Origin of the sequence: Micromonospora lacuserhaii (assembly GCF_036902735.1) — a bacterium.
Classification (GTDB): domain Bacteria; phylum Actinomycetota; class Actinomycetes; order Mycobacteriales; family Micromonosporaceae; genus Micromonospora.
Window position 1 is genome coordinate 1 of record NZ_JBAKHO010000036.1, and the last position, 56,379, is coordinate 56,379.

At 70.2% G+C, this 56,379-nt stretch carries 53 protein-coding genes, 1 pseudogene and 1 riboswitch (1 of these 55 only partly in view); of the genes and pseudogenes, 16 read left to right on the top strand and 38 right to left on the bottom strand.

Translation table 11 applies throughout. The annotated features are described in order from the left end of the window. Nucleotides 1–108 precede the first annotated feature (108 nt). Both V6U81_RS20555 and V6U81_RS20560 read left to right on the top strand, forming a co-directional pair. Nucleotides 109–663: an MOSC domain-containing protein gene (locus V6U81_RS20555; RefSeq protein WP_334491485.1), complete on the top strand. Its 555-nt coding sequence runs from the start codon at nt 109–111 to the stop codon at nt 661–663. 287 nt (nt 664–950) lie between these two features. Then, complete coding sequence (locus V6U81_RS20560) at nt 951–1,313, top strand: hypothetical protein (protein WP_334491486.1); 363 nt, start codon at nt 951–953, stop codon at nt 1,311–1,313. A 118-nt stretch (nt 1,314–1,431) separates the two neighbouring features. Here V6U81_RS20560 and V6U81_RS20565 read toward each other — a convergent pair whose 3' ends face one another. The 4 genes from V6U81_RS20565 to V6U81_RS29205 all read right to left on the bottom strand — a co-directional run bounded on the left by V6U81_RS20565 (nt 1,432) and on the right by V6U81_RS29205 (nt 6,775). Beyond that, nucleotides 1,432–1,902, bottom strand: a complete 471-nt coding sequence (locus V6U81_RS20565) for a hypothetical protein (protein WP_334491487.1) — start codon at nt 1,900–1,902, stop codon at nt 1,432–1,434. A 788-nt stretch (nt 1,903–2,690) separates the two neighbouring features. Continuing rightward, on the bottom strand, nt 2,691–3,494 hold the full coding sequence (locus V6U81_RS20570; protein ID WP_334491488.1) for a C39 family peptidase: 804 nt from the start codon (nt 3,492–3,494) through the stop codon (nt 2,691–2,693). A 214-nt stretch (nt 3,495–3,708) separates the two neighbouring features. Further along, a riboswitch (cyclic di-AMP (ydaO/yuaA leader) is annotated at nt 3,709–3,850 on the bottom strand. 828 nt (nt 3,851–4,678) lie between these two features. After that, entirely contained in the window at nt 4,679–5,971 is a 1,293-nt protein-coding gene (locus V6U81_RS20575) for an LVIVD repeat-containing protein (protein ID WP_334491489.1), read from the bottom strand. A 318-nt stretch (nt 5,972–6,289) separates the two neighbouring features. Further along, complete coding sequence (locus V6U81_RS29205; RefSeq protein ID WP_420884049.1) at nt 6,290–6,775, bottom strand: class I SAM-dependent methyltransferase; 486 nt, start codon at nt 6,773–6,775, stop codon at nt 6,290–6,292. A gap of 285 nt (nt 6,776–7,060) precedes the next feature. Between V6U81_RS29205 and V6U81_RS20580 the strand changes: the two genes are divergently transcribed. Then, nucleotides 7,061–8,575, top strand: coding sequence for a copper resistance CopC/CopD family protein (locus V6U81_RS20580; protein ID WP_334491490.1), 1,515 nt, complete (start codon nt 7,061–7,063; stop codon nt 8,573–8,575). Between the two features lie 269 nt (nt 8,576–8,844). On the opposite strand, the gene V6U81_RS20585 is transcribed toward V6U81_RS20580, so the two are convergent. Further along, nucleotides 8,845–10,266 (bottom strand): DHA2 family efflux MFS transporter permease subunit, encoded by a 1,422-nt coding sequence (locus V6U81_RS20585; RefSeq protein WP_334491491.1) that lies wholly within the window; start codon nt 10,264–10,266, stop codon nt 8,845–8,847. Nucleotides 10,267–10,506: 240 nt separating this feature from the next. Between V6U81_RS20585 and V6U81_RS20590 the strand changes: the two genes are divergently transcribed. Together V6U81_RS20590 and V6U81_RS20595 are read left to right on the top strand one after the other, a co-directional pair. Then, nucleotides 10,507–10,791 carry a heavy-metal-associated domain-containing protein gene (locus V6U81_RS20590; protein WP_334491492.1) on the top strand — a complete coding sequence of 95 codons (285 nt, stop codon included), beginning with the start codon at nt 10,507–10,509 and terminating at the stop codon, nt 10,789–10,791. 87 nt (nt 10,792–10,878) lie between these two features. Next, nucleotides 10,879–11,172, top strand: coding sequence for a glutaredoxin domain-containing protein (locus V6U81_RS20595; protein ID WP_334491493.1), 294 nt, complete (start codon nt 10,879–10,881; stop codon nt 11,170–11,172). A 36-nt stretch (nt 11,173–11,208) separates the two neighbouring features. Here the strand turns inward: V6U81_RS20595 and V6U81_RS20600 are convergent, their stop codons facing one another. Further along, nucleotides 11,209–12,132 (bottom strand): M56 family metallopeptidase, encoded by a 924-nt coding sequence (locus V6U81_RS20600; RefSeq protein WP_334491494.1) that lies wholly within the window; start codon nt 12,130–12,132, stop codon nt 11,209–11,211. Beyond that, the gene (locus V6U81_RS20605) at nt 12,129–12,491 is read right to left on the bottom strand and encodes a BlaI/MecI/CopY family transcriptional regulator (RefSeq protein ID WP_334491495.1); all 363 of its coding nucleotides are present in this window, start codon (nt 12,489–12,491) and stop codon (nt 12,129–12,131) included. Before V6U81_RS20605 ends, V6U81_RS20600 begins: the two co-directional genes overlap by 4 nt. Nucleotides 12,492–12,755: 264 nt before the next feature. Between V6U81_RS20605 and V6U81_RS20610 the strand changes: the two genes are divergently transcribed. Then, nucleotides 12,756–13,511 (top strand): zinc metalloprotease, encoded by a 756-nt coding sequence (locus V6U81_RS20610; protein ID WP_334491496.1) that lies wholly within the window; start codon nt 12,756–12,758, stop codon nt 13,509–13,511. A gap of 96 nt (nt 13,512–13,607) precedes the next feature. Here the strand turns inward: V6U81_RS20610 and V6U81_RS20615 are convergent, their stop codons facing one another. The 4 genes from V6U81_RS20615 to V6U81_RS20630 all read right to left on the bottom strand — a co-directional run bounded on the left by V6U81_RS20615 (nt 13,608) and on the right by V6U81_RS20630 (nt 16,210). Then, nucleotides 13,608–14,288 carry a C39 family peptidase gene (locus V6U81_RS20615; RefSeq protein ID WP_334491497.1) on the bottom strand — a complete coding sequence of 227 codons (681 nt, stop codon included), beginning with the start codon at nt 14,286–14,288 and terminating at the stop codon, nt 13,608–13,610. A gap of 253 nt (nt 14,289–14,541) precedes the next feature. Then, a complete protein-coding gene (locus V6U81_RS20620) occupies nt 14,542–15,198 on the bottom strand; it encodes a DUF305 domain-containing protein (protein ID WP_334491498.1) in 657 nt (218 codons plus the stop codon). Between the two features lie 72 nt (nt 15,199–15,270). Beyond that, nucleotides 15,271–15,696, bottom strand: coding sequence for a hypothetical protein (locus V6U81_RS20625; RefSeq protein WP_334491499.1), 426 nt, complete (start codon nt 15,694–15,696; stop codon nt 15,271–15,273). 61 nt (nt 15,697–15,757) lie between these two features. Then, complete coding sequence (locus V6U81_RS20630; RefSeq protein WP_334491500.1) at nt 15,758–16,210, bottom strand: DUF2752 domain-containing protein; 453 nt, start codon at nt 16,208–16,210, stop codon at nt 15,758–15,760. Nucleotides 16,211–16,719: 509 nt separating this feature from the next. Here V6U81_RS20630 and V6U81_RS20635 point away from each other — a divergent pair. Both V6U81_RS20635 and V6U81_RS20640 read left to right on the top strand, forming a co-directional pair. Continuing rightward, entirely contained in the window at nt 16,720–17,265 is a 546-nt protein-coding gene (locus V6U81_RS20635; RefSeq protein WP_334491501.1) for an ATP-binding cassette domain-containing protein, read from the top strand. Continuing rightward, entirely contained in the window at nt 17,262–18,788 is a 1,527-nt protein-coding gene (locus V6U81_RS20640; protein ID WP_334491502.1) for an ABC transporter permease, read from the top strand. Before V6U81_RS20635 ends, V6U81_RS20640 begins: the two co-directional genes overlap by 4 nt. Before the next feature lie 156 nt (nt 18,789–18,944). Here V6U81_RS20640 and V6U81_RS20645 read toward each other — a convergent pair whose 3' ends face one another. Then, nucleotides 18,945–21,113, bottom strand: a complete 2,169-nt coding sequence (locus V6U81_RS20645; protein ID WP_334491503.1) for a heavy metal translocating P-type ATPase — start codon at nt 21,111–21,113, stop codon at nt 18,945–18,947. Between the two features lie 198 nt (nt 21,114–21,311). On the opposite strand from V6U81_RS20645, the gene V6U81_RS20650 reads away from it, so the two are divergent. Both V6U81_RS20650 and V6U81_RS20655 read left to right on the top strand, forming a co-directional pair. After that, nucleotides 21,312–21,530 carry a DUF2933 domain-containing protein gene (locus V6U81_RS20650; protein WP_334491504.1) on the top strand — a complete coding sequence of 73 codons (219 nt, stop codon included), beginning with the start codon at nt 21,312–21,314 and terminating at the stop codon, nt 21,528–21,530. Nucleotides 21,531–21,614: 84 nt separating this feature from the next. Then, nucleotides 21,615–21,833, top strand: coding sequence for an SHOCT domain-containing protein (locus tag V6U81_RS20655; protein ID WP_334491536.1), 219 nt, complete (start codon nt 21,615–21,617; stop codon nt 21,831–21,833). A 21-nt stretch (nt 21,834–21,854) separates the two neighbouring features. Here V6U81_RS20655 and V6U81_RS20660 read toward each other — a convergent pair whose 3' ends face one another. Further along, nucleotides 21,855–22,970 carry a sensor histidine kinase gene (locus V6U81_RS20660; RefSeq protein ID WP_334491505.1) on the bottom strand — a complete coding sequence of 372 codons (1,116 nt, stop codon included), beginning with the start codon at nt 22,968–22,970 and terminating at the stop codon, nt 21,855–21,857. Next, on the bottom strand, nt 22,967–23,659 hold the full coding sequence (locus V6U81_RS20665) for a response regulator (RefSeq protein WP_334491506.1): 693 nt from the start codon (nt 23,657–23,659) through the stop codon (nt 22,967–22,969). Before V6U81_RS20665 ends, V6U81_RS20660 begins: the two co-directional genes overlap by 4 nt. Nucleotides 23,660–23,812: 153 nt before the next feature. On the opposite strand from V6U81_RS20665, the gene V6U81_RS20670 reads away from it, so the two are divergent. Then, nucleotides 23,813–25,336 carry a multicopper oxidase family protein gene (locus V6U81_RS20670; RefSeq protein WP_334491507.1) on the top strand — a complete coding sequence of 508 codons (1,524 nt, stop codon included), beginning with the start codon at nt 23,813–23,815 and terminating at the stop codon, nt 25,334–25,336. 18 nt (nt 25,337–25,354) lie between these two features. On the opposite strand, the gene V6U81_RS20675 is transcribed toward V6U81_RS20670, so the two are convergent. The 10 genes from V6U81_RS20675 to V6U81_RS20720 form a co-directional block, all read right to left on the bottom strand. Next, nucleotides 25,355–26,356: a C40 family peptidase gene (locus V6U81_RS20675; protein WP_420884051.1), complete on the bottom strand. Its 1,002-nt coding sequence runs from the start codon at nt 26,354–26,356 to the stop codon at nt 25,355–25,357. 144 nt (nt 26,357–26,500) lie between these two features. Continuing rightward, nucleotides 26,501–27,910, bottom strand: a complete 1,410-nt coding sequence (locus V6U81_RS20680) for an NADH-quinone oxidoreductase subunit N (RefSeq protein ID WP_334491508.1) — start codon at nt 27,908–27,910, stop codon at nt 26,501–26,503. A 3-nt stretch (nt 27,911–27,913) separates the two neighbouring features. Next, nucleotides 27,914–29,404: a complex I subunit 4 family protein gene (locus V6U81_RS20685; RefSeq protein WP_334491509.1), complete on the bottom strand. Its 1,491-nt coding sequence runs from the start codon at nt 29,402–29,404 to the stop codon at nt 27,914–27,916. Nucleotides 29,405–29,409: 5 nt separating this feature from the next. Continuing rightward, on the bottom strand, nt 29,410–31,248 hold the full coding sequence (locus V6U81_RS20690; RefSeq protein ID WP_334491510.1) for a proton-conducting transporter transmembrane domain-containing protein: 1,839 nt from the start codon (nt 31,246–31,248) through the stop codon (nt 29,410–29,412). Next, a complete protein-coding gene (locus tag V6U81_RS20695) occupies nt 31,245–31,547 on the bottom strand; it encodes an NADH-quinone oxidoreductase subunit NuoK (protein WP_030504358.1) in 303 nt (100 codons plus the stop codon). The genes V6U81_RS20690 and V6U81_RS20695 overlap by 4 nt, the downstream gene beginning before the upstream one ends. Continuing rightward, complete coding sequence (locus tag V6U81_RS20700) at nt 31,544–32,107, bottom strand: NADH-quinone oxidoreductase subunit J (RefSeq protein ID WP_334491511.1); 564 nt, start codon at nt 32,105–32,107, stop codon at nt 31,544–31,546. The genes V6U81_RS20695 and V6U81_RS20700 overlap by 4 nt, the downstream gene beginning before the upstream one ends. Before the next feature lies 1 nt (nt 32,108). After that, complete coding sequence (locus tag V6U81_RS20705; RefSeq protein ID WP_334491512.1) at nt 32,109–33,041, bottom strand: complex I subunit 1 family protein; 933 nt, start codon at nt 33,039–33,041, stop codon at nt 32,109–32,111. Further along, nucleotides 33,034–34,266 (bottom strand): hypothetical protein, encoded by a 1,233-nt coding sequence (locus V6U81_RS20710; protein WP_334491513.1) that lies wholly within the window; start codon nt 34,264–34,266, stop codon nt 33,034–33,036. Before V6U81_RS20710 ends, V6U81_RS20705 begins: the two co-directional genes overlap by 8 nt. Next, nucleotides 34,257–34,601: an NADH-quinone oxidoreductase subunit A gene (locus tag V6U81_RS20715; RefSeq protein WP_334491514.1), complete on the bottom strand. Its 345-nt coding sequence runs from the start codon at nt 34,599–34,601 to the stop codon at nt 34,257–34,259. The genes V6U81_RS20710 and V6U81_RS20715 overlap by 10 nt, the downstream gene beginning before the upstream one ends. 293 nt (nt 34,602–34,894) lie before the next feature. Continuing rightward, the gene (locus tag V6U81_RS20720) at nt 34,895–36,067 is read right to left on the bottom strand and encodes a glycoside hydrolase family 3 protein (protein ID WP_334491515.1); all 1,173 of its coding nucleotides are present in this window, start codon (nt 36,065–36,067) and stop codon (nt 34,895–34,897) included. A 293-nt stretch (nt 36,068–36,360) separates the two neighbouring features. Here V6U81_RS20720 and V6U81_RS20725 point away from each other — a divergent pair, with 293 nt between their 5' ends. Beyond that, complete coding sequence (locus V6U81_RS20725) at nt 36,361–37,125, top strand: hypothetical protein (protein ID WP_334491516.1); 765 nt, start codon at nt 36,361–36,363, stop codon at nt 37,123–37,125. A gap of 148 nt (nt 37,126–37,273) precedes the next feature. On the opposite strand, the gene V6U81_RS20730 is transcribed toward V6U81_RS20725, so the two are convergent. Genes V6U81_RS20730 through V6U81_RS20740 form a run of 4 tightly spaced genes read right to left on the bottom strand, consistent with a single transcriptional unit; the run spans nt 37,274 to nt 41,459 of the window. Continuing rightward, complete coding sequence (locus tag V6U81_RS20730) at nt 37,274–37,699, bottom strand: hypothetical protein (RefSeq protein WP_334491517.1); 426 nt, start codon at nt 37,697–37,699, stop codon at nt 37,274–37,276. 11 nt (nt 37,700–37,710) lie between these two features. After that, nucleotides 37,711–38,016: a metal-sensitive transcriptional regulator gene (locus V6U81_RS29210; protein WP_420884050.1), complete on the bottom strand. Its 306-nt coding sequence runs from the start codon at nt 38,014–38,016 to the stop codon at nt 37,711–37,713. Continuing rightward, nucleotides 38,013–38,699 carry a methyltransferase family protein gene (locus V6U81_RS20735; protein ID WP_334491518.1) on the bottom strand — a complete coding sequence of 229 codons (687 nt, stop codon included), beginning with the start codon at nt 38,697–38,699 and terminating at the stop codon, nt 38,013–38,015. Before V6U81_RS20735 ends, V6U81_RS29210 begins: the two co-directional genes overlap by 4 nt. Before the next feature lie 21 nt (nt 38,700–38,720). Then, nucleotides 38,721–41,459: a heavy metal translocating P-type ATPase gene (locus tag V6U81_RS20740; RefSeq protein WP_334491519.1), complete on the bottom strand. Its 2,739-nt coding sequence runs from the start codon at nt 41,457–41,459 to the stop codon at nt 38,721–38,723. 148 nt (nt 41,460–41,607) lie between these two features. Here V6U81_RS20740 and V6U81_RS20745 point away from each other — a divergent pair, with 148 nt between their 5' ends. The 3 genes from V6U81_RS20745 (at nt 41,608) to V6U81_RS20760 (ending at nt 46,973) form a co-directional block, all read left to right on the top strand. Next, the gene (locus tag V6U81_RS20745) at nt 41,608–41,817 is read left to right on the top strand and encodes a DUF2933 domain-containing protein (RefSeq protein WP_334491520.1); all 210 of its coding nucleotides are present in this window, start codon (nt 41,608–41,610) and stop codon (nt 41,815–41,817) included. A 415-nt stretch (nt 41,818–42,232) separates the two neighbouring features. Further along, complete coding sequence (locus V6U81_RS20750; protein WP_334491521.1) at nt 42,233–43,333, top strand: multicopper oxidase domain-containing protein; 1,101 nt, start codon at nt 42,233–42,235, stop codon at nt 43,331–43,333. 778 nt (nt 43,334–44,111) lie between these two features. Further along, on the top strand, nt 44,112–46,973 hold the full coding sequence (locus V6U81_RS20760) for a glycosyl hydrolase family 65 domain-containing protein (protein WP_334491522.1): 2,862 nt from the start codon (nt 44,112–44,114) through the stop codon (nt 46,971–46,973). Nucleotides 46,974–47,045: 72 nt separating this feature from the next. Here the strand turns inward: V6U81_RS20760 and V6U81_RS20765 are convergent, their stop codons facing one another. The 6 genes from V6U81_RS20765 to V6U81_RS20790 form a co-directional block, all read right to left on the bottom strand. Next, complete coding sequence (locus V6U81_RS20765; RefSeq protein ID WP_334491523.1) at nt 47,046–47,669, bottom strand: class I SAM-dependent methyltransferase; 624 nt, start codon at nt 47,667–47,669, stop codon at nt 47,046–47,048. A gap of 114 nt (nt 47,670–47,783) precedes the next feature. Further along, complete coding sequence (locus V6U81_RS20770; RefSeq protein WP_334491524.1) at nt 47,784–48,722, bottom strand: F510_1955 family glycosylhydrolase; 939 nt, start codon at nt 48,720–48,722, stop codon at nt 47,784–47,786. 282 nt (nt 48,723–49,004) lie between these two features. After that, nucleotides 49,005–50,078, bottom strand: coding sequence for a sensor histidine kinase (locus V6U81_RS20775; RefSeq protein WP_334491525.1), 1,074 nt, complete (start codon nt 50,076–50,078; stop codon nt 49,005–49,007). 38 nt (nt 50,079–50,116) lie between these two features. Then, the gene (locus V6U81_RS20780; protein ID WP_334491526.1) at nt 50,117–50,842 is read right to left on the bottom strand and encodes a response regulator; all 726 of its coding nucleotides are present in this window, start codon (nt 50,840–50,842) and stop codon (nt 50,117–50,119) included. A gap of 5 nt (nt 50,843–50,847) precedes the next feature. After that, nucleotides 50,848–51,522: a hypothetical protein gene (locus tag V6U81_RS20785; protein WP_334491527.1), complete on the bottom strand. Its 675-nt coding sequence runs from the start codon at nt 51,520–51,522 to the stop codon at nt 50,848–50,850. 5 nt (nt 51,523–51,527) lie between these two features. After that, nucleotides 51,528–51,776 (bottom strand): SHOCT domain-containing protein, encoded by a 249-nt coding sequence (locus V6U81_RS20790; protein WP_334491528.1) that lies wholly within the window; start codon nt 51,774–51,776, stop codon nt 51,528–51,530. A gap of 436 nt (nt 51,777–52,212) precedes the next feature. On the opposite strand from V6U81_RS20790, the gene V6U81_RS20795 reads away from it, so the two are divergent. Beyond that, entirely contained in the window at nt 52,213–52,725 is a 513-nt protein-coding gene (locus V6U81_RS20795) for a hypothetical protein (RefSeq protein ID WP_334491529.1), read from the top strand. A 520-nt stretch (nt 52,726–53,245) separates the two neighbouring features. On the opposite strand, the gene V6U81_RS20800 is transcribed toward V6U81_RS20795, so the two are convergent. The 4 genes and pseudogenes from V6U81_RS20800 to V6U81_RS20815 all read right to left on the bottom strand — a co-directional run. Then, nucleotides 53,246–54,214 carry a hypothetical protein gene (locus V6U81_RS20800; protein ID WP_334491530.1) on the bottom strand — a complete coding sequence of 323 codons (969 nt, stop codon included), beginning with the start codon at nt 54,212–54,214 and terminating at the stop codon, nt 53,246–53,248. 610 nt (nt 54,215–54,824) lie between these two features. Next, nucleotides 54,825–55,514 (bottom strand): annotated as a pseudogene (locus V6U81_RS20805) (IS6 family transposase). A 194-nt stretch (nt 55,515–55,708) separates the two neighbouring features. Then, on the bottom strand, nt 55,709–56,134 hold the full coding sequence (locus V6U81_RS20810; protein WP_334491531.1) for a nucleoside deaminase: 426 nt from the start codon (nt 56,132–56,134) through the stop codon (nt 55,709–55,711). Further along, nucleotides 56,131–56,379, bottom strand: the 3' portion of a protein-coding gene (locus V6U81_RS20815) for an LLM class flavin-dependent oxidoreductase (protein ID WP_334491532.1). The gene runs 603 nt beyond the window's last position; only the last 249 of its 852 coding nucleotides appear in the window; its start codon lies beyond the right edge, outside the window; it ends in the stop codon at nt 56,131–56,133. Before V6U81_RS20815 ends, V6U81_RS20810 begins: the two co-directional genes overlap by 4 nt.

Sequence of the window (56,379 nt, forward strand, 5' to 3'; positions counted from 1 at the left end):
GGACCCGCCACCAACCAGCCTAAACCCGCACTCCGAGCAGTGTCTTGACATAAAGGGGTGCCATGAGCGAGTGTTCGTCGGCGCGAGGGTTACTGGAAGATTGCGGCTATGACCAAGAACGGCTCGCCCGTCGTGCTGGGCGTCAGCAAGGAGGACCACCACCGCTTCAGCAAGCAGCCCTGCGAGAGCATCACGCTTGTGGAGGGCCTGGGTGTCGACGGAGACGCCCACGCCGGCGCCACCGTGCAGCACCGCTCGCGCGTAGCCGCAGACCCCACGCAACCCAACCTGCGCCAGGTGCACCTGATCCACTCCGAGTTCTTCGACGAGGCCCGAGCGCACGGATACGAGCTCTCCCAAGGGAGCCTTGGCGAGAACGTCCTGACCGCGAGACTGGACATATTGGGGCTGCCGCGCCACACCCGTCTACACCTGGGTGAGCGGGCCGTCGTACGGGTCACGGGCCTGCGCAACCCATGCCAGCAGATCAACGATTTCCGCTCGGGCTTGCTCAAGGTCGCCGTCTCCCGCGCCGAGAACGGCGAGCTAGTGCGTAAGGCCGGGATCATGGGCGTCGTGGAGCAGGGAGGGACCGTCTACCCCGGCGACATCATTCGCGTCGAGCTCCCGCCCGAGCCCCACATCCCCCTCGACCGCGTCTAACCCTGACACGCTCAATTCGGCACGTCCGGACAGCACCCGGGCCAGCTCGGCGGGACGCTGCGTAGCGCGCGCCTCGCGGCAATAGCGGACGTTGTCGATCCGATCGCGGCGGGGTGATCCTCAGCTGGATTCGCCGGCTTGGCGAGTAGGAGTCGGCGGTCGCCACCGGCGCAGGAACGTGTGCCGCGGCATCTGGGGGCACCGTACGTGGCAACGTGCCGGCGACCGGCGCGCACGCAGGGCGGCAGATCCGGAAGTTCCAAGCACGAGGCTGGAATCATGGATGAATGCTGAAGCCGCCCGAGCCTGACCCCGATCTTGACCCGTTTCGAGGCGGGGTGGCCGTTTTGCGGCGGGACGGCGAAGTGGCCGGCCATGTGGCGACGCAGGTTGGTACGTTCTGGGCGCCCTTGAGCTTCTCCCGCCGTCGTCAGTGGTGGGTCTGGTTCATTGTCGTGTGGGCCAACGGGGATCGCGAGCCGCTCGGCGAGGACTACCCGCCGTGGACCGTGGTCGGTGAGATGTTGTCGGGGACCTTCTCCCGGGGACAGGATGACGCGCACGGTGGGAGCTACACCGTTGACTGGCTGCCGGAGGAAGCGCGCCACGAGACGCTCTCGGCGCTCGGAATCCGGCCGGAGGATTTCTGACCGGCTCGATCTGGGTGGCTTGCTCATCGGCCAGTCCGGACGCGCACAAAGGGGTCGCCGCCGTGACGGCCCGTAGCGCTCGATCAGCGGCAAGAGCGGGCGGCAGGCCAGGGCGCGTCTAAAGCGGATCCAGAAGCAGCACGCCATCCGGTGAGTAGAAATACTCGCGCACATGCCGAGCCCAGTCTTCGATCTTCGGGTCTTCCCACTGCGACAACCACTCAGAAAGATGCGCGTGCTCGTCGGTGTGTCCGTTCTCGAGGAGCCACCGAAGCGTTTCGCATCTGCCCGCTCCGAAGATGGCCTGGGCATCGAAGCCGGTGCCTAGGTCTATCTCACCCGTGCGGAACTTCGCTCCATACAGGCGGGGTGAGTCCGCGGGATCACCGATCAGGAACAGCAGGAAGGCCGTCACGTAGATCTGCTCGTACTCGTCGCTCTCGCCCGTGTCCGGACCTTCGCGCCACGTCCTTTCGAGGTCGAAGATCTCTCGGAGCATCGCGTGGTGGGGGCCAGGGTCATCTACGTCAACCATCCGGAGCGCCTTCCGACGCGAAGCCGGACTCGAGAGGTTCAAAGACTCGGCCATGGGTGCACGCTAGTTGGAGTGCGCACTCATCGGCAGTTGAGGACATCACAGACTGACCCAACGCGACCCATGAGCGCTGAAGCCTTCAGGGCCGCCGAAGAGCTGACGGTTCGGGTTCGCCGAAGAGGTCAGCGCCCAGGAAGCCCTGGTCAGAGGGTTGACGGTGGGATTCGAGTCTCAGCTTTCGGGATCCATGCCGGCGCCAGCACGGGAGAGCCCAGAGCCATACGTCGATGCGGCAAAACTCTCTTGACTGGCGCCAGCGGTCCCCAGGACGACAGCCAGCACCAGCCAGGCGAGTAGCAGTCAAGCCTGACCACTTCGGTCTTCTTTGGGAGGTCACGCCGCGATGGGGGCGAGCTGCCACGTGGTGCCGTTCCTGGTAGCGCTCGCCGACGACCCGGCCACCCACTGAGGCCCACCCGGTGATCGGGCCCGGATCAAACAGCTGGTGCTACGCGGCGCACGGCTCATCGTCATCGACCCCCGCCGCATCGACCTCGCCGACGGCGGACATGCACGTCCAGGCCAGACCGGGATCCAATGTCGCCGTCTTCAACGGCATCGCCCGGGTGCTGCTCGACGAGGACTTACTCCGCACCCTAGCCAGCGGGCTCGCCGACCTCACCGCGCTGTTGGCCGGCTATCCACTGCGGGTCGGTGGTCACCTCCAGCACGGCAGCGATTCGCCTCGGCGCGCGGGGCGGCTAGACATGGCCGGCGGGCGGGCCGGAAATGGCGTCGGGCACCGGCTCCAGGAACCGGTGCCCGATGGGGGAAAGGCGCGATCAGGCGGAGTAGCCGCGGGTGGCCATCCAGTTCGCCAGGTCGATGGTGGTCATCCAGTAGGAGGCGGTAGCCGGATTTGCCGAGTCGGCGATCCGGACGGTCCGGCCGTCGTCCTTGTAGCCGACCACGGCGATGTAGTGGCCACCGGGGAATGAGTGCCAGCCGCCGTCGGTGTCGGTGGCGGCGCCGACGGTGTTGGCGACCACGGCACGGCCGTCGGTGATGGCGTTGACCACGTCGGCTTGGAGCTGGTCCATCTGTGCCGGGGTGGCCTGGCCGGGGATCGTGTGGGTCCGGTACGGATTCCCCTTGACCATCTGGTTGAGCCCGCGGGTGGTGTCTTCGGCCGAGTTCGTTCCGTTCACGCCGGCGTTCAGCGGGGCAACCATCGCGTCCTGGGTGGTCTCGACGCCGCTCGCGCTGAGCGCGTTGCGCACCGCGGCCGGGCCGCAGTTCCAGTAGGCGGTCTGCGCCTCGTAGGTGTAGTCGAGGACCTTGGTCGATGGCGGCTTGGGCTTCGCATTCTTGGTCACGTCCGGGTCCGTCGTGGCGTTGGTGCTGGCCTTCGCGGACGGCGAAGGGGCGGCGATCCGGGCCTCACCACGGGTGGCGGCCTCGCCGAGCCGGGGGGCCAGCTCGGCAGCGGCGGCGGTATTCACCTTGTGTGCCGGGGTGTCGCCGGTGACGGCGAGCGCCGTGCCGACGCCGCCGGCCAGGACGAGCGCCGCAGCGGAGCCGGCGATGATCTGGTACGGGCGCTCGGTCACGACACGCCGCAGCTGACGCTTCATTCGGTGCTTCATGTGTTCCTCCACGAGGGCCTGAGCGACACACGCCGGCCCAGCGCGCGGATGGGTTCACGCGCGTTCGTGGGCGGGGTGGCCGCGGGGAGTGGGAGCGCCGGGTGCGCCGGGCTCTGCGGGACGGTTACCGGATCCGCATTCGCCGGTCAGGCGAGGGCCGGCACCGCGGCGCCGTGGAGGGGGATGGATCGGAGGTTGGTTCGCACGAGGTTGGAACTCCTTCCGTGGCCGCCTACCGGGTTAGCTGACGGATTCGGGCGGGAAGTACGCCCTACCACGGGCCGTGGCCCGCGGATTCACCCCGGTGTTGCACTGGGTCCCCGGTTCGTGAGATCACGATTGAGCGGGTCGGCACGGCGTCGCCATTTGCGATCGAAAACCGCACCGGACGCGCTGACACTACCGGCGGGTACGTCACCCATCAAGCGACCCCACCTCCTTAAACTTCGATCACCATTACTCTGACCGGAACAGCCCGTCACTGATGTCACCCAATGGGATGAGCAGCTATGACGGGACTACCGGGAGGCAACCGGACATCGGGGCGGCGTCGGCGCTGAATTTCTTGCCAATCACCGCGTCCCTTACCCGAATGACCGTTTTCCCGTCGGATGTGAACTCGTCCCGAACCAATTCACATCACAATTCGGCGAACTCGGGTGGGGCGGCGCTACGGCTGGCGGCGACGCTGACACAGTCGGGGCAGGGTTCGGCGCACAGACGTTCATGGAGTGGAGTTGCCGGCGGCGCTCGTGACACCCGGCAGTCAGCGCAGGGCGGTCGGTTGGCGCAGGTAAAGCCCTCGCCCGCGCCTGTTGAACCTCACCACGGCCGGGACCTCAACTTACGGATGTCGACGTGCCACACCAGGTGGGTTCTTGCTCAGGATGTCGGAGCGCCGCCGGCGGGTCGGTCGGGAGTCGGTTCCACGGCCAGGTTGGCCTCGACATCGGTAGCCATTGGGGACATGTAAGCCGGTCCACTCGAACAACGGCCTGGCTTGGCAACCAGTTGATAATCCGCAACATCGCCGCTGGTGGGGGCTCACCTCCCGCTGCCTTGGCGATCGGCTGTCTTCCCGGCGGAAGGACGGCGAGGAACCAGCGGACGTGCGGGTTCGCTGGTAGGTCACGAAAGCGGGCGGGCGCCGACGGCGCCCGCCCGCCCGCTTACTCGTAGCAGCGTCAGCCGAGCAGGAACGTTTGGGTCTGGGGGTTCAGCATCGGCAGCTTCTTGGCCCCGGCCGTCTGGGGGCCGCTGAACCGGATCACGTCGACCCCACGCGAGATGTCGTTGGCAACGATCAGGCCGTTGTACCAATAGGTCGACCACTGGTTGGACTGCATGTCGTAGTACCCGATCTCCTTGGGATTGTTCGGGTCGGTCAGGTCGACCACGGAGGTTCCCGAGCCGTAGGCGGAGGCGACCAGGATGTTGCGGCCGGCAACCGGCACGTAGTTGAAGTTGTGGTAGGTGCTCGGCTGGGCGCGCGGGATGCGCAGGTGGCTCAGCGGCGTGCTGGGGTCGTCGACCGCGTACGTCCAGATTGCACCGAACGGCTCCTGCGCGGGCCCGAAGTACTCGTCGCCGAAGGTGACGTACTTTCCGTCGTGAGTGAACGCCGCGCTGTGCCAGATGTCCACGTCGGGCGAGTCGATGTTGGCGATCACGCGGGGGGCTAGGGGGTTGCTGATGTCCCACAGTTGGCCCTGGGACAGGCAGGCCGCGGCGGCGAGCTTGCGCGGGGTCAGTACCTGGATGTCGTGGCAGGCGAAGAAGTCGCCGGACGCGCCGGAGAAGAGGTCGATCCCCTTGATGGTGGGCTCCGCGACGACCGTCGCGGCGAGGCCGGCGGCGGCGTCGCCACCCGGTACGTCGATCACCGAGATGCGCTCGAACGGGGCTCGGCAGTCCGGTCCGATGTTGCTGGCGCTCAGCGGGTACGACGCGACGTAGATGTAGGTGCCGCCGTCCTCGCGGGGCACGAGGGTGTGGGTGTGCGACCCGCAGTCTGTACGGATCGCTTGGAGGAACTGCGGCGCCGTCGGGTCGCTGACGTCGAAGACGCGGATCCCTTCCCAGGCGCCGGTGGTGGAGGCGGTGACGTTGCGGGATCCCACGCAGCCCGGCGTGCTCTGCGGGGTGTCCACGGACAGGAACAGCAGGTCACCCCAGACCGAGACATCGCCCTGGGGGCCGTTGCAGTGCACGTCGGCCAACTCGACTGGGGTACCCGGCTCAGAGATGTCGATGATGCGGAAGCCGCCGTAGTGGCCGGCAAAGACGAGGTTGCCGGAGAAGGCGAGGTCGGAGTTGACGCCACCGGTGTGCTCATCGGTCGAGAGCAGGTGCATGTTCGGGCTGTAGCCGTCAGCGGAGCTGCTGGGCGGAGGCGGCGGGACGGACCCGTCGTCCCACGGCTCGTGCGCCTCGGCCGGTGATGCCATCACGGCGAGCAGGATCGCCGCGCATGCCACGGCGAGTGATCGGATTCGGAAAGGTCTACGCACGGCGCCCCCTCACGTCGGGCGTGTCGCCAGATGACGCGATCACGCAGGTGATAGTCACACTGTCAAATATCTTCATATGTCGCTAGACCCTCGGCGAAAACAAACTCGAGCGCAGCTGACGGCCCCGGGTCAGATCGTCGCTTTGCTGACGTGTGGCGATGCACGGGGGGAGGCGAGTACAAATTTGCCCCGACAGCACGATCATGGTGACGCGACCATGCCGGTCACCTGCCGTCGTAGATCAGCCGGTGGGTCGGCGGGCGACCAGTTCGACAGCAGGACTGTTCAGACGCCTGGGACGCACCTCGAGGCTGACATCGACGAAGCCCGCCGCTCCCACGTCATCGGCCAGTTGCTCTGGTGAGTTGTGTTGAGCACGTGGCGATGCACCGCAATGGCCAACCGCCCACCGGGCTGCAGCACGCGGTACGCCTCAGTCAGGCCAGCCCGTCGGTCCCACAGCATTACGTTGTTGACCGAGATCATCGCGTCCATGCTCCGGTCGGCACAGCCGGTGTGCTCGGCGCTGCCATCGCGGATCTCGACCACACCAGCGGCGATCGCCTCGGCGCAGCGGGCAGCGGGCAGCGGGCAGCGGGCAGCTGGCGCATGGTTGCCGACGGGTCGACGCCAACTAGGCGTCCAGTTCGGCCGACACGGCCGGCGGCCAAGGCGAGGCCGAGGCCTGGTCCATGTCCCACCACCAGCAGGTGGGCACCGGCCTGTAGTGCTATACGTTCCAGGATTTTCGTCATGCCGTCCATCCTGCATCGGTGGCCAGAGTTGGCACTCCGAACGACTTCGCCTGCGTCCCTCCCACCTGTCGATCGTCGGGCCTGACCCACCCCTACTATCGACAGATAGTAGTTGCCCTAGGATGGCGACCGCATCAGGTGGGACCGATGTGTGGGCCGCAGGTCCACGGGTTCCTCGGGCGGAAGGATCAACAGTGCCTTTCCAGTGGCGTCGCCGGGCGGCCTGACCTTGCTTGCCGCATCATCGGGTCTTGCCTGTCATCAGCCGTCAGCACGCGGCGCTGCACGCTGGGTACTGCGGGTGTGGCTAGCGCTGCTTCCCGCCCTCATTGTGGCGCTCGGGTTCGCCTCCCCCGCTGCCGCTCATTTCAAGCTGCTGAAGGCCCTGCCGGCCGATGGCGCGCGGGTCGATGACGCGGTTTCGGAAATCCGGCTGACTTTCAGTGCCGCCGGCACGCCTACTGGAGCTGGCTTCAAGCTTTCCGACGGCAAGGGCAAGGCCGTACCGGCGACCAGCCACACCCCCGACGGGGGCCGTACGTGGCTGGTTCACTCTTCCACTCCCCTGACCACCGGCACGTTCAATCTGGCATGGAGTGTGGCAGCCCCAGACGCCCACCCCCTGACAGGAGACCTCACCTTCACGGTGGCCTCCCCTCCCCCGGCGCCTGGCGTGACCGCCAAACCTCAGATCACAGCCAGCTCGCACGGACATGCCGGCCATGGTGGGCCTGGTATGCCGTCGACGCCGCCGCCTGCCCATTCCGGCGGACACGCTGTTGGCCGTACCGCCGATGCGGATCAGGGGCCTGTGCAGTTCGTCGGCGCCGTCGGGCGGTGGCTGTCCTACGGGGCGACCCTGCTCGGTGTCGGTGGTCTTGTCTTCGCCTTGACCACACTGGTCGGTACTCGCAGTGACATCCGGTTGGTGCAGGTCTGGGTGCGGGCGGCCGGACTGACGGTAGCGACCGGAGCGGTACTTGAGTTGGCCGCTCTCACGGCGGTCTTCAGCGAGGAGGGCACCTTCGCCTCGGCGGCCAGTGTCCCGGCGTTAGCCGCCCTCATCCAGACGCCGGTGGCTGCCGGCCTGGTCCTGCGGCTCGGCGGCGCGGCAGGCATGCTCGTGTCCGGTTCGCTCGAAGCGGCGCTGATCCGGGGTCGGCACGCTGTCGGGCGTCACTCCGTTCCGACCGTCGCCGCCATACCTACCGACTCTCGGCACCTGGCGGCCCCTGCCGCTGGTGGACCGACGGGCGACGGCCTTCAGCGGGTGCGAGCGCGAGCTGTCCGGCCCGTGCTTCTGGGTGTCACCGTTGCGCTGCTGCTGGGTTCCTTCCTGCTCGACGGGCACACCGTCACCGCGGAACCTCGGGTCATCGTCGTGGCGGCCGATGTCGCCCACACCATCGCCGCCGCCGTGTGGGTCGGCGGGGTTCTTCTCCTGGCGGTCCTGCTGCTGGGTCGCGCTCGGCTCGGCGTACCGACGGGTGCCGCCGAGATGGCGGTGCGGTTCTCCATTCCCGCCACTGGCGCAGTAGCGCTGACGGGTGTCGCCGGCGTGGCGTTGACTCTGCTGATCCTGGATCGGCCGGGACACCTCATGGCCACCAGCTGGGGGCGAGTTCTTATCGTCAAGGTGGCGTTGGTGGCGGTTGTTGCCCTCGTCGGGCTCTACAACAGCAGGCGGGTGGTGCCCCGGCTTGACGACCGGGCGATGGACGGCACCCGTCAACTGCGCCGTACCGTCTTGGTCGAAGCGTTGCTGATGCTGGCTGTCCTGCTGGCCACCGCGATCCTCGTCAACGCCGAGACGTAGGCGGCTCGATCTCGTGTGACGACAGGGCGCATGCGCCTGCAAGAGTTATGGGCACGCCGTGGCAGCTCGGGGAGCTCGCGGCAGACGGAAGCCGATGTCACACGGTGGAGCTGCCGTCGTCGCACGCGCCTGCCCTGCTGGTTTCCGAGCTCGGTCCGCACGACCCGTTGACCCGCTCACCGTGTCGGCGCTCGTCACCGATCGGCGCCGGTGGATCAGCCAGGCTTGGACTGATCCACCGGTGGGCGGTCGATTGGGTTGCCCTCGGATCAGCCGACATTTACCGGCTCGGCTTCGGCGTCCGGCTGCCGCCGCGGAGCGCGCAGGGTGAGCCCGGCGGTGACGGTGCCCGCGACGGCGATGAGACCGGCACCGAGGAAGGCGGCGGAGTAGCCGTCGGTCAGGGCGGCCAGGTCGTCGAGCCGGTCGGCGCCGGCTGCGGAGGCGACTGCGGTCATCGCGGCCAGGCCGAGCGCCGAGCCGACCTGGTAGCTGGTGTTGACGATGCCGGAGGCGAGGCCGCCCTCCTCGGGCCGGGCGCTGGAGATCGCCGTGCCCAGTGACGGGATGAACGCCAGCGACATGCCCAGCGCCGCGACCAGCGAGGCAGGTAGGACGTCGACGGTGAAGGTGCCGTCGGGGCGGACCAGGGCGAGCCAGCCGAGCCCGATGGCGAGGATCGCGAGGCCGGTGACCACCATGGGCTTCGGGCCGAAGCGGGCGATGGCCCGCGGGGCGAGCGCGATCATGCCAATCATGATGAGGATCGTCATCGGCAGCAGCGCGGCGCCGCTCGGGAAGGCGCTGTAGCCGAGGACCTGCTGCAGGTAGAGGTTGAGGAAGAACCACATCGGGATCCAGGCCGCCCCGAGGAGCAGTTGGGCGATGTTGGCGGCGGCGAGGTTCGGGGTGCGGAAGATCGACAGCCGCATCAGCGGCTCGCGTCGGGCCGCCTGGATCGCGACGAACGTGGCCAGGGCGACGACGGCTCCGGCGAGGACCAGCCAGGTCTGTCCGGAGGCCCAGCCGACCTCGGGGGCGCGGACGATCCCGTACACGGCGGCGCCGAGGCCGACGGTCACCGTCACGGCGCCGAGCACGTCCAGCGAACCGCGGCGGGTGCCGCCGGCGGGCATCAGGGCCGGGGTGGCCAGCAGCGCGAGCGCGGCGATGGGGATGTTGACGTAGAAGACCCACGGCCAGCTGATGTACTCGGTGATGACGCCGCCGAGGAAGACGCCGGCGGTTCCGCCGGCGGGCGCCGCCGCGCCGTACAGGGCGAGGGCCCGGGTGAGTTCCCTGGGCTCGGCGCCGAAGAGCATCATCAGCAGGGTGAGCGCCGACGGGGCGATCAGCGCCGCACCGGCGCCCTGGACGGCGCGGGCGGCCAGTTCGACCGGAACGCTGTCGGCCAGGCCGGCGGCGGCGGAGCCGATGAGCAGGATGAGCCAGCCGGCGGCGAACATCCGGCGGGCGCCGAGCAGGTCGGACAGCCGGCCGCCGAGCAGCAGCAGGCCGCCGAACGCGACGACGTAGGCGTTGAAGACCCAGGACAGATTCTCGGGTGAGAAGCCGAGGTCCGCCTGGATGCGTGGTAGTGCGACGCCGATGATCGAGGTGTCCATGATGACCATGAACTGGGCGAGGGCGATGAGTCCGAGGGCCCACCAGCGCTTCGAATCGGATGACATCGTGACCACTCCTTCAATTACCCCTAGGGGGTATGGGTAGTAGCAGGTTTGTACCCCCCACCGGTATGCATCGTCAAGTGATCCGGATGACATCCCCAGCACGCACACGGATCGGCCGAGGTCTTGAGACGAATACCGGGTAGGGGTATCTTCAGGCCTGTGGGTCGGCGCACAACCGACCGTCGCCCGGACGGACCCTGCGCACCGTCCCGCCATCATCTGCGACACCGAGGAGATCCCATGTGCGGCAATGAATCGAGCTGCGGCTGTGGCACCGTCACGATCGACAGCGCCCCGGCGGCCCCGAACACCGGCAGCGGCGCCCGGAGCACCTACCAGGTGTCCGGCATGACCTGCGGCGGCTGCGCCAAGAAGGTGACCGGGCACGTCTCCGAGATCGCGGGCGTGACCGACGTCCAGGCCGACGTGGCCACGGGCACCATCACCGTTCTCAGCGAGAACCCGTTGGACACCGCCGAGGTCCGCGCGGTCGTGCAGCGAGCCGGCTACCAGCTCGTGGACTGACCCGCGGGCATCCCGCATCCCCAGGGCGCCGGTGGGCGCCCCCGGGGATGCCGCCTTGCCATCCGTCCCGGCGACGAGGAGAACGAGTTGACCGTCAACGATCGCGCCCGCCACGATGAGCTCGTCGTGTACGGGACCGGCTGGTGCCCCGACGTGCGACGCAGCCGAGCCCTGCTCGACGCCGCCCGCATCCCGTACGTGTACGTCGACGTCGATGAGGACCAGGCCGCGACGCACCTGATCCGTGGTCTGCAGCAGGGGCAACGCCGCATTCCCACCCTGGTCTGGCCGGACGGGAGCTTCCTGGTCGAGCCCACGGACGACCAACTGCGCGCGCACGTGGCCAGCAACGGCCATGAAACCGGTGGCCTCGCCGGCTGACGCCTCCACCGCGCCCGCCGGAGTCCGCCCGGCCGCCTATAGACAGGTGAGGACCGCGGCGAGCATGCCGATGCCCACGGGCGCCCCGAGGGCGGCCGCGGCGAACGCGGTCCGAGTCGCAAGATGGCGGCCGTGTGGGGTGCGCGACTGAAGCCGCTGCAACCGGATTCCCACCTCTCCCCCGGCCATCGACAGCGCGGACGGCGGGTGAGGCGCACCAGCGAAGCTTAAGAGCGCATCTCGCACGGCCGCCTGGCCGCACTCCCGTACGGCCGCGGCGTCCGCGCGCAGCTCGACGAGCAGGCGGACGGCCGCGGGTGCTTCCCGCGTCAGCGGCAGCCAGGGGACGGCCGACGCGAGCCCTTCCACGGCGGACACCAGCAGGTGGTGGCGCTCGCGCAGATGGGCCCGTTCGTGGCTCAGCACCGCGGCGAGCTGATCCGCCGGCAGGTCTCGGGTACAGCTGGCGAGCACGGTCAGCCCGCCGGAGCCGCCGAGGCTGTATGCCAACGGGGTCGGGTGCGGGATCCACAGCACCGCCCCGTCACCGGGCTCGGCCGCGCCGCCGGAGAGAGTCAGCAGATCCGCGTGAGCGCGCCGGGCGCGACATGCCGTCCGTGCGCGGCGGACGCACGACGCGGCGAACTTCATGAACGCCGCGACCATGGTCAGAGCGCCCGCCGCCCCGAGGACCTCACTGAGGGCCGGCGGGCGGCTGGGCTGCGCCCAGTGCCAACACAGCCGGGCTAGGTCATGCAGTGCCCACTCGTGGGCGGCGCCCGGGGCGAGCAACACGGCGACGGCGACGCCGAAGGTGGCCGTCACGGCGACGAGCAGCCCGAGCCAGCCGAGCAGCACGGCGACCGGGTCAGCAACGTGGCGGAAGCAGAATCGCAGCGCGACGGGCCCCCACCAGGCGGCGGCCACGACACCGGCAACCAGTGCCAGCGCGACGCTCACGCCCCGGGCTCCCGCTCGTGTAGCACCTGCTTGAGGATGTGCAGTTCCCGATCCGAGGCCGACCTGGCGAAATGCAGAAGCACCAGGTCGGGGTCCGTACTGGTCTCAAGCACCTGACGCAGCGTGCGAGCGGCGATCTCCTCACGGGTGCCGGCAGGGCGATAACGGTAGGCCTTGCCATCCTTCTCACGCGCTGCCCAACCCTTGCGGTGCAGGTTGTCGAGCACGGTGAGAACGGTCGTGTAGGCCAGAGCACGGTCGGAGGTCAGTGCGTCGAGGACCTCTCTGACCAGCAGGGGTTGGCCGGCCCGCCACAGGACGTCCATGACCGCCGCTTCGAGTCTGCCCAGCTCTGCCACGTGCGCTCCCTTCGCGCCCGCAAGGGTACGCGGGGCGGCTCGCCAGGCCAGCAGGGCGTGCCGGAACCGTGACGGCTGGCGAGCACAGAGGCCCGATACCTCAGGAGCGTCCCGCTGCCTCAGGACGACCTCGATGGTGGCCCATATTCACGAAGGGCGAAAAAGTTGCATTCCGCAATGCCCACAACCTCCCTGGCCAGGCGTATGAAGTGATCCGGGTCAATGCCGTACCCAACCCCCAACGGCACTCCCAGAGGAGCTGCGATGCACAAGAAACTGCTGGCCGCCGCCGGCGCCGCCAGCCTCGCCCTGCTCGTGTTCCCGGCACCCGCCCAGGCCAACCACAGCTGGGGCGGCTACCACTGGGCACGTACCGCCAACCCGTTCACGCTGAAGCTCGGTGACAACGTCAGCTCGCAGTGGGACTCCGCCCTGGCCGGCGCCTCGAGCGACTGGAGCAAGTCGACCGTTCTCGACACCACGGTCGTGACCGGGTCGACCAACCCGAAGAACTGCAAGGGCGTCAGCGGCCGGGTCGAGGTGTGCAACTCCACCTACGGCAACAATGGCTGGCTCGGTATCGCCTCGATCTCGGTCACCGGCGGCACGCACATTACCCAGGGCACGGTGAAGCTGAACGACACCTACTTCAACACCGCCCAGTACAACACTCCGGCGTGGCGCAACCTCGTCACCTGCCAGGAGGTCGGCCACACCTTCGGCCTCGACCACCAGGACGAGAACTTCAACAACGCCAACCTCGGCACCTGCATGGACTACACCAACGACCCGAGCACCAACCAGCACCCCAACCAGCACGACTACGACCAGCTGGTGACCATCTACTCGCACGTCGACTCGACCAGCACGGTCGGCTCCGCGCCGGCCACCGCGTCGGTCGGCAACTCCCCGAAGTCCTGGGGCACGCTGGTCAGCGGCTCCCGCGCCGACCGGCACTCCACCTACGTCCGGCACTTCGCCGACGGCGCCATGGTCGTCACCCACGTGATCTGGGCCTGATCGTCGGGTCGACCGCGGTCGCGGGTTCGCCGCCGGATCGCCGAGCCGCACAGCGGCCCCTCGCCGACTGGGCGAGGGGCCGCTGTGCTGGTGCGGTCAGGCCGAGTAGCCGCGCGAGGCGGACCAGTTCGCCAGATCGGTCACCGACATCCAGTAGGTGCCGTCGCCGACGGGCTGCCACGGGTCGGCGATCTTCAGACGGCTCCCGTCGCTGTCGTAGCCGACGACGGTCAGGTAGTGCCCGACCGGGAAGGACCGCGCGACACCGTCGGTGTCCACGGCGGAACCGATGACGTTGACCACGGGGATGCGTTTCTCGTCGATGGCCTTGGTGACGTCGGCCTTGAGCCGGGCCACCTCCACCGTGCTGGCCGAGTCGTCGGGGATCTCCACGGTCTTGTACATCTGCTCGCCCAGGCTGTCGTTGAGCACGCGGGTGATCTCGAAGGCCGAGGCGGTGCCGGCGAAGGTGGTGCCGAGTTCATTCGCCAGCTTGTCCTGGTCTTCGATCTTTCCTTGCGCGCTCAGCGCGATCCGCGTGGAGGCAGGACCGCAGTAGTAGATGTTGGGCTGCGCCTGGAACGTGTAGTCGTTCACCTGCTTGCCAGCAGCAGCTCTGGCTGTCGCTGCGGCAGCCGCCGGGGTGGCATAGGCAGCTGTCGCCGGACCTGCGGCGATGATGCCGGCAAGAGCCACTCCCGCCGCGGCCACGCATTTTCTCACTACGGCGGAGTTGTGTGTGTGGCTGACCGAAAGCCGTCGGGCAGGGTTGTTCATGTATCGCCTCTCCTCGGGGAGCCGCAGCGGTCACGGACCACTCACCGCTCTTCTCGGGTCGGCACGCGCCTGCGAGCCGGGATGTGCACATGCCGGAGCGTCCGGCTCCGGCATGCGGTAAGCACAACCTGGCGGCACGGTGCCCGCATTCCGCCCGTGAGTCCTCGGCCACAGGGACACAGCACTCGATCGGCCCAGCAATGGTCCAGCCGGGCTCGAACCAGAGTTCGGGCCCGGCCGGACGGGTACGTGCCTACAGGCGGTCGAGGATCTTCTGGAGGGTCTGCACCTCCGCCGCCTGGTCCGCGGCGATCTTGGCGGCGAGAGCCTTGGCGTCCGGGTTGCTGCCATTGGCCTGTTCGGTCTTGGCCATCTCGATGGCGCCGTTGTGGTGGGCGATCATCATTTCGGCGAACTTCTTGTCGAAGTCGGTGCCCTTGGCGGCGGTGAGGTCAGCCATCTCCTGGTCGGACATCATGCCCGGCATGTCGGAGTTCATCCCCGGCATGTCATGACCGGGCGAGGCCGACATCCCCGGCATGTTGTGGCCGCTGGGCGGAGACGCGGGCCTCCCCCACGCCGTCAGCCAGCCCTTCATGGTGGTGATCTCGGGATCCTGGGCGGCCTTGATCTTGGCGGCCAGATCCTTCAGCTCCGGGTCCTTCGCGCGGCTCGGAGCGAGGCCGGCCATCTCGACGGCCTGCTGGTGGTGCGGGATCATCATCTGGGCGAACATGACGTCCGCGTCGTTGAACGTGCCGGTCGCCGCGGACGAGGCGCCGGTTGACGGGCTGCTGTTGGCGTGGTCCATGCCGGCCATGTCGTCGCCCCCGCCGCAGGCGGCGGTGACGAGCAGAGCGGACAGGGCGGCACCGGCAAGGGCGGTCCGGTGCAGGATGGTTCGCTTCATCGAGTGAATGGTCCTTGTCGCTAGTGGTTGGCAGACGGTCCTGTGATGGGGGGCCTGGCGGCTCGCGAGGGTCTATGTCCGCAGAACCGACACCGCGGTCATCTGCAGTCCGAGGGGAGGTCGGGGTGGAGGGTCGTATCCCCGACCCCTCGTCCAGTGCCGGGCGCGTGCGGATACGGGCAGTTCTCGTCGGCATCGCCGGAGCATCGACAGGGAGGCGAGGACGACCGCCGCGCCGAGCACCGCCAGACATACGGCGAATGCGTCGACGCCGTGACCGTGGCCGCCCGAGCCGCTGGGGCTCTGCTCGTCTGCTGGCGCCACGGGTGTGTGGTGCAGGTCCGCCATCGTGCTTTCGACGCCGGAGCCCTTGAGGTTGGGATGGTGGCCGACGGTGTGCATACCGAGAACGCCGAAGGCAAGGGCGACGAGCAGCATCAGCCGCAGGGGCGAGTGCTGCACCGGCCCGCTCGACGCGCCCACCTTCGCGCTTTTCATGCTGTACCAGGATAGTCGGTGCAAATCCGCCTGCCGGAGATCAAGGTCCGTGGACGCCGCATCAAGGGGTCAGGTTCGGGACGTCGAACCAGCTGAACGGTGGCCACGGCAGGTTGCGCAGCACGGTGCTGTAGAGCAGGAAGGCGGCACCGTAGACCCAGTAGACGCGTGGCGAGAACTGCGGCGCGGGCAGCTCCCGCCCGAACCAGGCGACGCCGGCCCAGCGAATGCCCGCGTAGAGAAGGAAGGGGACGGCGATCAGGGCGGCCAGGTGGTGGCGGGCCGCTTCGAGGAGGTCACCGTGCAGCAGGTAGTAGAACATCCGGGTGCCGCCGCAACCCGGACCGTTGATGCCGGTCATCGCGTGCCATAGGCAGGGGCCAGTGGGGTCGGCGACCGGATCGGTCGGATCGAAGCGAAGGACGAACGCCGCCGCCGCGCCGATGGCGCCGGCCAGTGCGAGAGTCGCCGCGCGCTGCGTCGCGCGATGGGGGGAACCCGCCACCTGTCGCATCGCCACCTCCTCGTGTGCCAGGAGAGGACACGTGCCGAGATGGGCAGGAGCGAGCGATCCCGACACGCGTCTACTAATCGCGCATAGTAGTTGGCACACCATGGGCACCCTGCCGAGGGGACCCACACCAAGGAGATCAGCGGTGGCACCTGGTCGCCCACCGGCGGAACCGCCCGGGACACTCCCGTCGCCTTCACCGTGCGCGGGGATCGGCTGTTCGTCGCGACCCGAACGGGTGACGTACGGTTCGGCACCGACTCGGGAGCCAGTGGCAGCCGCTGCAGCCGGGCCTGGCGTAACGGCGGTACCCCTTCCCCACCGCCCCCTAAGCTGAGGCAGTACGAACGAACCCTCACACCACCACCCCGTGCGTACGGAGGTGACCTGTGACCGGCGGTGAGGACCCCGCAGCCGACCGGCCGCCGGGGACGGCCGTGCTGACGGCGCGGGGCCTGCGCAAGTCCTACCGTCGGGGACCGTTCCGGCGGCGTCAGCCTGTGCTGCGTGGGGTGGATCTCGACCTGGGGCCAGGTCAGGTGGTCGGGGTGATCGGTGAGAACGGCTCGGGCAAGAGCACCCTGATGAAGATCCTGGTCGGCGCGCTGCGCGCGGACGCGGGGATGGTGTCGCATCGCGGGCGGATCGGTTACTGTCCGCAGAGCCCGCAGCTGTACCCGCGGCTGACCTGCGACGAGCACTTCGACCTCTTCGGCCACGCCTACGGCATGGCCGACGAGGACACGGAGCAGTCCCGGCAGTCGCTGTACGACGAGCTGGGCTTCGCCCGGTACGCCCGCACCCGGGCCGAACGGCTCTCCGGCGGAACCCTCGCCAAGCTCAACCTCGCGCTGGCCCTGCTGCCGGATCCCGAGCTGATGCTGCTCGACGAGCCGTACGCGAGTTTCGACTGGGACACGTATCGGAAGTTCTGGGACCTGATCGGCGAGCGTCGGCGTGCCGGCCGCGCCGCGCTGGTCATCAGCCACTTCGTGGTCGACGAGGAGCGGTTCGACCGGATCGTGGCCATCACGGACGGCCGGGTGGCATCCCGGTGACCGTCCTGGCGTTCGTGCGGCGCTTCCTCGCCGACTACGCCCGCAACCGCGTCAACCTGCTCCTGCTCGTCGTCGTACCAGTGGTGTTCGTGGCGGTGGTGGCGGGGACGTTGGCCGACGCGGCGCGGATTCTCGGCGGCCGCGGTGGCGCGGCGGTCGAGGATGCCACGGCCGCGTGGTCGGCGGCGTTCCTTGCCGGGATCGGCATGTACTTTCAGAGTGCCGCGACCCGCGACACCGACCAACGGGTGGTGCTCGCCGGGCTGCGGCCGGCCCGCATGGTCGCGGCCCGGCTCCTCACCGGCCTGACGCTGGCCGTGCTGATCAGCGCGATCGCGCTGGTCACGCTCGCGTTCCGGACCGGTATCGACCGCCCGGGGCACGTGGTGGTCGGGACGCTCATGGCGGCGGTCATCTACCTCGGGATCGGCGCGGCCGTGGGAACGCTGGCGCCCAACCCGGTCAACGGCACGGTGGTAGTGCTGTTGATCTGGATCCTGGACGTCTTCCTCGGCCCAGCGATGGGCGCCCAGGAACGGGTGGGCACACGGATCCTGCCGATGCACTTCGTCACCTCGTGGATGGTGAACCTGCCGTCCGGGCATGCCGGGCGGCTCGGGGACGTCGGCTGGGCAACGGTGTGGACCATCGCGGCCGTCGCGGTCGCCTGGACCCTCGAGGTGTGGCGTACCCGCCGCACCGGGCCGCCCCGTCGCCGGCAGCGGCCGGGCGGCTGGGTGGCCCAGCTGGCGGGCGCCGGCCGGGCGGCGTGGCGGGACGCCCACCGCAATCCCGCGCTGTGGGCGCTGTACGTCGTGGTTCCGGTGATCTTCATCCTGCTGGCGGACGCGATCACTCCCGATCAGCCCATCACGGTGACGGTGCGCGAGCACGGCCGGCGGCTGGCCGGCACGTATCCGATGCCGGAGGTGCACGGCGCGACGATGGCGCCCATCGCGGTCGCCTCGCTTGCGGCGTTGGCCGGTCTGTTCACGCTGTTGGACAGCCGCGCCGGCGACCGCCGCGCGGCCCTGGCCGGGTTGCGTCCGGCGGCGTTGCTGGCTGGCCGGCTCGGAGTGCTCGCCGCCGCGGCGTTGCTGGCCACGGCGGTGTCGCTGGCCACCACGGCGTCGGTCTTCGACGCGGTCCGCTGGCCGCTGTACGCCGCCGGGAACCTCCTGGTCGCCGGCACGTACGCGCTCGTCGGTGCGCTGCTCGCGCCGGTCTTCGGCCGGGTCGGTGGGGTGTTCATGGCGTTCCTGCTGCCCTTTCTCGACCTCGGCATCAGCCAGAGCCCGATGCTGCGCTCCCAGCCGCCGTCCTGGGCGAAGGCGCTGCCCAGCTACGGCAGCGTCAGGGTGCTTCTCGACGGCGCGCTGACCCGGGGGTTCGACGAACTCGGCGCGCTGGTCTTGGCCTCCGGGTGGATCGTGGTGCTGTCCCTGGCCGTCGCGGTCGCCTACCGGCGGTCCGTGTCGCCGCCCGGATACCTCGTGCCAGGCGCAGGAAACGTTGCTGGGTGAGGCACGCCGTGCTCTACGTCGGCGCCGATCCAGCCGCTGAGCATCTTCTCGCCGGGTTGCTCGGTGCCCCGTTCGCCGGGCGATAGGCGTCAACTGCGCAGTCGGTGACGGCTCTGGCCCGGCCGGCTTGCCGCCGGCCGGACCAGAGCGGGACGTTCAACGGCGTCCGGGGGTGAGGCGGACCCGTCGGAGCAGTTGTGCGTTGAGCGCCACCACGATGGTGGAGGCGGACATCAGCACCGCGCCGACCGCCGGGCTGAGCGCCACGCCCGCCCACGCCAGCGCGCCGGCCGCGACGGGGATCGCGACCACGTTGTAGCCGGCCGCCCAGGCCAGGTTCTGCACCATCTTCCGGTAGGACGCGCGGGACAGCCGGATCACGCCGGTGACCCCGCGCGGGTCGGAGGAGGCCAGGACGACACCAGCGGACTCGATCGCCACGTCGGTGCCGGCGCCGATCGCGATGCCGACGTCGGCGCGGGCCAGCGCCGGAGCGTCGTTGACCCCGTCGCCGACCATCGCCACCGTCAGGCCCCGCGCCTGCAGGTCGGCGACCGCGCGGTCCTTGTCCGCCGGGAGCACCTCGGCGAACACCTCGTCCACACCGGGGCGGAAGCCCAGGTCGGCGGCGACCGCTTCGGCGACCGGGCGGGCGTCTCCGGTGATCATCACGATCTTCTTGACGCCCTGTTCCCGCAGCTCGGTGATCGCCTCCCGGGCTTCCGGCCGGACCTCGTCCTCCAGCGCGAACGCGCCGATCGTTTCGGGTCGGCCCTCCGCCGGCGACCGCAGCAGATGCAGGACGGCCGCGCCGCGGGCCGACCAGCGTGCGCTGGCGTCCGCCAGGTCCGCGGGCACCGTGGCGCCGAGCTCCCGCAACAGCGCCGGACCGCCGACCGCGTAGGAGGTGCCGTCGACGACGGCCTGGACGCCGCGTCCGGTCAGGGAGCGGAAGTCCTGCGCCGTGGCAACCAGACCGCGCCCCTGCGCTGCCCGCACCAGGGCCCGGGCGAGCGGGTGCTCGCTGTCGGCCTCCACCGCGCCGGCGATCCGCAGCACCTCGTCCTCGGTGAGCCCGGCGGTGGCGGCGGTGGCGGTGACGGTGTGGGCGCCCTTGGTCAGGGTGCCGGTCTTGTCGAACAGCACCGCGTCCACCCCGCGCATGCGTTCGAGCGCCATGCGGTCCTTGACCAGGATGCCCGCCTTCGCCGACACCGCGGTCGACAGAGCGATCACCAGCGGGATGGCCAGCCCGAGGGCGTGCGGGCAGGCAATCACCAGAACCGTCACCGTACGGACCACGGCTTCGTTGACGTCGCCCAGTGCCCACCAGGTGCCGAAGGTGATCAGCGCGGCGCCGGTGGCGAGGTAGAACAGCCAGGCGGCGAACCGGTCGGCGAGCACCTGCGCGCGGCCGGCGGACGCCTGCGCCTGGGCGACGAGCCGGCTGATGCCAGCCAGGGCGGTGTCCTCGCCGACGGCGTCGACGCGGACCCGCAGGGTGGAGTCGGTGGCGACGGTGCCGGCGACCACCTTGTCGCCGACCGTACGGGGCACGGGCCGGGACTCGCCGGTGACCATGGACTCGTCGAGTTCGGCGGCCCCGTCGACGATCCGTCCGTCGGCGGGAACCCGGCCGCCGGAGCGGACCAGCACCAGGTCGCCGACGCGCAGGTCGCCGGCGGGCACCGGGTGCGGCTGCCCGGCGTCATCGAGGCGTTCGGCGTCGTCGGGCAGCAGGGCGGCGAGGGCCGCCAGGGCGCCCTGGGCCTGCCCGATCGCCTTCATCTCCTGCCAGTGCCCGAGCAACATGATGGTGACCAGTGCGGCGAGTTCCCACCAGAAGTCGAGGCTGAACGCACCCAGGCTCGTGGCCAGGGAGGCGACGTACGCGACGGTGATCGCCATCGCGATCAGCAGCATCATGCCGGGCGCCCGGTCGCGGACCTCCCGAACGGCGCCGGCCAGGAACGGCCAGCCGCCGTAGGCGAAGACCAGGGACCCCAGGACGGGCCCGACCCAGGTCATGCCGGGGAAGTCGAGGGTGTAGCCGAACCAGTCCATGATCATGTGGCTGGTGGCGACGATCGGCACGGTCAGTGCCAGGCTCAGCCAGAACTTGCGCCGGAACTGCGCCGGGTCGTGCCCGGCGTGCTTGTCGTGTCCGCCGCCGTGTCCCCCGTGGTGGTCGTGGTGCTGGGGCTGATCCGGCGGGCGACGCTCTGGCGTGTGATCTGCGTGCCGCTCGGCGACGTGGCCGTGAGCGGGGTGCGAGTGCTCGGGTGCCGTCGCGAGCGGGGCATGGTGGGTGTCGTGGCGTGTCATGGGGTCCACCTCCGCCTCGAACATATACCCCCGGGGGGTATATGGCAAGGCGGCTGATGCGTGGTCTTGAGCGCTTCCTGTTACCGCTACCCGGAGGGGGTAGGACCTTCGACCGTACGGCCGGGGCCGGTAGGCGCTGCCGCCCGCCGGAACCCGGGAGCAGGCTCGGTCTGGGAGCTACGAGAAAGGAGACCGGTGATGAGGCGACATCTGCCGCTGTACGTGACCGCCTTGGTGATCCTCATCGTGGGGGCGCTGGCGATCGGCGTGCCGGCACGTTCGGTGGCGTACGGGCTGCTCGCGCTCGCCTGCCCGCTGATGATGCTGTTCATGCACGGCGGCCACGGTGACCACAGCGGTCACTCCGGTGGCGGCGAGCGCCACGGCCCGTCGGAGACGAATTCGTCGGCCAGGTGACCCGGCAGCGGCGACGGGTATGCCGGCGACGCCGTCAGGTCCAGGAGAACAACAGGGTCCGACAGTGGAAAGGACGTGACCTACATGCATGATGGCAACGGTTGGTTCTGGCCGATGGGTCTGATGATGGTCGGCTGGCTGGTCCTGGCCGTGATCATCGTCGCGGCGGTCTGGCTCGCGGTCGGCACCGGCCGACGCGCGACGGGCCACGGCGACTCCGCCCGGCGGATCCTGGCCGAGCGCTACGCCCGTGGCGAGCTGGACGACGAGGAGTACCGCCGCAGGCTGGACGGTTTGCGCTGACGAGCTCCCCCACGCGCTTCGTCAGCTGCGTGCGGCGGGCCCTGCGCCGGGCAGGGCGACGGTGAACGTCGCGCCCCGTCCGGGGCCCTCGCTGGCGGCGGTGATCCTGCCGCCGTGTTGGGTCACGATCGCGCGGGCGACGGCCAGCCCGATGCCCGATCCCCCGTGCTCGCGATCCCGGGCGGCGTCCGCCCGGTAGAAGCGTTCGAAGACGTGCGGCAGGTGCTGCGCGTCGATGCCGTCTCCCGTGTCGGTGACGCTGACGCGCACCTCGTCGGCAGCCCGGGTGGCGTGCACGCTGACGCGTCCGGTGGGTGGGGTGTGGCGCAGGGCGTTGTCGAGGAGGTTGCCCAGCACCTGCCCCATCCGTACCGGGTCGGCGTCGACCACTCCGACGTCCGGTGCCACCTGCTCGTGCAGGGTGAGGCCCTTGGCCGCATACCGGGGCCGGGCGGCGGCCACGGCAGCGCTGACCAGCTCACCGACGGCGACCGGTCGGGGGCGCAGGTCGAGTTGGTGCTCCTCGGCGCGGGACACCGCGACGACGTCCTCGGCCAGGCGGCGCAGCCGGGTCGTCTGCGCCCGCAGCACCGTCCAGGTGTCCTCGCCCTCGACCGCGATCCCGTCCTCGGCCGCGTCCACGTACGCCTCGATGGTGGCCAACGGAGTACGCAGCTCGTGGCCGAGGTCGGCCAGCAGACGGCGACGGGTCGCCTCCGCGTCCGCGAGACGGGCGGCCATGGTGTTGAAGGCGGCGGCGACCGTGTCGAACTCCGGACCGAGGCCGGGACCGTTGACCCGTGCCGCGTAGTCGCCCCGGCTGACGTCCGCGGCGGCGGTCGCCAACTGGGTGACCGGTCGGGCGAGGCGGCGGGCCAGGTAGGCACTGACGGCGAGGGCGGCCAGCAGCGATACGGCGATCGCGACCCCCAGGGCGAGGGCGCTGGCCGAGGCGTATGCCTGCTCGACGTGGTGCGCGGTGCCCGGGTCGACCGGGCCGCCAACCCGCCGCAGGTGGCTTCGGAAGATCGCCGGCCCGACCACGGCAGCCACCAGACCGAGGGTTCCCGCGCCGACGAGCACCACGAGGGCCTGGGCGGCGAGAAGCCGGCCCGGAAGTCCCAGTTGTCGTCTCATCCCCGCCCCATTCGGTAGCCGATGCCGCGGACGGTGCGGATGAACCGGGGCCCGGCGGGGTCGTCGCCGAGCTTGCGGCGCAGGTGGGCGATGTGCACGTCGACGAGGTGCTCGTCGCCGACCCAGTCGGCACCCCACACCGCGTCGATGAGCTGCCGGCGGCGCAGCGCCGTGTCCGGCTGCGCGGACAACGCGGCCAGCAGGTCGAACTCCGTACGGGTGAGTTCCACGGGCTGCCCGTCGACGCACACCTCACGGCCGGCGAGGTCGACCCGCAGCCCGCCGACCGTCCGGGTCGACTGCTCCGCGGCTGGGGCCACGGCGGCGCGGGGACGGCGCAGCATGGCGCGGATCCGGGCGACGAGTTCGCGCGGGCTGAACGGCTTGGTCACGTAGTCGTCCGCGCCGACGCCGAGGCCGATGAGCTTGTCGACCTCCTCGCTGCGGGCGGTGAGCATGACCACGTAGCAGTCGGTGAACGTGCGGAGCTGGCGGCAGACCTCGATGCCGTCCAGGCCCGGCAGGGCGAGGTCCAGCACCACCACGTCGGGCCGGTCCCGCCGGACGGCCGCGACCGCCGACCGGCCGTCGAAGACGCAGCTCACCTCGTGACCGTCGCGCTCCAGATAGCTGGCGACGACCTTGGCCAGGCTGCGCTCGTCGTCGACCACCAGCACACGTACACCCATGGGGCCAATCCTGCCCTGCCGGTCAGGCCGGGTGGATCCAGGTCACCGGCGACCGCTCATGAAGATTCACTGAAGAAAGCCGTGCGACGTGGCCGTCGGCCCGCGGCGAAGGTCAGGCTGCAGACAGGGTTCCTCGCAGCCGAAGGAGCAGCCATGTCCCCCACCCTCACCCGCCGACGACTGCTGGCCGGAATCGCCGGCACGGTTGGTATCGCCGGGACGGCCGGCGCCGCCGCCTGGGCCGGCGGGCTGTTCGACCCCCGTCTCGTGGCACCGGGCGGGGACCTGGTGGCCCGGACCGAGGCAGCGCGACGGCGGGCCGGCGTCCGCACCGTGTCGGCGAGGCTCAACCCGCGCCCGGTCACCCTCGACCTCGGCGGCCGGCAGGTGCAGACCTGGGGCTACCAGGACTCCGCGCCGGGTCCGCTGCTGCGCGCGCGGGCCGGCGACGTGCTCCGCGTCGAGGTGGCCAACGGTCTCGCCACCGAGACGAGCGTGCACTGGCATGGTGTCGCGCTGCGCAACGACATGGACGGCGTGCCCGGAGTGACCCAGCGCTCGATCGGTGCGGGCGGAACGCACACCTACGAGTTCACCGCCCCTGACCCGGGCACCTACTTCTACCACCCGCACTCGGGAGTCCAGCTCGACCGCGCTCTCTACGGGGTGCTCGTGGTCGACGACCCGCACGAGGCCGGCCGGTACGACCAGGAGTGGATCGTGGTGCTCGACGACTGGGTCGACGGCACCGGCCGCACCCCCGACGACGTGTTGGCGTCGCTGCAGTCGATGGGCGGCCACGGCGACATGGCCGGCATGGCCGGCATGGACCACGGCGGCATGAGCGGCATGTCGATGGGCGGCATGGAGACCATGACCTCTCCGCTGCTGGGTGGTGCCGGGGACGTGGTCTACCCGCACTATCTGATCAACGGCAGGTCGCCGGCCGCCCCGGTGACCTTGACCGGTCGACCGCGCCAGCGGGTGCGGATCCGCATCGTCAATGCCGCGTCCGACACCGCGTTCCGGATCGCCCTCGGCGGCCACCGCCTCACCGTCACCCACACCGACGGCTTCCCCGTCACCCCCACCACCTGCGACGCCCTGGTGCTCGGCATGGGTGAACGGGCGGACGTCACCGTAGACCTCGGCGACGGCGTCTTTCCCCTGGTCGCGGTCGCCGAGGGCAAGAACGGCCAGGGCGTGGCCGTAGTCCGCACCGGCGCGGGCAGCACTCCGGGCGCGACCGTCCACCCCGCGGAACTGGACCGCCGAGTGCTGCTCACCGGCGGCCTAAGCCCAGCCGACGCCGTCAAACTGGAGCGCCGTACGGCCGATCGGGTGCACCGGCTGGAGCTGGGCGGCTCGATGATGCCCTACCGGTGGACCATCAACGGCACCACCTCCGACAGGCTCGACCCACTGGTGGTTGGCCAGGGCGAGCGGGTGCGGCTCGAGTTCGTCAACCAGAGCACGATGTTCCATCCCATGCACGTGCACGGCCACACGTTCGCCGTCACCGACACCGGCGTCCGCAAGGACACGGTGATCGTGGTGCCGAAGCAGACCGTCGCGGTCGAGTTCGACGCGACCAACCCGGGCCAGTGGATGACCCACTGCCACAACATCTACCACGCCGAGACCGGCATGATGATCAACCTGGCGTACGAGGAGTAAGGGCCGGGCGTCCCCGGCTCAGGTGACTCGACGGAAGCCGGCGACCGGCATGTAGTTGATGCTGAGGACGTTGACCGGCTTACCGGCCCGCGGCGCGTGCACCATCAGGTCGTTACCCAGGTACAGCCCCATGTGGTGCAGGTCGCTGTAGAAGAAGATCAGGTCGCCGGGGCGGGCGTCGGCCCGGGACACCGGCCGGCCCTCGCTCCACTGCGCGCCGGTGAAGTGGGTGAGCGAGATACCCGCGGCCTTGTAGGCGTACTGGGTGAGCCCGGAACAGTCGAAGGCGTCCGGGCCGTTGGCCCCCCAGACGTACGGGTCGCCGACCTGCTGGCAGGCGACGCGGATCGCCGTCTGCACGGCGCTGCTGACCACGCCGCTGATGGTGGGACAGCCCGTGACCTTCACCGTCGTCTTCGGCAGCGACGCGGTCAGGCGTTTGATCTCGGCGTCGATCTGCTTCTTCTTGGCCGCCAGCTCGTTCTGCTGACGGACCTGGGCGGCGATCAGCGCGTCGAGCTTCTGCTTCTGCGCGTGGTACCTGTCGCGAATCGCGAGCACACCGGCGAGCTGCTTGCGCTGCTGCCCGGCGAGCCGGTCGAGGATGACCAGCTGCTCGCCGAGCGTGCCCGGCTTCGTGGTGGTCAGCAGGGCACCGAGTTCCTGTGAGGGCCCCGACATGTAGTAGCGGGAGGCGAGAGCACCGATCTGGTTCATCGCCAGCGCGGACGCCAACTCGAGCGGGGCCATCTTCTTCTCAAGCTCCGCCGACTTGATGCGGTTGGCCTTGAGCTGGGCGCGTACCTTGTTGTAGCCCTCGATGGTGGGCTCGAGTTGTTCCCACTGCTTGTCGATCTGCGCTTCGATCTCGTCCGCCGAGGGCGCCGCGTGGACCGGTGCCGCCAGGAGCCCGGCGCCGAGCGCAGCGGCCGCGAGCAGGACGACGACGAGGCGGGCCAGCCCGCCGCGACGGACGGGCGGGTGGCTCGCGGGGGGACGGCGAGGGGGCAGGGATGCCACCAGCACGGACTCCTTCTGACCTTGGGAAGCGGGCGGGGCTGCGCGGTAGCGGCCCCACCCGCGGCGGGTTCGCCCACATCCTTACCTACTATCGACCGATAGTTGAAGAGGGGACGGTCCGAGCAGCCGAAGTGTCACCGAGGGCTAGCGGCTGACCACGTACCAGAGGGGTCCGGCCACCAGCCCCAGCGCGAGGCTGACGGCCGACGCGGCGATGGCCGTCAGCGCCGTGACGCGCCGCAGGACCGCCTCGGAGGTCACCGCCGAGTCGCCGGGCTCTCGGTACACGGGAACGATCCAGCGCAGGTAGTAGAAGAGGCTGAGCACACTGTTGACGAACACGACGACGGCGAGCCATGCGTACCCGCCGTCCCAGGCGGCGGTCGCGGTGGTGAGCTTGCCGACGAACACCGCCGTCGGCGGGGTGCCCACCAGTCCGAGGAGGGCGACCAGCAGGGCCGCGGCGAGCCCCGGCCGCCGGTCGGCCAGGCCCCGGAAGTCGGTGAGGTCGCGGTGCTCCGGAAGGGCGGCGGTGACCGCGAACGCGGCGATGTTCGTCACCGTGTAGCCGGCCAGGTACAGCAGCAGCGACGGCAGAGCCAGGTCACTTCGTCCAATGGCCACGATGGGCACGAGCAGGAACCCGACCTGGCTGACGGTGGACCAGCCGAGCAGCCGGCGTGGGTCCGACTGCCAATAGGCAGCCAGGTTTCCCAGGGTCATGCTGACGGCTGCCACAACAGCCACCGCGACCGCCCAGGACACAGAGGCGGGAAGGACGCCGGCGAGCCGGAAGACGGCGATCAGCGCGCCGATCTTCGGAACGGTGGTCAGGAACGTCGCCGCGGTGGCCGAGGTGCCCTGCGCGGCGTCGGGTACCCAGAAATGCGCGGGCACGCCGCCGGCCTTGAACATCAGCCCCGCGAGGAGAGCCACCGCAGCGACCGCGACCGCCCCGCGGGGCATGTCCGGCAGGCGCTGCGCAAGTTCGGGATAGTTGGTGGTGCCGGACAGGCCGGTCAGCACGGTGACGCCCAGCAGGAGCAGGATCCCGAACAAGGCGCCCAACAGGTACGTCTTCAGCGCGGCTTCGGCGCCGGCAGCGGTGTGGGCAAGACCGATCAGCGCGTAGAGCGGGATGCTGGCGAGCAGGAACCCGACGGCGAGGGCGAGCAGGTCGTTCGCCCCGGCGAGCAGTACAGCGCCGGCGGTGGAGAAGAGCAGCAGGGCGTACGTCTCGCTCTCGCGCGCCGTGCCGGAGATCTCGTCGGCGGCGATCGCCAGGATGAGCAGAGTGCCGGACGCCGCGAGGATGCGGGCGATCCCGGTGGCGGTGTCGACGGCGAACGAGTCGTCAAAGGCGCTCGTCGCCGGCCTGCCCAACTGGATCGCGGCCACGACGATCGTGGCGACGAGCACCAGGGCGGTGAAGACCCGGATGATCCACTGCCGGTGGCGGGGGACGAAGGACCCGCCGATCAGTGCGGCGAGCGCGCCGCCGGAGAGCAGCATCTCGGGGGCCAGCAGCAGCGGCCGCATCATCTCCGTCTCCACCGGTCACCGCCCGAGCAGGCCGATGACGGCGTGGGCGGCCGGTTCGACGACGTCCAGCAGCGGACGGGGCAGCACTCCGATCAGCAGGGACAGCAGTAACAGCGGACCGACCGACCACAGTTCCCGGGCGCGCAGGTCGGCGAAGCCGATGGAACGGCCGGTGGTGTCGCCGGTGAAGACGCGTTGCAGCGCGCGGAGGAACAGCGCCGCCGAGATCAGGATGCCGAGGACCGCGACGGCGGTGACCGGGGCGGCGGCGACGCTGCCGGTGAAGATCTGGAACTCGGCGATGAAGCCGGAGAACGCCGGCAGGCCGAGGGAGGCGAACGCGCCCACGGCGAACAGCACCGCGAAGGCCGGCGCGGGTGCGGCGAGCCCGCCGAAGTCGCGCATGTCGTAGGTGCCGGCGCGGTCGCGCAGGACACCGGCGAGCAGGAACAGGGCACCGGTGATCAGGCCGTGGCTGACCATCTGGGTGACCGCGCCGGCGACCGCCACGCCACGGGCCTGGGCGGTGTCGGCGGCGACCAGGCCGGCCACGCCGACGGCGAGGACGATGTAGCCCATGTGGTTGACCGACGTGTAGGCGATCATGCGTTTGACGTTGGACTGGGCCAACGCCACCAGCGCCCCGTAGAGCACCGACACGACGCCCACGACGATGATCACCCAGGCCCATGCCCGCCACGCCTGCGGCAGCATCGGCATGGCGATCCGGACGAAGCCGTAGGTGCCCATCTTCAGCAGCACCCCGGCGAGGACCGCCGAGCCGACGGCCGGCGCGTCGGTGTGCGCGGGCGGGAGCCAGGTGTGGAACGGCACGGTCGGGGTCTTCACCGCCAGGCCGAGCAGGATCGCCGCCAGCACCAGTCCACCCGCGACCGGCCGGCCCTGCAGCGGCGGCGTGGCGGCGAGTTGCGCCATGTCGAACGTGTGCGGGGTGGCTGCGACGTACAGGCCGATGAAGCCGACGAGCAGCGCCAGCGAGCCGAGGAAGGTGTAGAGGAAGAACTTCAGCGCCGAGTGTGCGCGGTTGCCGTGGCCCCAGCCGGCGATGACGAAGTACATGCCGACGATGGACAGGTCGAAGAAGACGAAGAACAGGATCAGGTCGGCGGCGACGAACAGGCCGAGGCTGACGCTCTGCAGGAACAGAAGGAGTGCCGCGTGAGCACGGGGCCGGTGCCGCTCGCGGAGCGCGTACACCGCGCAGGCCAGGAAGATCACGGCGGTCATCGCCACCAGCGGCAGCGAGAACCCGTCCACGCCGACGTGGTAGCTGCTGTTCACGCCCGGAATCCAGGCCGCCCGCTCGGCGAACGCCAACTCCCCGGGCGGCGGAGTGTCGTAGCGCGCCCAGACGACGGCGATGAGCCCGAGATCGACGGCCGCCACGGCGACCCAGGTCCGGCGCGCGACGGTGTCGCCGACACGTGGCACGGCGGCCAGCGCCACGGCGGCGATCAGCGGCAGGAAGACGATCAGACTGAGCAACGGCTTCAACCCCACACGACGAGGACGACGACGGCGGCGACGAGCACGACCACGGCCTGCAGGTAGTACTGGTGCAGCTGGCCGGTCTGCGGCCGGCGAGCGAGCTGCCCCAGCCGGCGAGCTCCGGCCGCGAGCCGTTCCACGGTGCCGTCCAGCCACTGGTCGTCGATGCGGCCGGTCCGACCGGCCAAGCGCAATGCCCCGGCCGAGACGAGTTCGACGCCGCGGTCGAGGAAGTGGTCGTCGAAGCGGGCGAGCGCCTCGGCGCAGCGCAGGGTCGGACGGACGACCAGCACCCGTACGGCGGCTTCCAGGCCCAACCACCGCAACGCCCACCTCGGCTCGGGGACCCGGCGGTTGGCGACGAGCAGCAGGACGGCCAGGGCGAGTACGGCCGAAACGGCAAGCTCGACCGCGGAGGCGTGGAACCCGCCGGGCTGCCCGACCGCCCGGGCGAGCACGGCGCCGACCGGCGGCAGGGCGAGCAGACCGGCGTAGGCGGCACCGACGGCGAGGATCACCAGCGGGGCCTGCTGCAGGCCGGTGACACGCCCGGCTTCCGCCTGGTCGCCGTCGCCGCGCCGGGGTCCACGTCCCCAGATGACGACGAGCAGCTTGCCCGCGTACGCGGCCGACAGCGCCGACGCGGCCAGGCCGATCGCGTACAGCCCGGGCGACTGTTCCAGGACCCGGGCGAGGACGGCGTCCTTGGTCGCCCACAGCGACAGCGGCGCGATCCCGGCCAGCGCCAGCGCCCCGGCGGTGGCGGACCAGCCGACGATCCGCCACCGGCCCACCACGCCGCGCAGGCCGATGAGCTGCGTGGTGCCCAGCGCGGTCAGCCACGCCCCTGCCGCCAGGAACAGCAGCGCCTTGGTGGCGGCGTGCGCGACCAGCTGGGCCGCGCCGCCGGCCACCGTGCCCGCGCCGGCGGCCATCACCACGAACCCGAGCTGAGCGGCGGTGGAGGCGGCGAGAAGCTGCTTGACGTCCCGCTGGGCGACCGCCACCGCGCCGAGCAGCAGCGCGGTCAGACCGCCCACCCACATCGCCGCCGGGGCGGCCCAGCCGGTGGCGGCGAGCAGTGGTTGCACCCGCAGCAGCAGGTAGCCGCCCATGGCCACCATGGCCGCGGAGTGCAGGAGGGCGCTGACCGGGCTCGGGCCGGCCATCGCCCGGGACAGCCAGAAGGAAAAGGGCAGTTGCGCGGCCTTGCCGAGCGCGGCGGCGAGGATCCCGGCGGCGGTGACGTGCCGCCAACCGGGGCTGCTGTGGGGCAGGTCGGCCAGGGTCAGGCCCGCGCCGCCGGCCAGCGCGGCCCCCGCGGCGACGTACAGGCCAAGGTCCGCCGAGCGGGTGGTGACGAACGCGGTCAGGCCGCCGGACACGCGCTCGGCGTCTCGCCACCAGAACCCGATCAGCGCGTACGAGGCGGCGCCCATGATCTCCCACGCGAACAGCAGGGTGGGCAGGGTCGCGGCGGTGACGGTGAGCGCGGCGGAGGCGGCGAACAGCAGCATCAGGCCGTGGAAACGGGCCTGCGAGCGGCGGATCTCCCCGGCCGCGGCGGTCAGCACCAGCAGGGTCACCACGGCGAGCATGGGCGCGAGCAGCGCGGCGAGCCCGTCGACGGTGAGCGCGAAGTCGACGCCGGCCATGAACGGCACCGCGACGGTGGGTCGGGACACCGCGACGACCACCGACAGGACCACCGAGGCGGCGGCGACGGCGAGCGAGACGGGCGCTGCGGCCCGCTCGGCCCGCCGGTTCGTGGCCAGCAGGGTCCCCGCCACTGCCGGGAGGGCGACCAGTGACCAGAGGGCCGCCTGCGCGAGTTGGCTCATCGGGACAGGTCCGCGGCCATGTCGGTCATGTCGGTACGCCGCACCCGGTGCAGGTGGGTGGCCACGGCGAAGCCCATCGCCATCTCGACGGTCATCGCGACGATGATGATCAGCAGCAGCACCTGCCCGGAGGGGTCGGGGGCGAGGAACCACCAGAAGCCGGCGGCGGCCAGGATGAGGCCGTTGAGCATCAGCTCCAGCCCCATCATCACCATCACCACGACCTGCTGGGACAGCGCGCCGTAGAGGCCGACGCTGAACAGCGCCGCCGCGACGAGCAGCACGGTTTGCAGGGTCATCGGCCGACACCTCCCGGCTGGGGGTCGTCGGCCGGCCGGCGGCGCAGGTCGTCGCCGAACCGGTCGTAGCGGGTCCGGTGGGCGGCCAGCACGACGCCGGCGACGATGGTGGCGGCCATGACGGCGCCGACGCCGGCCATCGTCAGCATCTTCGGGCCCATCAGCTCCTCCCCCAACGCCTCGGTGACGTCGACGGGCGGGGTGCCGCGCCGGGTGGGCCACGGCACGAGGAGCGCCCCGGCGGCGAGGAGCACGAACACGCCGATGGACACCGCGAGGGCGTGACGCTTGTCGTGGACCATGCTCATCGGCATCAGCGCCGGATTCATGCCCATGAACATGATCATGTAGACGGCCATGACGGCCATCTCCATGACCATCATCAGGATCGTCACCACGCCGACGTAGTTCTGCTGCATCAGCAGCACCTGCAGGCCGACGGCGATGAACGACACGGCGAGGGCGTAGCTGGCGCGGGCCATCGAGTTGACGACGAACACGGCGGCGCCGGCGAGCACGCCGACAACCGCCAGGGCCCAGAACGCGATGTGGGTGATCACGTCAGCTCCTCGCAGCGGCGACGACCGCGACGATCAGGTCCTGCAGCAGCACCGCGGGAAGCAGCACGATCCACCCGGCCTCCATGAACACGTCCGGCCGCACCGCGGGTAGGCGGCGGCGCAGCCACACGAAGGCGGCCAGCAGGACGAGGGTCTTGATCAGCACCCACGCCCACGCGGGCAGCAGCGGGCCGGAGCCGCCGCCGAGGAACATCGGCACCGCGAACGCGGCCCCGGCGGCGAGCAGCGCGTACCGACCGCCGGAGAACAGCAGCCGGTCGACGCCGGACAGCTCGGCGGTCACGCCGCCGGCCACGTCGGCGCCGAGGGCCGGGGAGAAGGGTCCCCAGACAGCGATGGCCAGGACTCCCAGGCAGAACACGACGAAGGCCACCGGCATCCAGACGACGAACCAGAGGCCCTGCTGGGCGGCGGCGATCTTCCCGACGTTCAGGCTCGACGCGCCGACCGCGGGCGCCACGAGCGCGAACATCAGCGGCAGCTCGTAGGCCAGGCCGTGGGCCAGGAACCGGTAACCGCCGACCAGGGAGTGCGTCGAGTTGGCGCCCCAGCCGGTCAGCCACACGAACGCCCAGGCCAGGACGTCCATGGCGGTGAACCAGATCACCCCGACGTCGAGGTCGAACAGCGTCCACCGCCCCAGCGGCACCACCGTGATGATCATCAATGCCATCAGAAGAAGTCCGGCACCGCCGATGCGCCACAGCAGGCCGTCAGCCGCGACCGTGGTCCGTCGCCGCTGGCGCATCAGCCGGGCCACCTCACCGAACGGCTGTCTCAGCCCTGATGAGCTTGTGCCAGTTGTCCGTGCGGTCAAGTACCCGTCGAAGCAGGCGGCCGCGGCCGCCAGCAGTCCGAGCAGCGCGGCGGCGGCCAGCGCCCACCCGGCGGGAAGCACGGTGACTTCAGGCATGGGTCACCTCGCGGTCCACGACGAGGGGGTCGAGGTCGAGACTGGCGACGATGAGGCGGGCCGTGGCGAGGTCCCACCCGCGTACCAGATCAGGGATCGCGTCGACGGGTACGCCGGACGACGGGCCGGTCGGGCGCTGGCCGGCGATGCCGCCCGCAGCGCGGTCGAGCATGGCGAGCAGCCGGTCACGGACGTCGCCGGTCATGGCGTCCGGCAGGTCGCGGTCGGCGGTCTGCTGCACGTCCAGCGGTCCGACGCGGCGCAGCGACCACCGCAACGACCGGGACCGGCCCACCATGCGACGGAGTCGGTGGAGTTCCCTCGCCGGCCCGTCACGGTCTTCGGTGAAGAGCAGGGCGTCCCGGATCCGGCGAGCACGGGAGGCGGCATGGTCCCAGCCGGCGAGCCCCAGGAGGCTGGCGGCGTTGTCGCAGCGTCGAGCGGCGAACCGGCGCGGGTCCTCGGACGCGGGCCGGGCTTGCGCAGGTGCGGCGGGATCGTCGACGCCGACCAGGCTGGTCTCGGCATCGACGATGGCGTCGCCCTGAAGGGTGCAGCGCAGGACGAGACCCGCCGGCCAGTACGCCAGGACGGGGCCGAGTCGCAGGTGCAGGAGATCCATCTCCAGGCCGTCGCGGTCTTCGCCGCCGCCGGCCAGCGGAATGCCGCCGGGGGCCATGTCCATGCCCCCATGCGCCATGCCAGCGTGTCCCATGCCGCCGTGGCCCGCGTGACCGCCGTCCCCGCCGCCGTGGTCGGCGTGCTCAGCGCCGCAATGCGGCCGTTCGTGGGAGTGGTCGTGGCCGTGCGCCTCGTGGGGAGCGTGGCCTTCGTGTGGGTGACGCTCACCGGGTTGGGCCTGGCCGGGCGCGGCGTGGTCGGGTGACCGGTCACGGCTGTCGGCCCGCTGCCGGGTGAGGTCGAGCAGGTCCTGCTCCGCCGCGAGGAGGGCGGGCAGGACTGCCTGCGGGGATTCGAGCTGGATGCGGGCGCGCGGGCCGGGCAACTGCTCCCACAGCCGATGCAGCGGCTCGGACAGGTGCGGGCATGGCGGGCCGCAGACGGCCAGGATGTCGGCGTCCGCCGGGGACAGGGCCAGCCGCCAGCCCCGGGCAAGGACGTGCCGCTCGACCGCGGCCCGCGTCAGCCAGTGCCCTGGTACCTCCGCGACGAGCACATGCGCGTGCCGGACGGCGATCCGACCCAAGGCTTCGCTCAGGCCCACCGCAGCGCGCCTTCCCGCCAGGCCCAGAGGACCGCCACGAAGACTCCGCCGAGGAAGACGAACATCTCGACGATCGCCGTGGCACCCAGCCGGGTGACGACCACCGACCACGGGTACATGAACAGCATCTCCACGTCGAAGGCGAGGAACAACAGCGTGGCGAGGTACCACCGGACGTGGTAGCGCGCCAGGGCGTGCTCCTCGGGTCGCCACCCGGATTGGAACGGCAGGCTCTCCAGCGGCGCGGAAGCGATCGCCAGAGCCCGATGGGCCAGGTACAGGCCGGCGACGATGAGCACGGCCACCAACGCCATGCCCGCTGCCCCTGCGTACATTCCGCTCCTCGTTCGCGCTGCCGATCCCCCACCTGCCAGCCGGGCGCCCGGCGATCCGGACCGGGCCGTCGCCTCCTCCGTTCACCGTTGACCTCGTCAGGCACCCGTGCGTGTCCTCGGCGGAGAGTGTCGGCCGTCCCAGGATGGACCGGTCACGCCTCGGCGTGTCGAGCCAACGAGTACGCGCCGATGCGCACGGGTCACCTCATCCACTTGTACTATCACGGAGTAGTAGCAGCCCGCCTGATGTGCCGCCAACGCCTCCACCGGCTGAGCCGGCGAGAGCATGTCGGTCAGCGTCTGGGGCGGAGGGAATCCACTCGCGTGACGGACTGGTCGATGCGGTCCTCGCTGACGCGTCCGCTCCGAACGAGACCGACGATCGCGTCGACCGTCTCCTCGACGGCGCTCTGGTTGTATACCTGCTGATTGGCGAAGACGAGCAGGTCGAGGCCGGCCTGCAACGCCAGAGCAACCGCCTCGGCAGCGCCGTACCGTTCGGTGATCGCCACCGCCTGCATGTCGTCGCTGACGACCGGCCCGTGCCACCCGAGCCGGCCGCGCAGCAGACCGGTCACGGTGGCGGTCGACAGGGACGCCGGATACGCCGGGTCGAGCTGACTGTTGAGCACGTGCGCGGCCATGACCGAGTCGGCGAGGCCGGCCCGGATCAGCCGCTGGAAGGGTTCCAGTTCCCTCTGCCGCCAGGTGCCGCTGACGTCGACGACCTCGAAGTCGGTGTTTCCGGCGGCACTACCCGATCCGGGGAAGTGTTTGAGGCTGGTCTTGACACCAGCCGCGCGGTGAGCCTGGATCTCCTCGGTGGCGTTGACGACCACCACGTCCGGGTCGGCGGAGAAGCTGCGGCCGAGCTTGCCGATCGCTCTGCTGTCGGGATTGATGTTCACGTCGACGACCGGGGCGTAGTTCAGGTTGACCCCGATCCGCGTCAGGCTGGCCACCAAGCCTCGCGCCCATTCGCGGGTGACCGCCGGTGAGTTCTTCGCGCCGATTTCGGCTTCCGACCTGGTGGCGGGGAAGCCGTTGCTCGGGTTGAGGCGGGAGGTACGGCCACCTTCCTGGTCGATGGAGACGATGAGCCGGCCGGGCGAGGCCTCTTTCAGGGTTTTCACCAGGCGAGTGACCTGCTCGGGCGAGCGGATGTTGCGCACCGACTTGGTCTCCAGGTCCTGATCGAAGAGGATGACGCCGCCAAGGCCGTCCCGCACCGCCTTGATGAGCCAGTTCGGGGCCTGGGTGCCTCGGAAGCCGACCACGAGCAAGCCGGCGATCTTCCGCCGCAGTGCGGCCGCGTCCCCTCGTGATGTGCCGGACGGCCGCGGGCCGCCCGTCGGCCGCGAGGTCGAGGACGTGGCGCGGTGCGACTCGCAGCCGACCACGGACGCCACGGCGGCGGAGCCGATTCCGGCGAGCAGCAGTCGCCGGGGCAGGTGCAGGCTGTCCACCCTCGCACGCTATGGCCCATCCCCGCCTCGTGCGCGCTTACCGACGAGACGTCATCCGCTGGTGGGACATCCTCTCGGCTTCAGGTTGAGGGCGTCTACTACCGCAGACACGACCGTCAGGACCGACGGGCTGATCTCTCCGCTCGCCGCCGAGGAGACGGGCCGGGTACACCCCCGGCACCCACCGTGCGAGCCGGCGACAATCTACGATGATCACCTAGTATTGCCAGGCATCAATATCGGTGAGAATCTATGGTTGTCCGCTATCCCCCTCGGACCACCAAGGAGTCTCCATGCGATCCCGGCTGCTCGCCGTTGCCACCGCCACCGCAGTGGCAGCCCTCGGCCTCGCCACCCCCGCCCACGCCAGCCACTCCTGGGGCAACTACCACTGGGCTCGGACGGCCAACCCGTTCACCCTCAAGCTGGACAACAACGTCGACTCCAGCTGGAGCAGCTACCTCAGCACCGCCTCATCCGACTGGACTGCCTCCAGCGTCCTGAACACCACCGTCGTCACCGGCTCCTTCGGCAGCCGCAGCAGCTGCACTCCAACCACCGGCCACGTCGAGGTCTGCAACGGCTTCTACGGCGGCACAGGCTGGCTCGGCATCGCTTCCATCTCCGTCACCACCGGAAATCACATCAGCGCTGCCTACGTGAAGGTCAACGACACCTACTTCACCCAGTCGACCTACAACACCCCGGCCTACCGCCGCATGGTCATGTGCCAGGAGGTCGGCCACACGTTCGGCCTTGACCACCAGGACACCAACCAGACCAACACCAACCTCGGCACCTGCATGGACTACACCCGCAATCCGGCGGGGCCGCCGAGTAACGAGCACCCGAACTCGCACGACTTCACGCAGCTGCAAACGATCTACAGCCACCTCGACTCGTTCAACACCCCGACCCTTGCCCCCGCGCTCGCCGGAGCGTCGCGGACCAGCTGGGGCAAGCGAGTAAGCGGCGCGGAGGGTCACGGCGTGACGACCTACGTGCGCGAGACCGGTCGGGACAGCTACACCGTCACACGGGTCATCTGGGCCGGCTGATCACGCACCGCCTCGGACCAGTCTGGGGCCGCGCCGCTGAGCGCGCGGCCCCAGATCTGCGTACGTCCCATACCTGTCCCACCACCGGCTTGATCCGGCCTGCAACCGCCGTCAGTGGTTCTCACAGACAGTTGGGTCGCGGGTGAGGTCACGAGCCGTGGTGGCCGGTGTGGTCGGTCGGGGCTGGCGCTGGGCCTTCACCGCCGCCCGAGGATGCGTCTTCGCCACCGCTGATCAGCGGCCCGACAACGAAGGTGGACAGCGCGAACATGGCCGCGAACACCACCAACGCGATGCTCGGTGCCCACCAGCTGTTGAAGCGACGCCGTAGCCGCCAGAGCATCGGCACCGAGGCGACGAGGCCGAGGACGCCGAACAGCACCGTACCGCCCGCGCCGGCGACCAGCGCCGTGCCGGCCAGCACGCCCACGTGGTGGAGAACGTGCGGAGCCAGGCCGACCAGCGCGCCGATCGCCCCGACGAACCCGCTCCACAGCGCGCGCAGTCTGCCGGGGATCACGACCCGCGCCGCGCGGACCGGTGCCGGTGCGGGGTGGGAGTGAAGGTGAGTCATGAGGTCTTCTCTCATCGGGCGTGGACGTATCGTCGAACGGTGGCCGTGAGGTCCGTGACGGCTCGCCGGGTCTCTGCGTCGAGAGCCTGTCGATCGCAGCTGACGGCGTGTTCGTCGAGGATTGACAGTGCGACGGCGTCGAGTGCTCCCCGCACGGCGGCGATCTGGTCGAGGATCTCGGCTGGGTGCCGTCCGGCCTCGTACATGGCCAGTACACCCCTCAACTGTCCAGCGGCCCGCCTCAGCCGATTGGCGACCAGCCGCTCCGCCACCGTGGGCCGTTGACGGTCGCGGTGGCCGGTCCCTGTGCCGCTCATGACCGTCCGCCTCTGTGCTGGCGGTAGTTCGGACGGTCGAGCGAGGGCGTGGCCGGTGTCCGGCTCAGCCGCGGAACGAAGGCCGGGACGCGTCGGGCGTAGGCGAGCCAGGCATCACCGAACCGCGCGGCCACGTCCCGTTCCTCGGCTCGGGCCAGGCGCAGGTAAACGGCGAGCAGGATCGGGAACATCACCAGGGTGGGGATCGTCGGCCACTGCAGCAGGAAACCGATCATGATCAGCAGGAAGCCGTCGTACTGGGGGTGACGGACGTGGGCGTACGGGCCGGTCATGGCGAGCCGATTGATGCGGGCCGCCTCGTGCAGTACCCGCCACGCGGCCGAGATGAGCCAGAACCCCGCGCCGATCAGCACGTAACTGGCCAGATGAAAAGGACTCAGGTGCGGGTCGCCGGTCCACCCGACCAGGTCGTTGAACAGGTGTCCGCCGGCGTGAGTGGCCCGCAGGGCCGGGAAGCGGGAGCCGAGCCAGCCGGAGAGCAGGTAGACGGTCAGAGGAGCGCCGTACATCTCGGTGAACAGGGCGAGCAGGAAGGCGGTGAACGCGCCCATGGCGCGCCAGTCCCGGCCGGTACGCGGGTGGAAGAAGCTGGCGGCGAAGAGGACGAACAGCGCGGTGTTCAGAATGACCAGGGGCCACAGCCCGTAGGCGGTGTCAGCCATGGCGGTCTCCCCTCACAGCGATCAGGAGCGGTGTCCGCCGGCGGCGGCCGGGGCACGGTGATGGGACTGTCCGGCCCAGGTGTTCGCGCAGGTGGCGGAGCAGAAGTAGGCGACGGTGCCGTCGGGCTGATGCAGGACGTGGGCGGTGTCGGGGTCCACTGGCATTCCGCACACCGGATCGATCTGGCTCGCGTGCTCGTCGGTCGCGGCTGCCGTGTCCGCCCTGCCTGCCCCGGTGGGTTCGTGGGGTGTCTCGACGTCAGGCTGCACGGCGATGTCCGCGGCCGCTGGCAGCGGCGGGACGGTGTACCGGCGCAGCCGGTTGGCGTTACCCACCACGGACAGCGAGCTGAGCGCCATCGCGGCGGCGGCCAGCATGGGCGACAGCCGCCAGCCGAACAGCGGGTAGAGGGCGCCGGCAGCGACCGGGATACCGATTCCGTTGTAGGCGAGGGCGAAGAAGAGGTTCTGCCGGATGTTGCGCATGGTTGCGCGGGAGAGCCGGATCGCGGTGACCACGCCGGTGAGCGAGCCGGAGATCAGGGTGATGTCGGCGGCTTCGATGGCGACGTCGGTGCCGGTGCCGATGGCGAGTCCGACATCGGCGGCGGCCAGGGCCGGAGCGTCGTTGATGCCGTCGCCGACCATGCCCACGCGGCGCCCCTCGCCCTGTAGCCGGCGGATCTCGTCGGCCTTGTGATCGGGTAGCACCTCGGCCAGTACCCGCCGCACGCCGACCTGCGCGGCGACTGCGGCGGCGGTACGGGCGTTGTCGCCGGTGAGCATGACGACCTGGATGCCGAGTCGATGCAGGGCGGCGATGGCGGCTGCCGAGTCTTCCTTGATGGTGTCGGCCACGCCCAGCACTCCGGCCGGTTGCCCGTCCACCGCCGCCAGGATCGGGGTCCTGCCGAGCGCGGCCAGATCGGCCGCTATCGGGCTCAGGCCGTCGGTCAGCACGCTCGCCTCGTCCAGCAGCCGGGCGCTGCCGACGAGGACGTGCCTGCCGTCGATGGTGGCGCGGACACCCTTGCCGGTGACGGATTCGAAGGCGTCGACGGTGGCCGCGGGCAGGCCCTGGGTCCGGGCACCGGCCACGATCGCGGCGGCGAGCGGGTGCTCGCTGTTGGTTTCTGCGGCGGCCACGACAGCGAGCAACTCGTCCTCAGTCAGCTGGCCGGTCGCGTGGACGTCGGTGAGAGCGGGCCGGCCGGCGGTCACGGTGCCGGTCTTGTCCAGCACGACGGTGTCCAACCGGTGTGCCGTCTCCAGCGCCTGCGCGGAGCGGATGAGGATGCCGGCGTGAGCTCCCTTCCCCGTCCCCACCATGATCGACAGCGGGGTTGCCAGGCCGAGCGCGCAGGGGCAGGCGATGATCAGCACCGCGACGGCGGCGATGAGAGCCATGGTCAGGGCGGGTGGTGGGCCGACGACGAACCACGCGGCGAACGTGACGATGGCAAGGGCGATGACCGCGGGCACAAAGTAGCCGGAGACGGTGTCGGCCAGCCGCTGGATGGGCGCCTTGGAAGCCTGCGCCTGCCGGACCAGCCGCACGATCTGCGCGAGCATGCTGTCGGCGCCCACGCGTGTCGCCCGTACGCGCAACGCGCCCGTGCCGTTGATGGTCGCGCCGATCACCGTGTCTCCGGCGCGGCGGAGGACCGGGAGGGGTTCTCCGCTGATCATCGACTCGTCCACGGCGGAGGAGCCGAAGAGCACCACCGCGTCGACGGGGATCTTCTCCCCGGGTCGCACCAGCACCTCGTCGCCAACTGTGACGTCCTCGAGAGGGATTTCGGTTTCGATGTCGTCGCGGATCACGCGGGCGGTGCGAGCCTGCAGGCCGAGCAGGGCGCGGATGGCCTCACCGGTGCCCGCCTTGGCACGCGCCTCGAGCAGCCGGCCGAGCAGGATGAGGGTGATGATGACGCCGACGGCCTCGTAGTACACCCCCCGCGAACCGGCGGGAAGCAGGCCGGGCGCGACGGTGACGAGCAGGCTGTAGCCGTACGCGGCGATGGTGCCGAGAGTGATCAGCGAATTCATGTCGGCCGCCCGGTGCGCGAGGGTGAGCCACCCGGTGCGGTGGATCGGCCAACCCGTGTAGAGCATGACCGGGGTGATGAGGGCGAGCTGGAGCCAGGGCTCACGCAGTAGTCCAGGCACCCACATCACGCCGAACAGCTCATGCGCCATGACGGCGAACAGCACAGGAGCGGTCAGGACCGCACCGACCAGAACACGGCGCGTCAGGTCAACCAACTCTTCATGCCGTTGCTGTTGCTCGGGCTCGTCACCACCGACAGGGTTCGGCGGTGACATCCCCACGGCGCCGGCCGGGGACCGCTCATCGGCGGCCTTCCCGTGCGGTGCGCCGACAGGCGACGGTTCCACGACCAGCGCGCCCCGGACCATGTTCATGCCGCAGGTGAAGCTCACCGTTCCCGCCTGCTGGGGCGTGAACCGGACCGGTGTCTGCCGGTGTGCGGGTAGAGCGGCGCTGACCCCGAGGTCGGCGAACACCACCTGGCTGCTGCAGTCGCCGGTTTCCTGCCGGTCGAAGACGATCTCTACCGGCTCGCCCTGGCGAACCTGGATCACGTCTGGCTGATAGCCGCCCCGTACGGTCACCCGTATCCGCTGGACACCGTCGGAGAGCTCGGCGCGGTGGGCGCGACGAGGTGCGAAGAAGTACCAGCCAAGGACACCGATGGCCACCACCGCGACGACCACCACCACCAGATCGACAACGTTCACGACGGCCTCCTCACCTACGAGTCCAGGCTCCGATACCGGTACCCGGCGGGGGTAGGGACCTTGGACCCGAGGTCGGGGGCCCTGCGGCCGTCGATCGGGTGACGGCGCGGGCGCATCGTGAAGCTGCAGGGACTGAAAGGAGACGACGATGAGACGCCAACATCTGCCGCTGTACGCGATCGCCTTGGCTCTGGTGGTGGCCGGGGCCCTTGCCGTCGGCGTGCCCGCACGTTCGCTGACTTTCGGCCTGCTGGCGCTCGGCTGCCCGTTGATGATGTTGTTCATGCACGGCGGCCACGGCAGTCAGGGTGAGCACCAGGAAACGCCGCCGTCGTCCAAGACGACGGACCCACGGTGAGGTGAGGTCGGGCCGGGGAGGCGACGTCTCCGAGCCGCGGGCGCGACTGGATGTTGCGCCCGCGGCTGCTGAGCCGATTCCGGCCAGCAGCAGTCGGCGGGCAGGTGCCCGATCTCCGGCGCGCACGCTACGACCAAGCCCAGATCAAACCTTGACTTCGGGCCGAGCTGACGCCCGCTCGTCGGGTTCGCCTGTCCCGCGATGTTGGCTGGGAGCGGATGTAGGGCCCTTCGGCCTGTCATGGACAGGGCATTACTCCATGACCGAGGCAGGAATTACCGAGCACCTTTGTCCGTAGCTTGCGGGACCGGCTCGGCTGTTCTTCACGGTTGTCCCCGGTTGACGCGAGCCCGAATCCGGCGCCTGCCCCGTCAATGCGGGTCATCCGCGTCGTTCATGCGAAGGACGGGAAGCCATGCATAAGCCTCTCCTCATCACTGCTGGCGTGTTGAGCGTCGCGCTGCTCACCGGCGCGGCGTACGGCGCGGGCGTGAAAGTCGATGCCGGTTCGGGGCAGCACAGCGTCGACACCCACGCCGACGTCGACGCGGCCGGTTCGACCAACGACGATCCGGACCTGGGTACCGAGGACGGCCACGCCCACGGTAGCCACGCGGGCAGCAGCGGCACCCCGGCGACGTACGACCCGAAGGCGACCCCGGTCGCCGGCTTCACCGCACGCGATGCCGCGCTGCCTGCGGCGCCGGGCGGCCGCGAGCACCGGGTGACGTTGACCGTCACCGAGCAGGTCGCCGAGGTCGCCCCCGGCGTACGGCAGCGGACCTGGACCTACAACGGAACCGCGCCCGGACCGGTGCTGCGGGGGGAGGTCGGCGACACCTTTGTCGTCACCCTGGTCAACAAGGGTTCCACCGGGCACTCGATCGACTTCCACGCCTCTCAGGTCGCCCCCGACGCGAAGATGCGCAGCATCCATCCGGGCGAGAGCCTGACCTACACCTTCGTGGCAGCGCGGGCCGGTGTCTTCATGTACCACTGCGGCAGCGCCCCGGCACTGCACCACATCGGCAACGGCATGTACGGGGCCCTCATCGTCGACCCGCCGGATCTGCCGGCAGTGGACGACGAGTTCGTCATCGTCCAGTCGGAGCTCGCCCTCGGGCCGCAGGACGGGCTGGCGAAGCTCGGCAAGCTCTACCGCGGCGAGTACGACGCGATCGCATTCAACGGTTACGCCGGGCAGTACAAGTTCGCTCCCCTGACCGCAACCGCCGGGGAGCGGGTGCGGATCTGGGTCCTCGACGCCGGCCCGTCCGCGCCGAGCGCCTTCCACGTGGTGGGCACGGTGTTCGACACGGTCTTCGCCGATGGCGCCTACCTGCTGCGCCCGAACGACCCCGCACGGGGTGGGGCACAGGTACTCAACCTGGCCCCCGCACAGGGCGGCTTCGTGGAACTCACCTTCACCGAACCGGGCCGTTACCCGTTCGTCAGCCACCGCTTCGCGGATGCCACCCGCGGCGGCACCGGCGAGTTCACCGTCACCGCAGGCTGACGTCACCGTCAAGCGCTGCGCCGCCACCTGCCCGCGCATGAGGTGGTTTGACCGACGGCGGTGCCAGGCGTGGCGACTGACGGAGGAAGTAGCACACGTGCTCAGGTTTCTTCCGGCGTCAGGTGTACCCAGCCCGGGTGCCCGGTCGAGGACCTCGCGGACCGCGCCGACGAGGAACGGCCAGCCGCCGTAGAAGAACACCACCGACCCGAGCACCGGGCCGACCCACGAAACACCGGGGAAGTCCAGCGAGTAGCCCAGCCAGGCCATGACCAGACGGCTGGTGAGCACGACGGGGACGGTCAGCGCCAGACACACCCAGAACCGTCTGCTGAACATCTCAGGCGTGTGGCCGGCGTGCTTGTCGTGCTGCGGGTGCGTCCCGGCACCGCCGCTGGCATGGCCGGGCTGTCCGCCGCCGTGGTGCACCTGCCTCGCCTCCCGAACCTGTCTGCGGTCGCCGGGTGCCACCCTCACGCCCCGGGGCATCAGCGGCTGGGCCGGCGCTGCGGCCGTGCCCCAGGTCTTCACCATCGCCGGTGCGCCGGGCGCCCGTGGGATCTCGGCTATTCCGCCGCTGGCTGGCCTTGGCCACGGATAGGGTCTCGCTGGAAGGTCTGCGGGTCCTGCCGGGCGGGCCTCCTCACCCGAAGGCTTGTGGAGGCGGGTGGTGACTGCTTGCGGGGACGGGCGCAGGGCCGCGCGAGACGGCTGCGGTGCTGACAGGTTCCGCCTGCCCCTCGAACGTCTCGACGCCGTCCTGTTCGACCTGGCAGCCGTGTCGGAGCAGACCCCGCCGGCCACCGGACAGCCGCCAGCTGAGGTGATGGTCGCGGAGGCGGAGAGCCTGCTCGGGTCGCTGCGCCGGTCGGGGGTGGCTTCCGCTGTCATCGGCCGGCCCGGGAACGGTTTCGGCATCGACCAGCTGGCCGATCTCATGCTGGATGGTCAGGAGGTCGCGGCCCGGCTGCCGGACCCGGCGGTCCTGTTGCACGCGGCAAGGCTGCTCGGGGTGCATCCGGCGCGAACCGCGGTGGTCCATTCCACGCTAGCTGGGGTGCAGGCCGCCTGCCGCGGCGGGTTCGGGCTGGTCGTGGGCATCGAGTACGGCAGGGCCGCGGCCGAACTGCGTACGTACGGCGCGGAGCCGGTGCTGGGCGGCTTGGCGGACGTGACCGTCGATGAGCAGGCGATGCGACGCCGGTGGTGGCAGCCGGCGCCGACGGCCGGCGTCGAGCATGCCGGCTGGCTCCTCGACTACACCGGTGTCGACCCGGAGACGGAGGGGATACGCGAGACGCTGTGCACGATCGGCAACGGCTACCTGGCCACCCGAGGCGCGGCACCGGAGGCCGATGCCGGCCACGGCCACTACCCGGGCACCTACGCCGCCGGGGTCTTCAACCGGCTGCCGACCCGGCTGCATGGCCACGTCCATGAGGACGAGAGCCTGGTCAACCTGCCGAACTGGCTGGCGCTGCGCTGGCGGCGACCTGGAGAGCGTTGGGTGATGCCGGACGGGCCCGGCGTCAGCGAGCACCGGCAGACGCTCGACCTGCGAGCCGGCGTGCTGCACCGCCGCTACCGGCACGTCGACGGGTCGGGGCGGGCCACAACGGTGGTGTCGCGCATGTTCGTCTCGATGGCGGTGCCACACCTGTCCGCGCTGGAGATCACGCTGGTGGCGGAGAACTGGTCGGGCACACTGCAACTGCGCTCAAGCATCGACGGCCGGGTCGCCAACCGGCAGGTAGTCGAGTACGGGCCGCTGGCGGGCCGGCACCTACGCCCGGACGGGCAGGGGCGGGACGGCGACGACGGACTGTGGCTGCGGGTCGGCACCACCCAGTCCCGGATTCGGGTCGCGACCGCCGTGCGTACCCGCCTGTTCCGGGCCAGCGTTCGCGTCGCCGCGCGGCCCCGCGTCGACCTGTCGTCCGGCTGTCCACAGCAGACCTGGACGGTCTCGGTACGTGCCGGTGAGCCGCTCCGGGTGGAGAAGGTCGCCGCCCACCACACCTCCCGGGACCGGGCGGTCACGGAACCCGCCGCCGCGTCCCGGGACGCGGTGGCCCGGGCGGGCTCCTTCGCCGAGCTGCTCGGTGAACAGGTACGGGCGTGGCGGCGGCTGTGGGAACGCAGCCACATCGAGCTGCACACCGATCGTCCCTCCCCGTCACTGGAGCTCAACCTGCACACCTTCCACCTGCTGGTCGCCACCTCGCCGAACGTCACCGACCTCGACGCGGGCGTCGGCGCGCGCGGCCTGCACGGCGAGGGGTACCGGGGTCACGTCTTCTGGGACGAGGTGTTCGTGCACCGGGTGCTGGCGCTGCACCTGCCCGAGGCCAGCCGCGCGCTGCTGCTCTACCGGTGGCGTCGCCTCGACGCCGCGCGGCGGGCCGCGGCGGCGATCGGCTGCCGGGGGGCGATGTTCCCGTGGCAGTCGGGCAGCGACGGCCGGGAGGAGACGCCGAGGGAGCTGTTCAACACCCGTACGGGCCGGTGGATGCCAGACCGGTCGGCGCTGCAACGGCACGTCGGCCTGGCGGTCGCGTACTCGGTGTGGCAGTACCACCAGGCCACCGGAGACCTGGACTTCCTGCGTACCCATGGCGGGGAGCTGATCCTGGAGACGGCCCGGTTCTTCGCCGACCTGGCGCGACGCAACCCGCGCACCGGACGGTACGAGATCACCGGCGTGATGGGCCCGGACGAGTTCCACGACGGCTATCCCGACCGCGAGGGGCCCGGCCTGGACAACAACGCCTACACCAACGTGATGACGGTGTGGCTGCTACGCCAGGCCCTCGCGGTGGTCGACCTGCTGGCCTGCCGGGACGGCACGAGCCTGCCCGACCGGCTCGGCATCGACGACGGCGAGCTGGCGCGGTGGGCCGAGATCACCACTCAGATGTACGTGCCGTGGCACGACGACCGGATCATCAGCCAGTTCGACGGCTATGCCGACCTCGCGGAGCTCGACCTCGACGCCTACCGCCGCCGGTACGGGAACATCGGCCGCCTCGACCTCATCCTCGCCGCCGAAGGGGACTCCCCCAACCGCTACCGCGTCGGCAAGCAGGCGGACGTGCTCATGCTGCTCTACCTGCTCTCCGCCGAGGAACTGCGGGAGCTGCTCGCCGGCCTGGGGTACGACTGGCCACCGGAGGCCCTGCCCCGCACCGCCGGGTACTACCTGTGGCGAGCGAGCCACGGGTCGACGTTGAGCAGGGTGGTGCACGCCTGGGTGCAGGCCCGCACCAACCGGACCGCCTCCTTCGGAAACTTCACCGACGCGTTGGCGGCCGACATCCGCGACACGCAGGGCGGCACGACACGGGAGGGCATCCATCTCGGCGCCATGGCCGGAACCCTCGACCTGGCCGAACGCTGCTACCTGGGAATGGAGACCCGGCAGGACGCCCTGTGGTTCAACCCCCGCCTACCGCACGAGATCACCCGGCTGCACACCCTGATCACCTACCGCGGGCACCAGTTGCACGTCACGGCCACCAGCAGCGCCCTCGCCCTCATCGCCTCACCCTGCAACGCGGCACCGGTCACCGTCCACGTGGCGGGCCAGCCGCAGCTGATCATCGGCGGCGGCCAGCAGGTGTCGATCTCCCTCACCAGCTGAGGCCGCCGCTGGCGCTCTCGCCGATCAGGAGGACACGCCTCGATGGACAGGCCGGGCAGGGCCGAAGCTCCCTCACGTGCTGACCGGCTTACGGGCCGCGAGACGCTCGATCACACCAGCAGCGAAGCGCTGATGCTGCTCGATGTGCAGACCGGCCGCGGCCACGTCACGGATCGGACGCCGCCGGAAATGCTCACCGGCCGCCGGAACGCTGACCAGTTCGATGAGGCGTTGAATCGCTCGAACGGGACGATTGGCGCCGACCACATGGTCGGCCAGCAGGAGCAGACCGCCGGGGCGCAGGACGCGGACCATCTCCTCGACCGCTCGGTGCTCATCTGGGATGGCGCAGAGTGAGAGGGTGCAGACAACGGTGTCGAAGGTGGCATCGGGAAAGTCCAAGTGGTGGGCGGTACCGGGCCGCAGGTCGACGCTCCGGCCCAGTTCGGCGGCCCGCTGGCCCGCGATCTCCAACATCCTGGGGCTCAACTCCACCCCGGTGATCCGTACGCCGTCCGGGTAATAGGGCAGATTCCGCCCGGTACCGATGGCGACCTCGAGGGTGGCGCCGGTGGCATGCCGGCAGATCCACGCCCGCGTGTCGCGCAGGAAACGGCGTTCGATGAAGGCCATCTGCCGGTCGTAACCGCGGGCGTGCCGGTCCCAGACGCGGCGCTGCTTCTCATCGTCACTCATGGTGGCGAAGATATGTGACCTGCACCAACTCCGCCGGCGTACCGACCTGCCGGCCATCGCCGGACCCGCAGCGCCAGGGGCACCCGCTGCGGCCACGGTAGCGGCCCGGCGACCTCACTGCGGCACGTACCGGTCGGTCCAGGTGGCGCCCGCGTCGGTGGTGGCAACGACCCGGTCACCGGCGAGCGCGGCGAAGAGCGTGCCCTCGTGCGTGGCGATGCTGTGCGGCTGCCCCGGCACCGCTCCGCGGCGCTGCCACTGCTGCCCGCCATCGGTCGACGACCAGACCGCTCCGTCCCGGGCCACCACCCACACGCCGGTGCGGTCCCAGGCGAGCAGGCCGACAGCGGGAGCGCCCGCGACCGTCTGCCAGCTCCGGCCGGCGTCGGTGGAGCGCTGCAGACCGCCGCGGCCCACCGCGAGGATGCTCTGCGCATCGGTCGGGCTGACCGCGAACTCCCCCATCGCCACCCGGGACCGCTGGTCCCAGGTCCGCTGGTCGACGCTGACCATGAACGCGCCGTCCGTGGAGTTGTAGCCGTACACGGAGCCGTGGGCGGCCTGCAGCCCGTGGAAGTCCGCCGCGCCGGACAGCGACTTCGCCCGCCAGGTCACGCCACCGTCGGTCGACTCGATCAGACCTACGTTCGCAGGGCCGTCCTCGGAGTGGCCGGAGGCCAGGAAGTGCCCGGGGCCGACCACGGTGAAGCCCATCAGGTCCAGGGCGTCCTTCGACACCCGCACGGCGGTGTGCGCGTCATCGAGGCGGAACAGTCCGACGTGGGTGGCGACGTACAGGGCCCCGCTGCCCGGGTCGGTGGCAACGGCGTGCACGTGCCCGAACCCCTCGTGCCCGGTATCCGCCGAGCTGTGCCCAGCCGAGGAGCCCTGGTCCCGGAGGGCGAACACCACCACGGCGGAGAGGACGGCCAGAGCGGTCAGCGCCGTTATGACGATCTTCCGGGTCGGCCCGGACTGCGGCTTGCTGGCCTGCGTCTTACGCGCGGATCCTTCTCTGCTGCTCGGTCGCGTCGGCTGCGATGTCCTGCTCATCGGCTGCGTCCACCTTCTCCTCATTGATCAACTTTCTGGCCGAGGGCCCTGTCCTGGCGGGGTTCAGGGTGACCTTCCGCCCCCACCAACAATGACGCGAAGTCGGCGGAAGACCCGTCCGAAGACCATGAAGATTCGCTGAAGAACAGGCCCGAGCTTCACGCACAGGCAGGCCGTTGATCGCATGGGAGACGGACAGGGCCGCGGCCTTACCATGCGGACGTGCGGTCGCAGCGCACGTCACGTACGTGCTCCAAGGCATCCGCCCGCGTCCGGGACGCCTCAGCGGACCGGCATCGCGGGCAGGGTCAGGGTGAAGGTGGCACCAGCTCCGATGCCGGCGCTGGCGGCCGAGAGCCGGCCGCCGTGGGCCTGGGCCAGGGCGCGGGCGATGGTCAGCCCGATGCCGCTGCCCCCGGTGGCCCGGCTGCGGGCCGGGTCGGCCCGGTAGAACCGGTCGAACACGTGGGGCAGATGCTCGGCCGCGATGCCCTCGCCGGTGTCGGCGACCGCGACGCTCACCTCTCTGGCGCTGGAGCTGGTGGTGACCGTGACACTTCCGCCGGTCGGGGTGTGGCGTAGCGCGTTGCCGAGCAAGTTGTCCAGGATCTCGCGCAGCCGGTCAGGGTCGGCGAGCACCCGCCCCGACGCAGGATCGCCCCGGTGTTCGAGGACGACGCCCTTGTCCGCGTAGCCGGTGGCGGCGGCACGCACCGCCTCATCGACCACGACGTCCACGTCCAGCGGCTCGCTGTGCATGTCGGCCCGGCGTTCCTCCGCCCGGGAGAGTCCGTCGATGTCATCGGCCAGGCGGTCCAGCCGCCTGGTCTGATCGCGAAGCGTCCGCCAGGTGTCCGGGCCGGCGGGGATGACACCGTCCTCGATCCCCTCCAGGAAGCTGTCGACGGTGGCGATCGGGGTACGTAGCTCATGCGCCAGGTCGGCCAGCAGCTCCAGTCGACGCCGTTCGGTGTTCTGCAGGGTGGCGGCCATCCGGTTGAACGCGTCATCCACCGCGGCGAGCTCCGATCCCAGCCGGCTCGGTGGCATCCGCGCGGTGTAGTCACCGTCGGCGACGCGGGTCGCGACTCCGGAGAGTTCGGCGAGTGGACCGGCCAGTCGCCGGGTGATGAACCAGCTCACCGCCAGCGACGTCACCAGGGCGGCGCCAACCGCGACGCCGAGCGAGACGAGCAACGTGGTGAGCAGGGCGGACTCGAGATCATGGGTCAAGCCGGCGGACATGCCCATCATGTGGTGCAGGTGACTGCGGAACAGCCCAGGCGCGACGGCGAACGCCACCAGCACCAGGGTGACCGCCCCGGCGGCGACGATCAGCGACTGCGCGATGAACAACCGGGTCGAGAGTCGGTCGGTTCGGAGTCCGGGCCGCATCAGCCGGGGCCCATCCGGTAACCCACGCCACGCACGGTGCGGATGTAGCGCGGGTGGGTGGCGTCGTCGTCCAGCTTGCGGCGCAGGTTGCCGACGTGCACGTCGATGACGTGCTCGTCGCCGTACCAGTCGCCGCCCCAGACGTGGTCCAGGAGCTGCCGCCGGCTGAACGCCACCCGGGGCTGCGCGCTGAGCACGTCGAGCAGGTCGAACTCGGTGCGTGTCAGCTCAACATCCTGGCCGCCCACGCGGACCTCCCGCGCGGCCACATCGATCTCCAGGTCGCCGAATAGGCGGACCTGGGTCTCCGGTATGGCCGAAGGCGTACGCGGGCGGCGCAGCATGGCGCGCACCCGGGCAACCAGCTCCCGCGGTGAGAACGGCTTCGTCAGGTAGTCGTCGGCACCGACCGACAGCCCCACCAGCTTGTCGACCTCGTCGCTCTTGGCGGTGAGCATGATGATGTACGCGTCGCTGAACGCCCGGACGCGCCGGCACACCTCGACGCCGTCGATGCCGGGCAGCATCAGGTCCAGCACGATTACGTCCGGCTCGGTGTCGCGCGCCGCCGCCACGGCGGCGTTGCCGTCCCCGGCGGTGACCACGTCGAAACCCTCCCGGCTCAGGTAGCCGGAGACGACCTGCACCAACGGTGGCTCGTCGTCGACCACCAGCGCACGGAACCGGGCGCCCCCGGCACCCGGTTCCACCCCGTCAACCCGCATGGTGCCTATTCCTCGCTCATGGTGACGAACGTCCCGTGCCAGGTGTGGTCCCACACCGCGCCGGTGTACGCGTTCACCGACAGCATCCCGACCGGCTTTCCGTCCCGCAGGGTGTGCAGGGTGTAGTACCCGGGGAACTCGTCCGCGTCTCCGGCAGCCAGTCCCGTCCCCTGCCGGTCGAGCCACCCTTGGACGATGGTGGCGGCCTCGGCCGCCGACACCCGCGCCGTTGCGGCCGTCGCGCCAGCGTGCATGCCGTTGCGGATGTTCCACATCATGGCCGGACCGTACTCGATGCTGACGGCACCGTCGGCGGGATCGATGAGCACCTCGGTGGCCCCACGCCCGGTGGTGGTGGTCAATTCGGCGTAGTAGCCGTTGGTGAACTGCATCGTCTCACCGACGCGCAGGCCGAGCCGGTCGGCGAACGCGGCGGCGCGTTGCCGGGCCTCGTCCAGCGACTCCACCCGCTGCCCGTCACCGGGCAGGCCATAGGGACCCCGCATCATGCCTGCGCCGCCGGTCATGCCTGCGCCGCTCATCATGCCGGAGCGGTAGCCGGCGCCCTTCATGTCCGACGTCGAGGGCGATGGACCGGCTGCGGCCCAAGCTGCCCCGCCGATGACCGCCGTCACTCCCGCGACGATTGCTGCGGCCACCGCCATCCGCTGGCGCGTCATCGTCCTCACCTCCGGCCCGTCCGGGCGGCCGCCAGGTTCTCGCGTGCCCGCCGATACTGCTCAATGTCGATCTCGCCGAGGGCGAACCGGCGGTCGAGGATCTCCTCCGGCCGCTCCGGCCGGCCACCCTGCACGGATGGAGTCCGGGGCAGCAGAGCGCCGACGCCCCAGACGATCAGCCCGAGAAGCACGATCCAGAACAGGGCCATGAAGATCCAACCGCCCATTCCCATGCCCCAGCCGTAGCCCATCATCGCCGTCTCCCTACGTCGCTTCCGTGCCTTACGCCATTCATGCTCCAGCCGGCGTCTCAACGACCGATGCGGCGTACTGTCAAGATCTCGTCAAGGCCTCCGCTCAGCGTGCGGTGACAACGCGTAGGCACAAATTCCTGGGCTACGCGCGCGAGGCCGGATGTCGGTGTCGATCGGCTGCCTTCCCCCGAGAGGTCGGCGAAGACCGCGTCCGTCCCTGGACGAATCCAAGATCGGCCGTGACCGGGCAGGCGTCACGGGTGGTCAGAAAAATCTTCAACCACCACGAGATCGACAGAACGCACCCCGCTCGACCGGCGGTTGCCCTACCAGTCGAGCCAACAGGGCATGTGCGCGGCCGAGTCCAGCCAACCCTTGCATCGTTGCCCACCTATATCGAGATGAATAACTGCAAGCCTCGGTGTGGGAGGTCCTGGTGCAGGACGCGGCGGAACTCGACGACCCCGACCTGCTCGGCTGGTGGATACGGCAGCCGAACCGGCGAGGCCGCCCACGGAAGCGGCGCTTGGCATCACCGCATCCCCTGGGCATCCGGTTCGCGTTCTACGGCCGGATGTCGGCCCGGGAATTCCAGGACCGGCTGTCGTCGGCGCGGTGGCAGCGCGACTTCGCCGAGGACGTGATCGACGGCCGGGGCGTCATCGTGGCCGAGTTCTTCGACGTGGGCCATTCCCGGCAGCTGCCCTGGCCGCGCCGCCCGCAAGCCGCACGACTGCTGACAGCCCTCGCCGACCCCGATCGCGGGTTCGACGCGGTGGTGGTGGGAGAGTTCGAACGAGCCTTCTACGGCAACCAGTTCCGCGACCTCGCACCGCTGTTCAAACTCTACGGAGTGCAGCTGTGGCTGCCCGAGCTCAACGGCCCGGTCGACGCCGACAACGGCCTTCACCTGTCGCTACTGGCCCTGCTCGCTGTGCACTCCGAATGAGAGGTCCAACGCTCGCGGTTCCGCGCCAACGCCGCCATGCGCGTCCAGGTGATCGAGCAAGGCCGTCATCTCGGCGGCCGACCACCATACGGGTACCGGCTGGTCGCGGCAGGACCGCACCCGAACCGGGCCCACGCCAACTGGGGAGACGATCGCCAAGACTTTGAAGCTCACACAAGTCTAGGTGCTCCGGTGACCTCTTCGAGCCCGCCGAAGAGGTCACCGAGCACGATGTGCTGGTCATGGCACTGCGGTGGGATCGGCGTGTCAGGCAGTGGGACAGATGCCGACGCTTAGACGGGGAAGGGCGCCGTTGCATTGCCGGATCGGTGGACGCGTTGAACCTGTGTCGGGTCCACGGTCAGATCGCTTGGGCGAGTTCGAGCCGATCAGGAGGACGAACCACCGATGCCCAGCATGCCGGATCCAGATGAGAGCAGCCAGAGTCACCCGCGCGATGAGGAGATTGTCCTCGGCGTCGACACCCAAACAGGGGCATCAGAGTCCACGGCGGCCAGACTCACCGACCGGCGGCCGGGTCGACCCAGGCTTGATCCGGATCGGCGTAGGGGTCCTGCGCGATCGGGTACTGGGCGGTCGGCGCCGTGTGAAGGCCGGGCGTGCGGTACACGCCGGGGCTACCGGCCTGCCTCGGCACCTCGTAGCCGGCGACCTGGGTGGGCGCGTGCGGGTATGCCGGCTCGCCGTACTGCTGCGGTTCGTCCCAATCGGTCTCGACACGCTGAGGTCCGCGCCGCCACACCAGCTTGCCGATCACGCCGATCCCGCCGAGCAACAGCAGCGCGCCGATCGTGTACGCCAGCCAGATGAGCGAGCCGCTGCCGCCTGACGAGCCGGCACCGGCAAGCGGTGACTGGTCGATCGGAGCTGTGCCGTCGGTCGGTGCCAGGGAATCGCTGACCGTCGGTGACGAAGCCGGCGTCGAAGCCGGCTGAGTCTGGGTCGGCTGTCCCGCCGCCACGATCGAGGACTGGTACGGGCCAGCCGAGCTGACGCCCCTGCGGTCCCGCCTGGACTGCACCTGCATCGAAAGCGTCAGTGCGGTTCTCGGCAACTTCTTGCTGAACGACAGCTGGTAGGTGATGTTCAGTCCGCCGCCGGGCGGCACCGCGAGCACCCCGAAGTCGATCTGCTCGGTTGCCGTGACGGCACCGCTGTGCACACCGCGCTGGGTGAACGTCCCCACGTCGTGCGGTCCGCCGGGCATGCGCTGACGCTGTAAGTCCACCAGGTCACCGACGAGGCCATCCGCCTGTAGCAGGAACGACACGTCGACGTAGCGGAGGATCTCCTGGGATTGGTTGACCAGGTGCACGGTGAAGGGCGTGGGGTCGTCTCCGCCGGGGAACTGTGCGGGCAGGTTGTCGATGCTCACCTGACAGCATCCCTCGCCCTCGGCGAATGCCGGCGACGCCACGGTGAGGACCGTGGCCGGCACGGCGATGAGTAGGCCGAACAGGGCCGTCACGACGCTGCGACTGAACCGTTTACGCCGCGTATACCCGATCCTTGCCGACGCGCGCCGATGCCCGCCATCGGCAACCGGCCACGCTACGTCGATGCGCTACGCCAGGCAAGCCGAGATGCCCCCGAGCCGCGCCGGGTCAGGCACCTGCCGCCAGCGCTCATCTGTGTCTTGCGCTGGTCAAACACCCCGGCCATTGGGCCACCAGCGATCTGCATGGGGCGGTTCGCATGGTGCATCGTGCGGTCCACCTTTGGCCTTGACCTGTGCAGAAGCCGTGGTAAGCGCCGAAGCCGGACAGGCCAGGCACCGGACGGCCCAAGGGACACCTATCGCGGCCTGCACCACGGCATTTTCTCCAGAAGATGATCAGATATGACGCCGACCGCTTCGAGGTACTCGGATCCGGGGGCGGCCGTACCATCGCCCGGTTGAACCGTCGGGCGACATCGGCAAGATCGTCCGAGAACCGATCCAGCTCCGCAGCGAACAGGATTGCCGCCGTAGCGTGTTGCCGACCTGCGGATAGTCGCCGGCCTCCCAGCCCTCGCGCTGATGGCGCCGTTGCCCTATCGGATCGGCGGACGTGTTGAACCCGTGCCGGGGTCCGCGGTCAGATCGCGTGGGCGAGTTCGGTGAACGCAGCGGCGACCCGCAGAGCGGGCGGGGTGTCGACGGCGAGTTCGTAGTGTCCGCGTCGGAGGTTCTGCATGAAGGCGTGGCCGGCGATGATTACCTATGCTGTCTTGTCCGTTCGTAGCCCGCGCATCGGTTTCAACCGGTGTTTGAGCTGGCTGTGATCAGCCTCGATCGGGTTGTTGGCGTACTGCTCGATGTGGTGCCACGCGGACGGGATCAGCTGGTCGAGCACGGCGGGGTAGATCGCGGCGGCGTCGGTGACGACCTCTGCGGGTGTCACCTTCAACGTCGACAGCGCCCGGCGGAAGAATCGCCGGGCCGCGGCGGCGTCGCGGCGGGCCGAGACGAGCGCGTCGATGACCTGCCCGTACTGGTCGACCGCCCGGTACACGTACCGCCAAACCCCGTTGACCTTGACGTACGTCTCATCAACGAACCACCTGTCGCCTTGTGAGTGCCGGCAGAAGCGGGCGGCGTCGGCCAGCAGTGGGGTGAGCCGGTGCACCCACCGGTAGACGGTGACGTGATCAACCTCCACGCCGCGTTCGACCAGCAGCTCCTCAACGTCGCGATAGGACAGGTTGTACCGCAGGTACCAGCGGACCGCGACCACGATCACCTCCGGCGGGAACCGGAACCCGGCGAACGCCGACTTCGGAGGCAGCCACGGGCCAGGCCGGGTCGACGACGTCACTGCTCAAGCCTGCCTCGATCTTGCCAACGCTCAACGCAACGGAGCCCGCCGGCGCGGATCACTCGGACCTTGGGGATCCGTACCTTCTCGGCACGATGATGAACGGCCACCCGACTACCACGCCGCAACGGCCCAACGGGCCACGATCATTGTCGGGATGCACTCTAGTAATAGTTGTCGATCGGCTGGCGCGCCTCGTCGAACAGCGCCGGCCCCTCGTACCGTACCGGGGGCAGCGGCGGGGTGGCCGGCTTGACCGCCTCGAACTGCTCGCTGGACAGGGCGTACACCACCCGGCCGAGGCCGGACCGGTTGATCGCGGTCGTGCACATCGGACAGGGCTGGCAACTGGTGAACATGGTGGTGCCGGCGGCCTCGTCGGGGTCGAGTTCCCGGGCGGCCCAGCGGGCCAGCTTCAGTTCCGGGTGGGCGGTGATGTCCGAGTCGGAGACCACGGTGTTGTGGTCCTCGATCAGGACGGTGCCGTCCGCACCGACGAGCAACGAGCCGAACGGCCGTTCGCCGGCCGCCCCGGCCTGGCTGGCCAGTGCCACGGCGTGGCGGAGGAATTTTTCGTCATCGGGGGTCATCGGTCCTCCTGGGAGTTGTGGTACGCGGCCACGGCCGCAAGTGTCCGCCAGGCACGTTCGGGCTGGCGGATCTCGGTCAGGTCGCCGTTGAACGGGTCGAGCACCACCGTCTCCGCGCCGAGCAGACGGATCTGGTCGAGGTCGGCGAGGATCTGGTCGATGGTGCCGACACCGGCGAGCCGATCGGGAGCGGTGAACGGTTCGCGGGTCTCCCGGAGCGCGATGCGCGGCGTCAACGCGGGCAC

What these genes read in the sequence shown, in the direction of transcription:
- V6U81_RS20555 (WP_334491485.1), top strand. Translation starts at nt 109, where the DNA reads ATGACCAAGAACGGCTCGCCCGTCGTGCTGGGCGTCAGCAAGGAGGAC.
- V6U81_RS20560 (WP_334491486.1), top strand. Translation starts at nt 951, where the DNA reads ATGCTGAAGCCGCCCGAGCCTGACCCCGATCTTGACCCGTTTCGAGGC.
- V6U81_RS20565 (WP_334491487.1), bottom strand. Translation starts at nt 1,902, where the DNA reads ATGGCCGAGTCTTTGAACCTCTCGAGTCCGGCTTCGCGTCGGAAGGCG.
- V6U81_RS20570 (WP_334491488.1), bottom strand. Translation starts at nt 3,494, where the DNA reads ATGAAGCACCGAATGAAGCGTCAGCTGCGGCGTGTCGTGACCGAGCGC.
- V6U81_RS29205 (WP_420884049.1), bottom strand. Translation starts at nt 6,775, where the DNA reads ATGCAGGATGGACGGCATGACGAAAATCCTGGAACGTATAGCACTACA.
- V6U81_RS20585 (WP_334491491.1), bottom strand. Translation starts at nt 10,266, where the DNA reads ATGTCATCCGATTCGAAGCGCTGGTGGGCCCTCGGACTCATCGCCCTC.
- V6U81_RS20590 (WP_334491492.1), top strand. Translation starts at nt 10,507, where the DNA reads ATGTGCGGCAATGAATCGAGCTGCGGCTGTGGCACCGTCACGATCGAC.
- V6U81_RS20610 (WP_334491496.1), top strand. Translation starts at nt 12,756, where the DNA reads ATGCACAAGAAACTGCTGGCCGCCGCCGGCGCCGCCAGCCTCGCCCTG.
- V6U81_RS20615 (WP_334491497.1), bottom strand. Translation starts at nt 14,288, where the DNA reads ATGAACAACCCTGCCCGACGGCTTTCGGTCAGCCACACACACAACTCC.
- V6U81_RS20620 (WP_334491498.1), bottom strand. Translation starts at nt 15,198, where the DNA reads ATGAAGCGAACCATCCTGCACCGGACCGCCCTTGCCGGTGCCGCCCTG.
- V6U81_RS20625 (WP_334491499.1), bottom strand. Translation starts at nt 15,696, where the DNA reads ATGAAAAGCGCGAAGGTGGGCGCGTCGAGCGGGCCGGTGCAGCACTCG.
- V6U81_RS20630 (WP_334491500.1), bottom strand. Translation starts at nt 16,210, where the DNA reads ATGCGACAGGTGGCGGGTTCCCCCCATCGCGCGACGCAGCGCGCGGCG.
- V6U81_RS20645 (WP_334491503.1), bottom strand. Translation starts at nt 21,113, where the DNA reads ATGACACGCCACGACACCCACCATGCCCCGCTCGCGACGGCACCCGAG.
- V6U81_RS20650 (WP_334491504.1), top strand. Translation starts at nt 21,312, where the DNA reads ATGAGGCGACATCTGCCGCTGTACGTGACCGCCTTGGTGATCCTCATC.
- V6U81_RS20655 (WP_334491536.1), top strand. Translation starts at nt 21,615, where the DNA reads ATGCATGATGGCAACGGTTGGTTCTGGCCGATGGGTCTGATGATGGTC.
- V6U81_RS20660 (WP_334491505.1), bottom strand. Translation starts at nt 22,970, where the DNA reads ATGAGACGACAACTGGGACTTCCGGGCCGGCTTCTCGCCGCCCAGGCC.
- V6U81_RS20665 (WP_334491506.1), bottom strand. Translation starts at nt 23,659, where the DNA reads ATGGGTGTACGTGTGCTGGTGGTCGACGACGAGCGCAGCCTGGCCAAG.
- V6U81_RS20670 (WP_334491507.1), top strand. Translation starts at nt 23,813, where the DNA reads ATGTCCCCCACCCTCACCCGCCGACGACTGCTGGCCGGAATCGCCGGC.
- V6U81_RS20690 (WP_334491510.1), bottom strand. Translation starts at nt 31,248, where the DNA reads ATGAGCCAACTCGCGCAGGCGGCCCTCTGGTCACTGGTCGCCCTCCCG.
- V6U81_RS20695 (WP_030504358.1), bottom strand. Translation starts at nt 31,547, where the DNA reads ATGACCCTGCAAACCGTGCTGCTCGTCGCGGCGGCGCTGTTCAGCGTC.
- V6U81_RS20705 (WP_334491512.1), bottom strand. Translation starts at nt 33,041, where the DNA reads ATGCCTGAAGTCACCGTGCTTCCCGCCGGGTGGGCGCTGGCCGCCGCC.
- V6U81_RS20715 (WP_334491514.1), bottom strand. Translation starts at nt 34,601, where the DNA reads ATGTACGCAGGGGCAGCGGGCATGGCGTTGGTGGCCGTGCTCATCGTC.
- V6U81_RS20725 (WP_334491516.1), top strand. Translation starts at nt 36,361, where the DNA reads ATGCGATCCCGGCTGCTCGCCGTTGCCACCGCCACCGCAGTGGCAGCC.
- V6U81_RS20730 (WP_334491517.1), bottom strand. Translation starts at nt 37,699, where the DNA reads ATGACTCACCTTCACTCCCACCCCGCACCGGCACCGGTCCGCGCGGCG.
- V6U81_RS29210 (WP_420884050.1), bottom strand. Translation starts at nt 38,016, where the DNA reads ATGAGCGGCACAGGGACCGGCCACCGCGACCGTCAACGGCCCACGGTG.
- V6U81_RS20735 (WP_334491518.1), bottom strand. Translation starts at nt 38,699, where the DNA reads ATGGCTGACACCGCCTACGGGCTGTGGCCCCTGGTCATTCTGAACACC.
- V6U81_RS20745 (WP_334491520.1), top strand. Translation starts at nt 41,608, where the DNA reads ATGAGACGCCAACATCTGCCGCTGTACGCGATCGCCTTGGCTCTGGTG.
- V6U81_RS20750 (WP_334491521.1), top strand. Translation starts at nt 42,233, where the DNA reads ATGCATAAGCCTCTCCTCATCACTGCTGGCGTGTTGAGCGTCGCGCTG.
- V6U81_RS20765 (WP_334491523.1), bottom strand. Translation starts at nt 47,669, where the DNA reads ATGAGTGACGATGAGAAGCAGCGCCGCGTCTGGGACCGGCACGCCCGC.
- V6U81_RS20770 (WP_334491524.1), bottom strand. Translation starts at nt 48,722, where the DNA reads ATGAGCAGGACATCGCAGCCGACGCGACCGAGCAGCAGAGAAGGATCC.
- V6U81_RS20780 (WP_334491526.1), bottom strand. Translation starts at nt 50,842, where the DNA reads ATGCGGGTTGACGGGGTGGAACCGGGTGCCGGGGGCGCCCGGTTCCGT.
- V6U81_RS20785 (WP_334491527.1), bottom strand. Translation starts at nt 51,522, where the DNA reads ATGACGCGCCAGCGGATGGCGGTGGCCGCAGCAATCGTCGCGGGAGTG.
- V6U81_RS20790 (WP_334491528.1), bottom strand. Translation starts at nt 51,776, where the DNA reads ATGATGGGCTACGGCTGGGGCATGGGAATGGGCGGTTGGATCTTCATG.
- V6U81_RS20810 (WP_334491531.1), bottom strand. Translation starts at nt 56,134, where the DNA reads ATGACCCCCGATGACGAAAAATTCCTCCGCCACGCCGTGGCACTGGCC.